The following is a 57,671-nucleotide window of genomic DNA, read 5'->3' on the forward strand; positions in this document are numbered from 1 at the left end:
GTGCGCAGCGGCGGGCTGTCGGTGTCGCTCAGTCAGGTGTTCGGCACATCGGGTAACTATCATGGTGAGGGGAGCCGCGCCGCCGTCCATCTCGGACGTTGCTCTCGGTCGCCGAACCGCCGCCGTCGGCGTCAGGCCTGCAGGTCGGACGCGGTCGCGTGCGCCGTGCGGAGCTCGGCGAGAACCGACGGCGTCCCCGGCCGGCGCGGGATGCCGAGGTGCCGCTCGCGCAGTTCGTCCATGAAGCGCTCCAGGAGTTCGGGGCCGCCCCGTTCGAGCAGCTCGGCGCGGACCGAGAGCTCGGGGGCGGCGGGCATGTGCTGCCGGCCCCAGGTGCCGAGCGCCGCCATCACGGGCACCAGATCCACGCCGACGGCGGTGAGGCTGTATCGGATCTTCTGCCGGTGGGTCTCGTCGCCCGCTCGCCAGAGCAGGCCGTTGGCGACCAGTCGTCGCAGCCGGTCGGCCAGGATGTTGGAGGCGATCCCCTCCTCCGACTCGGACAGCAGCTCGCGGAAGTAGCGCCGGTCGCCGAACATCACGTCCCGCAGCACGACAATCGACCAGCGGTCGCCCAGCACCTCGACCGCCAGGTTGATCGGGCAACCCGAGCGGTACGCCACCTCTTGTCCGTCGCTCATCGGATCTGAGAGTACGTCGCGGTCGGTCGTGGCAACGTCCTCGGGTCGCTGCCACTCCGTGGTCAGGCCGGAAAACAGTGAGGCCGACGAGCGCGCGGATCGACCGACGCCACAGCGACGAGATGCCGGGGTCCCCGGCGACCGCTGGGACGGGCGCCGGCGGCTCGATCGTGGACGGCAGGTGGTTCGCCTGCCGCTTCCTTCGCGCCAGTGGAGGCGCGGCGAACCGCTTGCAAACTACCACCGGTTGCTATGCTGATCCGATGCGACCTCTTCGTTATTCGATCCACGTCACTCTGGACGGGTGCTGCGACCACAGCGCCATGGACGGCGATCTGGAGATGCATCGCCGCGGAGCGGAAAGCCTCGCCCGCGCCGATGCTCTCATTTTCGGCCGGGTCACCTACGGGATGATGGAGTCGGCCTGGCGCCCCATGGCGGCGAATCCAGGATCGCTCCCGGAAGAGACGAGGCTCTTCGCCCAGACAATCGACAAGGCGAAGAAGTACGTCGTCTCGAATTCACTGAAGACCGTGGACTGGAACGCCGAGATCCTGCGTGGTGATCTGGGGCAGGCCGTCGAGAAACTCAAGCAGAGCCCTGGCGACGGCCTGTTCGTGGGCGGCGTGAAACTCCCGATGGCCCTCGCGGAGCTCAACCTGATCGACGAGTACGAATTGGTGGTCCACCCCCGCCTGGCGGGCCGGGGGCCTTACCTGTTCGCCGGTCTGCCGAAGCCGCTCGACGTGAGGTTCACGGGGAAGACGGACTGGGAATCCGGCGCGACGGCGATGCGATACGAGCCGGCAAAGTAGGACGAGAAATCCGCCGGCGCCGGCACGCAATTGCGTGCCGGCGCCGGCGGACCTGTCTCTGCGGGTCGCAGGTCGGGCGGATTCACCTGCTCGGTGCCGTTGAGCGCACGTCCGACGGTGCTCGGGCCCTGCTGCGTCATGTCCCGCTCTCCCGAGGTTGACCAGGAGCCGAGGATCGTCCGGGCCCGGCCGGCGTGCCACCTCCCGCATTGCGATGAGACCTGGGCGCAATTCCGGAGATGCGGCGGGACGGGCCAGCGATGAGGTTGGAAACTGTCGCCCGCGCTCGCGAACGGAGAACAGCCATGGATCCCGGTTCTGTTCAGCAACAGCCGATCTTCACCGCCGCCACCGCCTACCGGGCACCCGGCACGCGCCGGCAGGAAGCCCTGTGCCGGTTGTTCGCCGAGGCGCTCGGCGTGGACCGGGTGGGGCTGGACGACAGCTTCTTCGACCTCGGCGGCCAGTCGCTCAATGGCGTCCGGCTGATCAACCTCATCGCCAAGGAGTTGGGGCGGGAGCTGTCGATCGACGAGCTGTTCGACTATCCGACCGTCGCCGAGCTGGACGACTACCTCCGAGACTGAGCATCCGCGGGAGACGAGCATGATGACGACCGATGTGGCTCCGCTGTCCCTGAATCAGAAGTTCAACAGCCTCTTCGACGCCGGCGGCGACGACGGCCCCTTCGGTTGCCGCAACCATGTGGTCGTCGGATGGCGCGTCACCGGGAAGCGCCCGATCGACGTCGACGCGCTGCGCGAGGCGCTGCTCGACGTCGTGCGGCGACACGAGGCGCTCCGGACGCGCATCGGCGGGCCGGATGATGATCGGCACCAGGAGATTCTGCCGCCGAGTCCGGTCCGGCTGGACGTCCTCGACCTGCCGGACGTCGCGGTGGCATCGCGCGCGGATCGGGCGGAAACGCTCATCCACGAGGTCGAGGCGGGGACGATCGGCACGCAGGAGGCACCGTTCCTACGGGCCGTGCTGGCCCGTTTCGACAGCCAGGACTCCGTGCTGGTGCTGATGGCGCATCACCTCAGCGTGGACGGACAGTCGATGGCGCTGATCGTTCGTGACCTGGCCCACTACTACGCCGCCCGCACGGGGCACGAGGGTGCGGACCTGCCGGTGGCTCCGCAGTACCGCGAGTACGGCGTCTGGGAGCACGAGGCCGCCGCGTCGGCCAAGGCCCGCGAGTTCTGGCGCCGCCGGCTCGACGGCGCCCGATTCACCGCGATCCCGACCGACATGCCGCGCTCGGCCGGCCTCCCCGTGTCGACGGCCCGGCACCGCTTTCTGATCCCGGGTGATGCCATGGCCGCCCTCGACCGGGTGGCCCGGTCGAATCGCGCCACCCGTTTCATGGCCATCGCCGCGGCCTACCAGCTGCTCCTGCAGCGGTTGACCGGCGCCACGGACGTGGTGATGGCGACCTTCACCCCCGGTCGGGGCGACGGGCAGTTCGACGAGACCGTCGGCACGCTCTACAACTTCGTGCCGCTGCGGACGGACCTCACCGGGTGCACGTCGTACCTGGACGTGCTCCAGCGGGTCCGGCGATCCTGTCTCGAGGCCTTCTCGCACGACATCCCGGCCATGCAGATCTTCGCCGAGGCGCCGCAGCTGATGGAGACGGTCATGACCGACAACGCGACCGCGATGGTGTTCGAGAGTGTCCCGACGGATTCGGTGGCCGACGCGCCGGGCGATCTGAAATTCGTACGCATCACCCGGCTGCTGAGATCGCAGGAGCTCGCGTCGGCGATACCCGACGGCGCGCTCTGGGACATCAACATCGACCCGTCCGGCGACGGTATCGGCGCCATCGCCTACAAGCGGAATCTCTTCCGCGAGGACACCATCGTGTCGATGGCCGAGGAGTTCGGCCGGATTGTCCGGGACGTCCGACGGGCGTGACACCGGCACCAGGCCCGCACGATACGAGAGGAGCTGGTCTGCCGTGGTCAATAGCGTTCACGGCACGCGATTCGGTCAGGACGGCGTTCAAGGAGGAAGCACAATGGAGATCACTCAGGCGCCGCCCCGTGCGGAGCTGGTCCGTCGCGCCTCGGAACTCGTCCCGCTGCTGCGGGACAAGGCACAGTGGATGGAGGAGAACCGGCGGATCCACGACGACGTGCTGGCGGGCATCACCGACGCCGGCCTGCTGAAGATGCGGGTTCCGGTCCGCTACGGCGGCTACGAGAGCGACATGCGCACGGTGGTCGACGTGCTGGCCGAGCTCGGCCGGGGTGACGGCTCGACGGCCTGGACGGTCGCGGTGTGGCAGATCAGTACCTGGATGACCGGACTGTTCCCGGACGAGGTGCAGGACGAGGTGTTCGCCACGCCGGACGTGCGGATCAGCGGCATCCTCAGCCCGGGCGCGATGGCCGTGCCGACCGACGGCGGCTATCTCGTCAGCGGCAAGTGGTCGTTCAACTCCGGGGCGCAGCAGAGCACGTGGAACACCAACGCCGCGGTCACGCCGACCGGGGACGGCGGGTTCGCCCCGATCATGATCGCCGTGCCGATCGCCGACCTGCAGATCATCGATGACTGGCACACGTCGGGCCTGCGCGGCTCCGGCAGCATCACCACCATCGCTCAGGACGTCTTCGTGCCGCACGAGCGGGTGCTGCAGATGGGGCCGGTGCTGCAGGGGCAGCACCGTTCCAAGCTGAACGCCGACGCCCCGATCTTCCAGGCCCCGTTCATGCCGACCGCGTGCTCGACGGTCAGCGCGCCGGCGCTGGGCCTGGCCCTGGGGGCGAGGGACGTCTTCCTCGAGCGGTTGCCCGGCCGGAAGATCACCTACACCGCCTACGAGAACCAGGCCGAGGCGCCGATCACCCATCTCGAGCTGGCCGACGCCATCGTCAAGATCGACGAGGTCGGGTTCCACGCTCACCGCGCGGCCGACCTGATCGACACCAAGGGCCGGGCGGGCGAGCAGTGGACGCTCGAGGAGCGGGCCCGCATCCGGCTCGACCTGGGCGCCTGCTGCCGGCGGGCCAAGGAGGCCGTGGACGTGCTGGCCGGTGCCAGCGGCGGCTCCTCCATCTACCGCGACGTCGCGATCCAGCGCGTCCAGCGCGACGTCCAGGCGCTCAATCTGCACGCCATCCTGCACCCCAGCACCAACTTCGAGCTGTACGGCCGGATCGTCTGTGGCCTGGAGCCCAACACGAACTACATCTAGGAGCCGGCGAGGCACCATCACGCCCGGTCGCATCGACGGACATGCGACCGGGCGTGACCCGTTCCATCGGGTCCGACCGGAGAACAACGAACAGATCGGAGGTGGACCTGTGCCGCGGTTGAACCCGGTCCGGGCACTCGGCTCCACGATGCCGGAGCCCGGCCCTCGACGCGTGTACGCGTTGTCCCTGCTCATCAACACCATCGGCACCGGCCTGCTGATGGTCAGCCTGCCGTTGTACCTCATCCGGGTGGTCGAGCTGTCGGCCATCGAGGTCGGCCTCGGCCTGACCATCGCCTCGGCGATCACCCTGGTGGCCGGCATGCCGCTCGGTGACCTGGCGGACCGGCGCGGCCCGCTCGGGATGATCAAGGCGATGCTGCTGGTGCAGTGCGCGGCGACGATCGGCCTGCTCTTCATCACCAACTTCGCCACCTTCGTCGTCGTTGTCACCATCGAGATGGTGGCCGGGCGGGCGATCATCAACGCCGAAGGGGCGCTGCTGCGGCGGGTGGCCGACGACAGCGCGGCCGGTTTCCGCTCGTTGACCCACGCGATCACCAATGTGGGCTTCTCGCTCGGCTTCGCCGGCTCCGGCATCGCGATCCAGGTCGGCACGCCGACCGCCTACCACGTGGCGATCGTGGTGAATGGGCTGACCTTCATCGGTGCCTGGATCATCCTGCACCGCGGCATGCCGCGCTACGGCCCGCTGCCGGTCCCGCACGAGTCGCTGCGCTGGGGCGTGCTGCGCGACAAGCCGTTCGTGGCCTACTCGGTGGTCGGGGCCTCCTTCAGCCTGCAGTTCAGCGTGCTCCTGCTGCTGCTGCCGGTCTGGGTGGCCGAGAACACGAACGCGCCGGGGTGGGTCATCTCCGCCTCGTTGATGCTGAACACCATCCTGGTCGTCGCGTTCCAGGTACGGCTGGGCGGCAGGGTGCAGACGCTGCGGCAGGGTGGGCTCGCGTGGCGGCGGGCCGGGCTGGCCTTCCTGGGCAGCTGCGTCCTGTTGGGCTTCGCCGCGGGGCTGCCGGCCTGGGCGGCGCTGCTGATGATCATGGCCGCCGTCAGCGTGCACACGGTCGGCGAGATCTGGCACCTGGCCGGCGGGTTCGCCCTGAGCATGGGCCTGCCCCCGGCCCATGCCCAGGGGCAGTACGACGGCTTCAGCAGCATCCTGGGCGGTATTGGCGCGGCGGTGGCCCCGGTCCTGCTGCTCGGTCCGATCCTGGAGAACGGCCGGACCGGCCTGGCCCTCCTGGGTGCGTTCTTCGCCCTGACCAGCCTGCTGATGCCGGCCGTGGCGCGGTGGGGCGAGCGGACCCGGCCGACCGTTCCGGCCACCGCCGATACGGAGGTCGCCGATGTACCGGCTTGACACGACCCGGCTGGCGCCGGTCACCGGCGCAGCACAGCCGGAGATGACCGGTCGTGGCGCAGGCCCGGACGATGGTTCTCGTGGCCGGCCGAGATGGGGGAGCAGCATGCACATGCCGATGAGCACCGACGTCGTCCGGACGCCGGCCCCGTCGATCGCCGGAGTGGGCACGGCGGTGTCGCCCACGTCCTACTCGCAGCAGGACGTGCTGGACACCTTCGGCATCTCCGATCCCCGCATCCGGTCGGTCTTTCTCAACAGCGCCATCGAGCGTCGTCACCTCACACTGCCGCCGATGACCGACGACGGCACACCGTCGTCGGAGACGCAGGGGGATCTGCTCGACAAGCACAAGGGGCTGGCCATCGACATGGGTGTGCGCGCGCTGCGGGCCTGCCTGGACGACGTGGGCGCGACGCTCGCCGACATCCGCTACCTGTGCTGCGTCACGTCGACCGGGTTCCTGACGCCGGGCCTCAGTGCCCTGCTCATCCGCGAGCTGGGAATCGACCGACACTGTGCCCGCGCGGACGTCGTGGGAATGGGCTGCAACGCCGGCCTCAACGGGTTGAACGCGGTGTCGAGCTGGGCCGCGGTCAACCCGGGTGAGCTGGCGGTGCTGGTCTGCACAGAGGCCTGCTCGGCGGCGTACACCCTCGACGCGACGATGCGCACCGCCGTGGTGAACAGCCTGTTCGGCGACGGCGCGGCGGCGCTCGCGGTGGTCGGCGGCACCGGCTCCGACGCCTCGGGCGCGAACGGCCATCCCCGCGTCCTCAAGTTCGCCAGCTGCCTCATTCCCGAGGCGATCGACGCCATGCGCTACGACTGGGACGGAGCACAGAACCGCTTCAGCTTCTTCCTCGATCCGCAGGTGCCCTACGTCGTCGGCGCGCACGCGGAACTCGTGACGGATCGCCTGTTGGCCGGGACGGGGCTGTGCCGCAGCGACATCAGACACTGGCTGGTGCACTCGGGCGGCAAGAAGGTGATCGACGCCGTGATGGTGAATCTGGGTCTCAGTCGATACGACGTCCGCCACACCACCGGGGTCCTGCGTGATTTCGGCAATCTGTCGAGCGGCTCGTTCCTCTTCTCGTACGAACGTCTTCTGCGAGAGAAAGTCACTGCCTCGGGCGATTATGGAGTGCTCATGACCATGGGTCCCGGTTCCACGATCGAGACGGCGCTGATCCAGTGGTGACAGCGGATACCGTCTTCGCCGTACGCAACCCGGAGGGCGACATCGAGTTGCGCGTCGACGGCTCGAAAACCCTTACCGTCGCCCACATCTCCGCTGTGGAGTCGGCCTGCGCCGCAGTTGAGGCCGGCCGGTCCGGAGCTGTCCTTCCCGTGTACGTGTCCGGCACGCCCGGCGCCGCCTGGACGAGCGGTCTGGACGTGTCGCTGGTCTCCAAGTGGGAGCGTTCGGTGCGCCGGCTAGAACGGCTCGGCGCGACGACCGTCGCAATCGCCTCCGGTGATTGCGGAGGCATGGCCCTGGACGCTCTGCTGGCCACCGACTTTCGCATTGCGACGCCCGACGTGCGCCTGTCGCTGCCGGTCGACGGGGAGGCCACCTGGCCCGGCATGGCTGTCTTCCGGCTCGTCCAGCAGGCCGGCGGCATGCGGCTGCGGCGGGCGATCCTCTTCGGCACGCCCGTCGAGGCGTCCGAGGGCGTCGACCTGGGCCTGCTCGACGAGGTGACCGAAGACCCGGCCGAGGCCCTGGCCGCGGTGACCGCGCGGGCGGCGGCCCTGACCGGCTCGGAGTTGGCCGTCCGTCGTCGGCTGATGGCCGATGCCGCGACCACCAGCTTCGACGAGGCCCTCGGGCGTCACCTCGCCGCCTGCGACCGGGCCCTGCGGCGGTCGGCCCCGAAGGCGCCCTGAGGTGTCGGGTCCCGGGCGCGCGCTCCGCGACTCCGGGATGAGGCTTGGCCACAGCCTGATCGGTGTGCCGGAGGCCCGCGGGAACGCTCCCGGGCCTCCGGCACCGTGCTGCTCCACGCTCTCGGCGTCGGGCCGGGCTCGGCGACCCGGTGCGTGAACTCGAGTTCACCACCGAGTGCGGTGAAGGCATCGAGCAGAGAGTCCTTCCGGTGTACGGCGTTCTGCCGGCCCGGGCCTGCCGGCACGCCGCCTCGGCGACTTCGGTCGCGGCTGGTGCAGGCCGGGCAGCCCGTCGAGCGGCGTCGGCCGTTGCCGGTGTCGGGCCCTGTCCGCACCTCGACGAGCGTCACCGCGATCCGTGACCAGGGTCCGGTGCGCACGGGTTCGCGAGCGTGGCGGTGGACCCGGTGAGCGGCAAACCCCTCGTCACCGTCCGGTGCGGCAGGTTCGTCCCTGCAGCGGGTGGGTTCGGCGGCCGCCGGGGCGTCACGTCGACCCGCCCCGAGCCGGCGCTGGTCCACCGGCTCTCCGGCGACCGCAATGCGTGCCCCGGTCGTTACCGGTGAGGCGCTGGTCGTCCCGATCTGGTGGGGTCCCCGGCGGCACGCAGCTCTTCCGGACGGGCCAAGGAAAACGGGACCGTGGTCATCGACCACGGTCCGGTGACGTACCGGCCGGCCGGCTGAGCGAACAGCCGACCGGCTCGCTGGGGCCGGTCAGGCGTCGTCGAAGTGCGAGCGAATCCGCCGCCGCCACAACTCGTACGCGGGCTCGGCTGACGCGGAGGTCACGGCGGTGTCGTCGGCGAGGGCGACCGCCTTGTCGACGGACAGGCCGGTGAGGGCCTGACAGGCGGCGGCGGTGAAGTCCGGCACCAGGCCGGCGTAGGACCGCGCCTTCACCGCGAAGACCGTGCCGAGGGCCAGTTGCCCCCGATCGTCACCGGCGGCCCGCCGCAGCGTACCCAGGGCGTCGGCGTCGCTTCCGCCGGCGAAGGTCGCGGCCAGCCCCACGCCGCTCCAGAGGTCGGGCCGGCGATGTTCGGCGAACCGTCCGACCGCGGCGGCGACGTCGGGCGCGTGGCCGCCGCCGATGAACCACAGGGCCCGGCCGATGCCCTGATCGATCGCGCGGAGGAAGTAGTCGGGGGCGCCGTCCCATCCGTACGCCGCAGGGATCTTCTGCTCGTCGACCCAGCGCCTGGTCTGGAAATATGCGCGGTCGAAGCCGTAGCCGTCCACTGCCAGCCAGCTCATCGTCGGGTGATAGGGGTCGCCGCTCAGGTCGGGGACCACCTTTCGCCATAGCGGCCGGGGCAGCCGGGCCATGGCGAAGCCGATGCCGATATAGGCGAGGAAGATGTGCCGCCGGCCCGGTCCGAGCAGCAGATCGCGGGTCCGGTGACCGCCGCCCATCGCGTCGAGGACGGTGGCCGCCATGGTCGCCCCCTCGTACGCGAAGCCGCGCATCTCCGCGTCCACCAGGTCGAGCCGGCGCTCGACCTCCCACTGGTCGCGGGCGTCGATTCCCCACTCGAACCCGCAGATGACCGCCTGGGGCACGGCCTCCAGACGGCGTGCGGCCGGGGTCGGCCGGGACGGGAAGCCTCGTTTGGCGAAGGTCACGTCGATGAGCTGGGGCGAGAGCACGAGCCTGCGCACCGAACCGAGGACAGTTGGCATGGGCCCACCTTCTGGGTCGTTGTCGGGCGGTCACTTGTCATCAGCCTGCGCGTTCGGGCTGAACCGGCTCGCGGCCGGCGCTCAGACCGGGAGCACCCGCAGCGGCAGGCCGCCGCGGACCCGGAGCGACAGCATGGCCTCCGGCTGCGGCGCGGCCGACCCCGGGAGCTCGAACCGGAAGCGGCGCGCGACCATGGCCGCGACGAGGATCGCCTCCAGCAGGCCGAGATGGCTTCCGACGCAGACCCGCGGGCCCGCCCCGAACGGAATGTAGGCGAACCGGTGCGCGACCGGCGGGGCGTCGGGCGCGAACCGCTCCGGCCGGAACTGATCCGGGTCGTCCCAGAAGCCGGGGTGCCGGTGCAGCGTATAAGGGCAGATCATGACGTCTGCGCCGGCCGGGATCGGGTAACCGCCGATCTCGTCGGCGGCCACCGCCCGGCGCGGCAGTCCCCACACCGCCGGGTAGAGCCGCATCGTCTCCTGGATGACCATCGTGGTGTACGGCAGGCGGTTCAGGTCGGCGAACCCGGGCGTGCGGTCGCCGAGCACCTCGATCGCCTCGGTGCGCACCCGCTCGGCTGCTTCCGGATGGCTGCTGAGCAGGTACCAGGCCCAGGAGAGCGTGCTCGCCGTGGTCTCGTGCCCGGCCAGGAGCATCGTGACGATCTGGTCGCGCAGTCCTCGCCAGCGGAGGTCGGTATCCCGCTCGCCCCCGGCCACGCGCAGCAGGACCGACATCAGGTCGGACCCGTCCGTGCCGGAACCGGGCGCGCGGGTGCTGACGATCGTGCGCACCGCCTCCTCGATCCGGCGGCGGGCGGCCCGGAAGCGGCGGTGCCGCGGCAACGGCAACCACAGCGGAAGCACGCCCAGCGTGACCATCTCGAACATGGCCTGGTCCTGTGCGGCCTCGAAGGCCGGCCCGAGGAAGCTCAGCGGACTCAGGTCGACGTCGAGCAGGGTCCGGCCGAGCACGTCCATCGTGAGCGCCGTCATCTCCTCGGACAGGTCGACGACGTCGCCGGTCCGGGCGTGCAGCCGTGCGGTCAGATGGTCGCCCGCCGCGGCCACGACACCCGCGAAACCCGCGATGCGCTCGCGGCGGAACGCCGGCGAGATGGCCCGGCGCTGACCGCGCCACGTCTCGCCCTCACTGGTGAGCAGGCCGTCGCCGAGGATCCGGCGTCGGGCCTCGGCCAGGCCCATCCCCTTGTGATAGTTGGCGGCGTTGTCGGCGAGCACGTGCCGGGCGTGATCCGGATGGTTGAAGAAGTAGAGGGTCTTCGGCCCCATCGCGAAGCGGACCACATCGCCGTACTCGCCGGCCGCGTCGGACAGCAACCTCAGCCGGTCACCCCACAGCTTGCGCAACAGTCCGGGCGTCGCCCACGGTGGCGGCCCGGGGTAGGACGGCCGGCCGCGCACTGCCGGGCCGGCCGGGTTCACGCCCGGCCCCCGGTGCCGCTGCCCACGGGGTGGCCGACCGAGGCGACCGCGTACGCCTCCAGGGCCGAACCGAGCTGCGGCGGCACCTCGGTCGGGGTGGTGTCACCCCCGACATCCCGCAGGCACATCACCCGCTGACGGCTGCGGGCGACCACCTCCTCCCGGCCCTCGCGCATGCGCACCACGTCGAAGGCGACGCGGATCTGGGTCAGGGTCAACTCTTCCAGACGCATCCGGATCGCGACCTCGTCGAATGCGGAAACATCGGCCAGGAGTTCGGCCTCGGACTCGACGCAACGCAGCACCAGATCGCCGTTCAGCTCATCGAGCACGTCCGGTGCGTGCTCCAGAAGGAACATCTCCCGACACTGGCCTTGCCAGCGTATGTAGTTCACGTGGTAAACGGTGCCTAAGAGGTTGGTCTCGTCGAAGCCGACGACGTGTCGGTACTCGAAATACTGCTTCCTCACAGGGCCGCCTCCATCAGCGTCATTCACGCAGCTGTTCGGCACGGCGTGCAAGTTCTACGATGACGGGATCCGTGCCGCTGTTCATCTTGGGCATTGCGGAGCGGCACAGGAGGCGGTGTTTCTGTCGAGCGGCGGCCAGTGCGGCCGGCCCGGGTCGTACGCCGCAGGTGCGTGGGGGATGAGGGTGCGGCACTCCGGCAGTTCGGTGCGAAGCGGGGCCGCCGCCGACAGGCCGCCCCGACCGCCGGCCCTGCTCCCGCTCGACCGGGGCGGCAAGCGCTCCGCGGATCATGGCGACAGTGCTCGGCGAGCGGGACCCGCAGCATGCGATCCACCCTCAGGTGGATCCTGGCCCGGCCGGCGCCGAACGCGACGAGGTGTTCCCGGACCGCCGCCACCCGGCCCCCACGGCCGCGTCGCAACGGACGGCGATCGTCGCCAGAACGGGAGACATTCGCGAAATGCACATCGTTTCGCAGCGCAGTGCGGTCCTACGGGAAATCCCGAGGCAGGTGTTCGAAAGAAATCAGGCGGCTGGTAAGGCAGGTGCATCCGCGTGCTGGGCCGTCGGTGGAACCGAGTCGACTGGAGCGCTCAGTGCGAAATCATTCTTCGGCCGACTGGACTGATTTTCCGGTGTGCCGTGTGGTCGGCTGCAACCGCTCGTACCAATCTGCTCACCGTATGCGGTGCCGGGTATTCATCTGAATAACGCCCGTCCTCGGGAGGGCGCGTCGCGACGACGCGTCGAATCCTGACGACGACGCGTTCCGACGCGTTTGATCGAGGCACGGGTTGCCGGGTCGGCGCGCTCGCGACGAGCCGGCGGGCCGCCCGGAGCAGACGTCGCCTTTTCGTTTTCCGGGCCCGACGGCGAGCGCCGGGCCTCCGATCCGAGGTCTGTGCCCGGTAGGCGACGCGTCTCCGGTCGGCGCGCCGGACAGGGGATCGCGGGACGTCCCGGATGCTGGTTCCGGCGACGCGGGCCGACCGCTGTCAGGCGGGCCGCACGGCGAGCGCGTGGTGGAACACGTCCAAGGGGTCGTACTGGGCCTTGACCCGCTGCAGGCGGGGGTAGTTGTCCCGGTAGTACAGGGTGGACCAGGGGACGCCTGATCGGTTGATGGCCGGGTCGGCGAGGTCGTTGTCCGGGTAGTTGATGTAGGCGCCGTCCAGCGGGTGAGGCACGCCGCCGGTGTCGGCGTACACCTGGTGGTAGAAATCGCGGAGCCAGGCGTCGTGCGCCGCGTCCAACGCCGGATCGGTCCACGCCGCCAGGTACGTCAGTCCGATGACGGCGTTGCGGTGGGCCGTCGCCGTGGCCGTCGACGGCACGGTGTTGATCTTTCCGCCATAGGTGCTCAGGCCCACGTTGCCGACCAGCAGGCCCTCGTTACCCGGCTCGGTGAGCAGTCGGTAGATCGTCGATATCTGGGTCTCGGTGAACCGGGACCGCAGGTAGCCGGACTTCATCCGGAACCGCACCTTCTGGGAGTCGTCCGCGCTGCCCTCCACAGCGGTCATCCACGGCTTCCAATCCTTGCGGACGTCCTGCGGCGCGCCGACGCCGTCGCTGAGCGCGGCGATGAAGTCGTCCAGCAGCTGCTCGGCGTCCGGGCCGAAGACCTGGCCGATCAGCATGTGCGCGCCGGTCTGCCGACGGTTGAGGTCCAGCCCACCGTAGAGCCGGCTGCTGGCCAGTCCCGGTGCGGCATTCTCCTCGCACCACCGACTGTGGTTGCGCACCAACCGGGCGAACTTCTGCTCGTCCATCCCCTCCCACGGCCACGCGCAGGAGTAGTCGAGGGTCTTGGCCGGCGCCGGCGGCAGCAGGGTACCGGGATCGTTGCCGCGGACGCCGGGTGTGCGCAGCCAGTACCGGGTGACGATGCCGAAGTTCCCGCCACCGCCGCCGGTGTGTGCCCACCACAGGTCGTGGTGGGGATCGGCCGGATCCCGAGTGGCCACCACGGACCTGACCCGGCCGAGTCGGTCGGCCACCACCACTTCCACGGCCTCGAGGTGATCGGCGACGAGGCCGTACTCACGGGACAGCACGCCGTATCCGCCGCCGGCGATGTGCCCGCCGACACCTACCATCGCGCACCAGCCGGCCGGGACGGTGACCCCCCAGCCGAAGAACAGCCGGCGGTACAGCTCGGCCAGGGTCGCGCCGGCCTCGACGGCGAAGGCGTTACGGGCCGGGTCGAAGTAGACCTGCGTCATCCCGGCCAGGTCGATGATGACCCGAACGGCCGGGTTGTCGACGAAGTCGGACAGGCAGTGCCCACCGCCGCGGACCACCACCCGCTGTCCGGCCCGGACCGCGTCGTGTACCGCCTGGACGACCTGCGACGTCGAGCCGACCACGCGCACGTAGTCCGGACTGGCCGTATACCGTTTGTTGCGCCCCTGGACCAGCTCCTCGTAGCGGACGTCGGTCGGGCGCACGGTCACCGGCCCGATGGGGGGCGGGCAGTCGCCGGCGGCACCGCCGGGCGGGAAGCTGCCGCCCGCCGCTACCGGCGCCACGACGGTCTGCGCGGCGGCCAGACCGGCCGCCACCGCGGCGGTACGCAGAACCTGACGGCGGGTGTGTTCGGACATGGCGGGTTCTCCTCGGACGGTGAGCGTGGTGCCGAGGCGTCAACCCAGCTGCCACTGGTTCCGTCCGGCGAGGTCAGGAAAGCGATGCTGCCAGTCGACCCGCTTACACGATGGTGACGCGATCGAGACCGGCGCATCTCACGGGTTGCGCGGCGGCCGGCGATCTCCCGCGGCGGTGGCGGGACGGGCCGGCGTCGCGACAGCTCCCGGCAACACCAAAGAAGACACTCCACCGGCGCCTTGTCAGGCTCGGGTCACTTGGCCGGCGCGCATCGAGATCCTTGTCTGTCGTCTAGCGGCACAGGAGTGGCCCACCGATGAAAGCTCTTCGAGTAATTCGCCGCAGGGTGATGACACCCAGCCGATCCGCCATCCGGTTGGATGTCCGTGGCTTCCACGTCAAGAGCACTGAGGCCCGCACGCTTCTGGAGTCCATCGGTGGCTCGTTCCTCGACGGCTACGCGATCGCGGCCGAGGCGCGCACACCGGCCGAGGTCGAGGCGCCGCTGGCGGCCGTGCCGGCCCGGTTCCGCGGCTTCGCGTACGAGGGCGCGGCCATGGCCTTCGCCGTCCGCGACGCGCTGCGCCCGGGCGGGCGCAACGTCGAGCGGTTCCTGGACGGCGTCGGCGCCGACCACGTCTACATGGCTTACGTCGGCGTCGGATGGGCGATGGCGCGGGTGCCCCGCGTGCGGTGGCCCTCCCTGTACGCCCGGGATCCGCTGCTGCGTTGGCTGGTGCTCGACGGCTACGGGTTTCACCAGGCCTACTTCCACACCGGGCGCTACGTCTTCGGCCAGTACGAGACCGGCTCGCCGCCCTGGCCGGAAACGACGTCGCGGGACTACGCACCCCGCGCCGTCGACCAGGGCATCGGCCGGGCGCTGTGGTTCATCGGCGGCACCGACCCCGGCGTCGTGGCGGGCCTGGTCGAGCGGTTCCCGAGCCGCCGCCGGGCCGACCTCTGGAGCGGGGTCGGGCTGGCCGCCACGTACGCCGGCGGTGCCAGCGAGGCGGAGCTGACCGCGCTCTGGGAGCACGGCCGCGACTACCGGGCGCAGCTGGCGCAGGGCGCGGCCTTCGCCGCCGGCGCGCGAGCCCGAGCCAACCTGATCCGTCCGCACAACGAGACGGCCACCCAGATCTTCTGCGGCCAGCCGGTGGCGCTGGCCCAGCAGGTGACCGACGAGGCGATGACGGGTCTTCCGGCCGACGGCCCGATGCCGGCGTACGAAGTCTGGCGCCGGCGGGTCTCGGAGGCCTTTGTGCGATCCGGCCACCTCGACCTGACCGCCACGGAGTAGACGTGACCCGCATCGCGATAGTCGGGATGGCCTGCCGTTATCCGGACGCCGACAGCCCACGCGAGCTGTGGGAGAACGCCCTCGCCGGACGCCGCGCGTTCCGGCGGCTGCCGTCGGAACGGATGAACCTCGACGACTACTGGGCGGCCGACCCCGCCGCGCCCGACCGCTTCTACGCTCGGACGGCCGCCGTCATCGAGGGCTACCAATTCGACAGGGTGGCGTTCAAGGTGGCCGGCAGCACCTACCGGTCGACCGACCTGACCCACTGGCTGGCCCTCGACGTCGCCGCGCAGGCGCTGACCGACGCCGGCTTCCCGGACGGCGCGGGTCTGCCCCGGGAGCGGACGGCCGTGGTGGTGGGCAACAGCCTCACCGGCGAGTTCTCGCGGGCCGGGCAGATGCGCCTGCGCTGGCCGTTCGTCCGGCGTACGGTGGCCGGGGCGCTGCGGCGGGAGGGCTGGGACGACGACCGGCTCGGCGCCTTCCTGGCCGAGCTCGAACAGACGTACAAGGCCCCGTTCCCGGACGTCGACGAGGACACCCTGGCCGGTGGCCTGTCCAACACGATCGCCGGTCGTATCTGCAACTACTTCGACCTCAACGGCGGTGGCTTCACCGTCGACGGCGCCTGCTCATCGTCGCTGCTGTCCGTGGTGACTGCCTGCAACGCCCTGGTGGACGGCACTGTCGACGTGGCCGTGGCCGGCGGCGTCGACCTGTCGATCGACCCGTTCGAGATGATCGGGTTCGCGAAGACCGGGGCGCTGGCCCGGGGCGAGATGAAGGTCTACGACCGCGGCGCCAACGGGTTCTGGCCCGGCGAGGGCTGCGGCATGGTCGTGCTGATGCGCGAGGAGGACGCCCGCGACAGCCGGCGTGTGATCGCCTCGGTGGCCGGCTGGGGCATGGCGTCGGACGGCCGGGGCGGCATGACCCGGCCCGAGCTCAGCGGCTACCAGCTGGCGGTGCGGCGGGCGTACGAGCGGGCCGGGTTCGGCCTCGAGACGGTGGCCCTGTTCGAGGGACACGGCACCGGCACGCCGGTCGGCGACGCGACCGAGTTGCGGGCGTTGTCGGAAGCGCGGCGTTCGGCCGGGGCCACCGGGACGCCGGCCGTGATCGGCTCGGTCAAGGCGATGATCGGCCACACCAAGGCCGCCGCCGGTGTGGCCGGCCTGATCAGGGCCGCGATGGCCGTGCGCCACCAGGTGCTACCGCCCGCGCTGGGCTGCAACGACCCCCACGACCTGTTGACCGCGCCGGACGCGACGCTGCGGGTGCTGCGGCAGGCCGAGGCGTGGCCGGCCGACGCCCCGGTGCGCGCCGGCGTGACCGCCATGGGCTTCGGGGGCATCAACACGCACGTCGTGCTCGAGAACACGCAGCGGCGCAACGGATTCGACATCCGCAGCCGGGCGATCGCGGCGGCCATCCAGGACTGTGAACTGCTGCTGGTCGACGCCGGCTCGGCCGCCGAGCTGGCCGACCGCTTGCGGCATCTGACCGAGTTCGTGCCCGTCCTGTCGTACGCCCAGCTCGGTGACCTGGCCGCCACCCTGCAGCGGCAGCTGCGCGGCCTGCCCTACCGCGCGGCGGTGGTGACCCGGTCGCCCGAGGACGCCACGGAGCGCCTGCGCAGTCTGCTCGAGAAGGTCGAGGCGGGGGAGACCACCGCGTTCAGCACGGACGGCCGCACCCTGCTCGGCCACTTCCCCAAGCGCGGCCAGCTCGGCTTCCTGTTCCCTGGCCAAGGCTCGGGCCGGGGCACCAGCGGCGGCGCGATCCGGCGCCGGTTCGCCGAGGCGGACGCCGTGTTCGCCAAGGCCGCGCTGCCCACCGGTGGCGACATGGTGGCGACCGAGGTGGCGCAGCCGCGGATCGTCGCCGGCTCGGTCGCCGGCCTGCGGGTCCTCACCGCGCTCGGCCTGCGCGCCTCAGTGGCCGTCGGCCACAGCCTCGGCGAGCTCACGGCCCTGCACTGGGCCGGGGGCATGGACGAGGACGCGTTGCTGCGCCTGGCCGTGCTGCGTGGCCGGGCCGTCAGCGAGCACGGCATGGCCGGCACGATGGCCCGGATCAGCGCGCCCACCGCTGACGTCGAGAAGTTGATCGGCGGCACGGAGGTGGTGATCGCCGCGGCCAACGGACCCCGGCAGACCGTCGTCTCCGGGCCGGTCGAGGCGGTCGAGGCGGCCTGTGACCGGGCTCGGCAGGCCGGGTACAACGCCGGCCGGCTGCCCGTGTCGCACGCGTTCCACTCACCCCTGGTCGCCGACGCGGCGGTGGTCTTCGGCGCCGCGATCGACGACCACGTCTGGACGCCGCTGACCGGTCGGGTGATGTCGACCGCGACCGGCGAACTGCTGCCGGCCGACGCCGACCTCACCGCGCTGCTGCGCGACCAGATCACCGGTCCGGTGCTGTTCCAGCAGGCGGTCGCGCTGGCCGCCAAGGAGGTCGACCTGCTGATCGAGGTCGGCCCGGGCCGGGTGCTCTCGGGACTGGCCGCCTCGGCCGACCTGCGCTCGGTGGCGCTCGACACCGACGACGAGTCGCTGACCGGTGTGCTACGGGTGGTCGGGGCCGCGTTCGTCGTCGGCGCGACCGAGGTCGACTCGCGGCTGTTCCACGGCCGCCTGACCCGAAACCTCGAGGTCGGGGCCGAACAGTCGTTCTTCGCCAGCCCGTGCGAGGCGGTCCCGACCGTCAGCATCGGCGCGGCGGTCCCGGCGGCCGCTCCGGCCGCTCCGGCCCCTGCGGCTCCGGCCGACGCCCCGGCGGCCACGACTGCCGAGCCCACGGCCTCCAGCCTGAAGCTGCTGCGGCAGCTGGCCGCCGAACGGGCCGAGCTGCCGCTCGACCTGGTGCGCCCGGACAGCCGGCTGCTCGACGACCTGCACCTGAGCTCGATCACCGTCGGTCAGATCGTCAACCAGGTGGCCAGCCGGCTCGGGGTGCCGGCCGGGCAGGCGCCGGCGAACTTCGCCACCTCGACCGTGCAGGAGCTCGCGGACGCGTACGATGCCCTGTCGGGCACCGCCGGGACGGCCGCGCCGGCCCGGTCGGCCGTGCCGGAAGGGGCGGCGCCCTGGGTCCGGCCCTGGTCGGTCGACCTCGACGTCGCGCCGGTCCCGTCGCGCGTCGCGCCCGCCGCCGACGGCGCGTGGCAGGTCTTCTCGCCCGACGGTCACCCGTTCGCCGGCGACTTGAGCGACAGCCTGACGCGGGCCCGGCTGGGCGCGGGCGTCCTGGTCTGCCTGCCGCCGAACTGCGGCCCGGACGACCTCGACCTGGCGCTGCGCGCCGCCAAGGTGGTGCTGGCGGGCGCGCCCGACCGGCGGTTCGTGCTCGTGCAGCACGGCCGGGGCGCGGCCGGGCTGGCCAAGACGTTGCACCTGGAGTCGCCGGCGACCCGGGTCACGGTGGTGCACCTGGCCACCGGCGACGACGCGGTGGCCCGCGTGACGGCCGAGACCGCGGCGACGGAGTCGTTCGCCGAGGTGTGCTATGACGCGGACGGTGTGCGCCGCACCCCGCGGCTGCGGGTGCTGCCGTTCGAACCGGCCCGGACGGTTCCGGCCCTCACCTCGGCGGACGTGCTGCTGGCGACCGGTGGCGGCAAGGGCATCACGGCCGAGTGCGCACTGGCCATGGCCAGCGACAGCGGGGCCAGGCTGGCTCTGCTGGGCCGTTCCGACCCGGCCCGCGACTCCGAGCTGGCGGCCGGCCTGCGGCGGATGGCCGAGGCCGGCATCGTGGTCGAGTACGCACAGGCGGACATCACCGATCATGCCTCGGTCCAGCGCGCGGTGGCTGCCCTCGGTGCCAGCCTCGGCCCGATCACCGCGGTGCTGCACGGCGCCGGCCGCAACGAGCCGGCGTCGCTGGTCACGCTGGACCGTGACGCGTTCGCCCGGACGCTCGCACCCAAGGTCGACGGTCTGCGCGCGGTGCTGGCCGCGATCGATCCGCAGCAGTTGCGGTTGCTGGTGTCGTTGGGCAGCATCATCGGCCGCGCCGGGCTGCCCGGCGAGGCGCACTACGCCACGGCGAACGAGTGGCTGGACGACGCCACCGCCGAGTTCGGCCGACTGCACCCGCACTGCCGGACCCTCTGCCTCGAGTGGTCGGTATGGTCGGGCGTCGGCATGGGCGAGAAGCTCGGCGTGGTCGACGCGCTCGACCGCGACGGGGTCAGCGCCATCCCGCCCGATCAGGGCATCGCTGTGCTCCGGCGCCTGCTGGCCGACCCCGACAGCCCCGCGACGGTGGTGATCAGCGGCCGGACCCACGGCATCGGCACGATGCGCTACGACGAGCCCGAGTTGCCGCTGCTGCGGTTCGTCGACCGCCCGCTGGTGCGTTATCCGGGTGTGGAACTCGTCTGCGAGGTCGAGCTGAACGCGGGCACGGACCTCTACCTCGCCGACCACCTGCTCGACGGCAACCAGCTCTTCCCGGCCGTCTTCGGCATGGAGGCCATGGCCCAGGTGGCGGCGGCCGTCACCGGTGCCACCGGCGCGCCGGTGGTGGACGACGCCGAGTTCCTGCGGCCGATCGTCGTGCCGCCGCACGGCAGCACCCGGATCCGGGTCGGGGCCGTGGTCACCGGGCCGGACGTCGTCGAGGTCGCGGTGCGCAGCGAGGAGACCGCTTTCGAGGCCGACCATTTCCGGGCCCGGTTGCGTTTCGACGCGACGACCCCGGCGGCCGGGTCGCCGGAACCCGTCGGGCCGGGCCGTGCCGCCGTGCCGCTCGACCCGGCGATCGACCTCTACGGCCCGATCCTGTTCCAGGGCCGCCGGTTCCAGCGGCTGCGGACCTATCACCGGGCCGAGGCACGTGACGTCGACGTCGACGTCGCAGCCGACCCCGCGACCGACTGGTTCGCGTCCTACCTGCCGTCGACGCTGCTGCTCGGCGACCCAGGTGTGCGGGACGCGATGATGCACGGCAACCAGGTCTGCGTGCCCGACGCCACACTGCTGCCGCAGGGGATCGACCGGATCGTGCCGGCCGGCGCGGCCATGCACGACGCCGCGGCGTTGCGGTTCCAGGCCACCGAGCGGTCGCGGGACGGTGACACCTACGTCTACGACGTCGCGCTGCGCGACGACGGCGGCCGGGTCGTCGAGCGGTGGGAGGGCCTGCGCCTGCGCGCCGTGCGCAGGGGCGACGGCTCCGGCCCCTGGCACCCGGTTCTGCTCGGCTGCTATGTGGAACGCGCGGCCGAGGAGCTGCTGGGGTCGCCGAGTGGGGCCGGGGCGGAACCCGTGCCGGTGATCGACCGGACCGCACGGGAGTGGGCCGATCGGCTCGGCCCGCGGCTGGACCTCGCCCAGCGGGTGGCCGAGGCGGCCGGGGAGCCACTCGACGCCGCGGCGACGCGGGTCGAGGCGGCCGGGGCGGGGGATTGGCAGGTGATCACGGCTGGGCCGGCCGGCTGGGTCGTGCTCGGCCGCGGCGACGGACGGGTCGCCACCCTGGTCACGCGACTGTCCGGGCGGCCGGAACAGGTAGTCGTGGCCGTCGCGAGCGGAGGAGCGTGAACGGGTCGTGGAGAAATACGACGAATACCGCCACACCGTGGGGTTCGACGAAACCAACATGGTCGGCAACGTCCATCACGTCAACCATCTGCGGTGGCAGGGCCGGTGCCGGGAGATCTTCCTTCGCAGGCGCGGGCCCAACACCCGGACGGTTCCGGCCCGGGTGCCGGAGGCGCTGGCCAGAGCACTGCGGCGCGATGCCTAGGCGGCCGGTGGAGGGGGACATGGAAGGGCTTCAGGAGACCGTCTTCGAGAAGGCGTCCCTGCGCCGGGTCTTCGGCGCGTTCGCGACCGGGGTCACCGTGGTGACGGTGGGCGGCGAGATTCCGCACGGCATGACCGCCAACTCCTTCACCGCGGTCTCTCTGGACCCACCGCTGATCCTGGTCTGCGTGGAGCGCGACGCGCTCATGCACGACGTCCTGGAGCAGCACCCGGCGTTCGCGGTGTCGATCCTGGCCGCCGACCAGACCGGGGTCGCGCGCTACTTCGCCGACAAGCGCCGGCCGGTCGGGCGGGACCAGTTCGACGCCGTGCCCTGGTCGTTCGGGGCGTGCAGCGGCGCGCCCCTCATCCAGGGTTCGCTGGCCCACCTGGAATGCGCGCTGCACGAGAGCCACGAAGCGGGGGACCACACCATCTACATCGGGCGGATCCTCGCCACGTGGCGCCGGCCGGGCGACGACGCGCTGCTGTTTCTGAACGGCGAACTGCGGCCCGCGGCCTGATCGTGGCCAGGTTGTCGAGCATTGCGCGAGAAGAGAGCGGACCCGCGCAGCATGCACGATCTGTCCGGCAGTGTCCGCTGCACCCGTCCGACGCCGGGTGAGGCCAGATGTCGTCGGGACGAGAGGTTCCCATGCGATCAAGCCCTGTCATGGTGGTCCGAGGACGCGCTCCCGCGCTCTTCGTCCTCGTCCCGGCCACCACACTGTTCGTGGTGGCGCAGCGGCCCCGGCCGCCGGCGGTACCGACGAGCCGGCCGTGCTCGACCCGGCCGCCTGCACCCTGCTCGTCGCGACGACGCTGGTCTGTCTCGGCCGGGGCCTGACGTGGTGGATCGCGTGGCGACGGGAGCGCCGCCAGGCGCCGGCCCCGCAACCGGTGTGACGCCGGTCGTCACCGACTGTCAGGTGTGGTGGCTCGACCCGGCGCACGCTCCCCGGTGGTGCGAGGAGCTGCTGAGCGAGCCGGAACGGGCCCGCGCCGAATCGATCCACCGCGGCGCGGCGCGACGACGGTTCGTCACGGCCACCGCGCTGGTCAAGGTCGCGGTGGCGGTGACGTCCGGAGGCGATCCGGGCGGGGTCGAGATCCTCCGGGCGTGCCCGGACTGCCGGCGGCTGCACGGTCGCCCCGTGGTGGCCGGGGGCACGCCGTACGTCTCCCTCTCGCACTCGGGTGACCGGGTAGCGGTGGCGCTGTGCGCGGACGCACCCGTCGGGGTCGACGTCGAGCAGGTCGACGCCGACATCGACGTCGACGCCATGGTGCCGTTCGTGCTCGGCGCGGCCGAGCGTCCGGCGTTCCGCGCGGTGCGCGGTCGATCGGCCCGCGTCGAGGCGTTCCTCCGCTGCTGGACGCGCAAGGAGGCGGTGCTCAAGGCGACCGGGGACGGCCTGCGGATCCCCATGCCGGGGGTGACGGTCGGGGCGCCGTACGGCCCGGCCCGGCTGACCGGATTCGCTGGCCGGCCCGAACTGCCGGGGACGACCCGGATCGCCGACCTGCGGGCCGAGCCGGGCTATCTCGGCGCGGTCACGGTGCTCACCGCGCGGCCCGTCCGCGTCATCGAGCTGGACGGCCTGGACGCGTTCGCGGCCACGGCGGAACGGCACGGTGGAAGCTGAACAGCCGTGGCAGCCGTGCCACGGTCATGGCAACCGCGTCGTCCCGTCGACGCCGACGAAAGACGGTGAAATCCGTGGCGTACATCGATCTGGGAGTCGACGAGAGCACGTTACCCGGAATTCTGGGTCTCGTCGCCTACCGGCCGCAGACCGGAGGCCCCCTGCAAGATCTGGTCAACGTGCTGCTCGTCGCGCCGAACTCGTTGTCGCGGGGTGACCGCGAGCTGATCGCCGCATACGTGTCCGGCCTGAATCGGTGCGATTTCTGCCGCGACGCGCATTCGGCCTTCGCGGCGGAACAGCTCGAGGGCGGCTCCGCCCTGGTGGCCGATGTGCACGCGGACCCCGGCTCGGCCCCGATCTCGACGCTGATGAAGGCGCTGCTGCCGATCGCCGCCGCCGTGCAGCAGGGTGGGCGTGAGGTGAGCCCGTCCCTGGTGAGCCGGGCCAAGGCGGCCGGGGCGACCGACGTCGAGATCCATGACACGGTGCTGATCGCCGCGGCGTTCTGCATGTTCAACCGCTACGTCGACGGGCTGGGCACGCAGCCCGGCCAGGACAGCAGCCAGTACGCCGCGATGGCCCAGATGGTCGCCGCCATCGGCTACGACGTGTCGCCAGACATGCGGGGTGACGGATGAGCCCGATCGACACGAGTCCGCTGGACGACCGCCTGGCCTTCGCCCGGCAGGTCAAGGCGGCCACCGACGAGCAACTGCTGGAACTGATGCGATCGCCGCGTCGCGCGTCGCTCATCGCCGACATCGTGGCCGACCTGCCTGCGGTCTTCCTGCCCGAGCGTGCCGGCGATCTCGAGGCGGTCGTGCACTGGAAGGTGACCGGTCGGCCCGACGGCGGCGCCGACGTGTTGGAGCTGGTGATCTCGAGGGGAGCGCTCGCGGTGTCGGTGGAGCCGGTCCGTACGCCTCGACTGACCCTCACTCTGGGACCGGTCGACTTCCTCAAGATGGTCACCGGCAACACGAACCCGAAGATGCTGTTCCTGCGAGGACGGATGAAGGCCCGTGGGGATCTTGGCCTGACCACGCGGTTCTCGGCGTTCTTCGACACGCCCCGGCCGTGAGGGAGGAACCATGGACACGACTTTGACGATCGACCAGGTGCACACACTGGAAGCTTTCGCCGACACCATCATCCCCGGCGAGAAACGCGGCCCGGACGACCGGGCGATCGCCGGCGCCGCGACCGGCGGGGGCGCCGTCGCCTCCGGGGCGATCGAGCTGATGCTCTCCCCGGAGGGCGGCCTGGCCGACACCCTGGACAGCCTGGCTGACGGACTGAACGAGCACGCGCGTGACTATGCGGCCCGCGTCGGCCTCACTCCGGAGCCGACGGTGCCGCCGTTCGTGGCGATGGAGTTCGCCGACCGGATCGCGCTGGCCCGGGAGCTGCTGGACCCGGGGCACCCGGAGCGGGAGCTGTGGGTGGCCCTGGCCATGTTCAGCTCCATGGCCTGGGACACCGGAGCGCACATGCACACGACAGACGCGCTGGCGGCGGGCCATCCCGGTCTGACCACCATGGGCTTCATGCCGCCCGATCCAGACGGCCTCTGGCGGTTTCCCCGATTCTCGTACGGCCGCCCCCTCGCCGCGATCCATCCGCGGACGACCCCGAGAGGTGATCCCCAGTGACAGCGTTCAAGCAGACCGACGTCGTGGTCGTCGGGAGTGGTTTCGGCGGCGCGATCCCCGCCTATCATCTGGCCGCCGGTGGCGCCTCGGTCACGGTCCTGGAACGGGGACCGTGGCTGACCGCCGACGAGTTCGATCACGACTTCAAGTTCGGTTCGTCGTCGACCGCAGCGTTCGAGTTCACCATGGGTGAGGGCATGAACGTGCTGGGCGGCAACTGCGTCGGCGGCGGCAGCGTCGTCTACTTCGCGGCCATGCCCCGCGCGCCGCGTTTCGTGTTCGAGCGGCAGGGCAGCCTGGGGCGGCGGATGTGGCCCGCCGCCGTCACGCGGGAGACGCTCGAGCCCTGGTACGACCGGGTCGCCCAGGCTCTGCCGATCACCCGGAGCAACTGGGACGATGTCACCTATGCCGGCGGTGTGTTCGCCGCGGCCTGCAACCACGCCGGCCGTACGGCCAATCCGGTCGCCGCCGCGATCGACACCGAGCTGTGCACCAACTGCAACTGGATGATGTCCGGCTGCAAGTTCGACGCGAAGCGTTCGTTGCTGCTCAACTACCTGCCGGCCGCCGTCGGGCACGGTGCCCGGATCCTGCCCCTGCACGAGGTGCAGCGCATCGAGCGCACCCCCGGCGGCGATTTCCGGGTGCACTACACGGTGGTCGACCCGGTCGACTACCGGGTGCAGGTCGGCGCCGGGGCCATCGAGGCGAAGGTGGTCGTGGTCGCGGCCGGCGCAGCCGCGACGCCGGTCATCCTGCAACGCTCCGAGGAGCAGCTGGGGGCCATGCCGGCCGCGGTCGGGCGCTATTTCTCCGGCAACGGGGAACGGCTCAACACGGCAGTGCTCAACGAGGACCGGGTGCGCGAGGTGCTCGGCCTCGACCGTGGTGACGGCCTGGCCTACGCGGCCAACCAGATCGGCCGGGGTCCGTCCGCGGCGAGCTGGGACCGGCTCGACGGCTCGCTGCCCGAGTTCAGCCGCTACTCGCTCGAGCAGCTCTACTTCCCGCCGGGCTTCGGCACGATTCTCGCGCAGGCACCTGACGCGGTCGGACCGAGCTGGTTCGGGACCGACAAGAAGGAGATCCTGCGGCGCTGGCAGTCGTGGCTGACCATCTTCATCATGTCCGAGGACGACAACGAAGGCGTCTTCGGGCCGCCGCCGGTGACCGGCAACGCCGACCGCATCTCGATGCAGATGCTCAGCCGGAGCAACCTGCGGTACGAGCCGACGGCCAACACGCGGCACGGGTGGGCCCTGGCCGACGCCGACATCCGCGACATCCTGGAGCGGGACGGCCTGGCCCGGGTGATGCCGTGGACCAACGACGTCATCGGGGCCTACACGGTGCATCCGCTGGCGTCGTGCCGCATGGGCGACGACCCCGCGACCTCGGCCCTGGACGACATGAACGAGCTGCGCGACCATCCCGGCATCTTCGTGACCGACGGCTCGGCCGTGCCCGGGGCGCTGACGGTCAATCCCGCGTTCACCATCGCCGCCCTGGCCGAGCGGGCCGTGCCGGGCATCGTTCGGGCCGCCCGGGCCCGCGGCGTCGACGTGCGCTACCTCGGGGCGCTCCCGCCGGCGGCCCGCGCCAGTCGGCCCGTGACCGTCCCCTCGGTATAGGCGAATCACCTGGAGGAACCATGTCAAGTCTGACAACCGTCTACGACGACCTGACCGCCGACGGCGACGACGTCGAGGCGCTGGTGCTCGGCCTCAGCGACGCCGAGTGGTCGACGCCCACCCCCGCCCCGGGGTGGACGGTCAAACACCAGGTCGCCCACCTGGCCTTCGTGTCCCGACTGGCAGCGCTGTCGGCCGGTGAGCCGGATGCGTTCGCCGCCCAGGTGGCCGAGGCCAAGCGGGACTTCCAGGGCGCGGTGGAGGCGGCCCTCATCCCCTATCTCAAGCTCTCCCCGGACGAACTCGTGGACCGGTGGCGGCAGGAGCGCACCACGGCGGCCGAGGCGCTCGCGGCCGTTGAGCCCACGGCCACCGTGCCCTGGCTGGTCACACCGTTGCCGCCGGCGGTGCTGGCCGCGGCGGGCATGATGGAGCTGTTCGGCCACGGCCAGGACATCGCCGACGCGCTCGGGCGCACCCGTCCGCTGACCGACCGGATCGGTCATCTGGCCTGGTTCGGCGTCCGCACCCGCGATTTCGGCTACCACGCGCACGGGCTGACACCGCCGGCCGAGGAGTTCCGGGTCGAGCTGTCCGGTCCGTCCGGGGTGGTCTGGGAGTTCGGACCGGCCGACGCGACCGAGCGGGTGACCGGGCCGGCCGTCGACTTCGCGCTGCTCGTCAGTCGTCGCCGGCACCGCGACGACCTGGCCCTGATCGCCAAGGGCGCGGAGGCCGACCGCTGGCTGGACGTCGCCCAGGCCTACCGCGGGCCTGCCGGGCCGGGACGACGGCCCGGTCAGTTCGCCAGGTGACACAGACGAAGAAGTCCGCCTCCACGAGTATGTCGTGGAGGCGGACTTTTCGCCGTGGCCTCATGCGCGTTGTCTGGTCCGCACGGGACCGCCCAGGCTCCCGGTCTCCAGGTCCGGGATCGCGTAGAGGACGGGCAGGTCGGTCTCCCGCCGAGGGCGCAGCACGATGCCGACCACGCTTGTCGACATGTCGGACACCTCGACCGGATCGACGTCGCCCAGCAGCATGGAGCGCCGCGTCCACGGTTCCGGGTCGGCGCTGTCGGCGGTGGCCACGGCCCGGATGTACCACTGCCCGGGGGGCACGTCCGGGAGGCAGAAGCGGGTGTGCCGACCAGCCGCCGCCTCGACGACGGTCGACGTCGCCGGCCGGCGCTGGACGATCGGCGTCTCGAAGGTGCCGATGTAGACCTGGGCGGTGGCGAACCCGGAGGGCAGGGTCACTGTTCCGGTGATGGTGCCACCGGTGCCCGGCGCCCGCTGGTCGGACTGCGGCGTCCCGCGCATGCCCTCGACCCACATGCGACGGAATCGGCTGGGCGACGTGCCGACGCTGTCGGTGAAGTGGTTGGTGAACGAGCCCAGACTGTTGTAGCCGACGGCCAAGGAGATGTCGGTGACGCTCAGCGTCGTCGTGGCGAGCAGGCGCTTGGCCTGGTAGATGCGGACGGCGGACAGATATCGTCCGGGCGAGACCCGCGTGGCCCGGCGGAAGACCCGGGAGAAGTGGAACCGGCTGAGGATGGCGCTTCGGGCGATCTCGTCCAGCGACAACGGCTCGCTGTAGTCCGTCCAGATACGGGCTATGGCGGACTTGATGGCGCCGTTCAATGTGATACCCCCCGTGAGTGCCTGAACACTTTCAGGTAGCACCTTGCCCGGATGGGCTCGCGTGGTGGTGGGGCACGGATCGAGTCCCGGTCGAGCCTCGCTCGAGCCCGGCCACGGTCGTCGGCTCGCCGTCCCGTCATATTTCCGCAGCACAGCGGAAGGTGCCAGACCCGCCGCATTCTCCGATGCTGGCCTTGGCCCCTGGCTCGGCCGGGGCTCACGGTCGCACAGTGAGGACGAGATCGCTATGCCTGAGCAGCACGTACCCCGCGCTGTCGTGCTCGGCGGCAGCCTGGCCGGCCTGCTCGCCGCCGACGTGCTCGCCGAAGTCTACCCGGAAGTCCTGGTGGTGGACCGCGACGAGCTGGCGGGGGTGACCGGTCCCCGCCGCGGCGTTCCGCACGGCCGCCACGCGCACGGCCTGGTCGCCCGCGGCCAGCAGATCCTGGAGAAGCAGTTCCCCGGCCTCCTCAGCGACATGGAGGCGGCCGGCATCCGGCCCGGCGACTTCAGCGGCGACATCCGCTGGTACTTCAACGGCATGCTGCTCAGCCCGGCCCGCACCGGCCTGCTGTCGGTGCCGTGCACCCGGCCGGTCATCGAGCGGGTCGTGCGCAACCGCGTCGAGAAGGTGCGCACCATCCGCTTTCTCGAGCAGCACGACATCGTCGGGCTGGCCACGACACCCGGCGCGGACCGGGTCACCGGTGTCCGCGTGCAGCCCCGTGACGGTCGTTCCGACGTCGAGCTGCTGACGGCCGATCTGGTCGTCGACACCACCGGCCGGGGATCGCGGACCCCGGCCTGGCTCGAGGAGCTCGGCTACGCCCGGCCCGTCGAGGACAAGGTGAAGGTGGACCTCGCGTACACCACCCGGCACTTCCGGGTGCCGCGCGACCCGTTCGGCCGCGACATCGCCATCATCGCGGCGGCCACGCCGTCGCACCCGCGCGGCGCGTTCTACTACCGACTTCCCGGCGACGACGGACTGGTCGAGCTGTCGCTCACCGGCGTGCTCGGCGACCATCCGCCGACCGACCCCGACGGCTTCCTCGAGTTCGTACGTTCGGTGCCGGTGCCGGAGATCTACGAATCGGTCCGCGCGGCCGAGCCGGTCGACGACGCGGTGATGTTCCGCTTCCCGGCCAGCGTCCGCCGCCGCTACGAGCGCCTGACCCGTTTCCCGGACGGCCTGCTGGTGATGGGGGACGCGGTGTGCAGTTTCAACCCCGTCTACGCCCAGGGCATGGCCGTCGCCGCCATCGAGGCGCGCACCCTGGCCGACCAGCTCAAGAAGTCCGCGGTGCCGTCGCCCATCGAGTTCTTCCGCGAGATCGCCCGCGAGATCGACTCGCCGTGGGACTTCGCGGCGACAGCCGATCTCGGCTACGCCGGCGTGCCGGGCACTCGCAGCGCGAAGATCCGCTTCATCAACGCGTACGTCACCCGCGTGCAGCGGGCGGCGGTGCACGACGCCAGCCTCACGAACGCCCTGATGCGGGTCGCCGGTCTCATCGACGAGCCGACGGCCCTGCTCCGCCCCGGTCGGATCCTGCGCACGCTGCGGCTGTCCGGCCGTCCCGCCCCCGCCCCCGCGCCGCTCGTAGCGGCACACGACTGATTCCGGAGGTCACCGGATGCGCCCGTTCCGCATCGAGTTCCCGCAGTCCGATCTCGACGACCTGGCCCGTCGTCTCGACCACACCCGTTGGCCGGACGAGATTCCCGGTGTCGGCTGGGACCGCGGTGTGCCGCTGGAGTACGTGAAGGAGCTGGCCGACTACTGGCGGACCCAGTTCGACTGGCGGGCGGTCGAGGCCCGGCTGAACGCGTACCCGCACCATCTCACCGAGATCGACGGCACGACCGTGCACTTCATGCACATCCGGTCGGCCGAGGCCGGGGCAATGCCGCTCATCCTGACCCACGGCTGGCCGGGGACGGTGGCCGAGTTCCTGGACATCATCGGTCCGCTGACCGATCCGGTCGCGCACGGTGGCGACCCGGCCGACGCGTTCCACCTCGTCATCCCGTCGATCCCCGGCTTCGGCTTCTCGGGTCCGACCGGGCAGACCGGCTGGGACACCGGCCGGGTGGCCCTCGCCTGGAAAGAGCTGATGCACCGCCTCGGCTACGAGCGCTACTTCGTGCAGGGCGGGGACTGGGGCTCGCCGATCTCGCTGCGGCTCGGTCTGGCCGACCCCGAACATGTCGTGGGCGTGCACGTCAACATGTTCGTGGCGCTCCCGCCGCCCGACCCGGCGGCGATGGTCGGCCTGGACGACGCCGACCTGGCCCGGCTCGACTTCGGCCTGCGGTTCATCCAGGACGGCATGGGATGGCAGAAGATCCAGTCGACGAGGCCGCAGACCCTCGCCTACGCGCTGACCGACTCGCCGGTCGGCCAGCTGGCCTGGATCGCTGAGAAGTACAAGGAGTGGACCGACTCGGTCAAGGCGCCGGAGGACGCGGTGAGCCGCGACCACATCCTCACCGCCGTCACCATCTACTGGCTGACTGCCACGGCCGGCTCCAGCGCCCAGTTCTACTACGAATGTTCCCATGTGGATGAGGACTTCGTCCGCACCTGGGGCGGGCCGTGGCCGCTGACCATGCCGGTCGCCGTCGCGTCGTTCCCGCGAGACGCCGTGCGGCCGGTCCGCCGGTTCGCCGAGCCGATCCTGCCGACGCTCAGCCAGTGGACCGAGTTCGACCGTGGTGGGCACTTCCCGGCCCTGGAGCAGCCCGAGCTGCTGGTCGGCGACATCCGCCGGTTCGCCCGCTCGCTGAGAGGGGTGACCCGATGAACCCCACCGACATGGGTCAGCACTACGACGAGCGGTCGCCGATCGAGGCCGAGTTCCGCGACGGCCAGGTCCACATGTACTACTGGTACGACCGGGAGGACCCCGCGACCCTGCCCGAGGCGATCGAGCGGATCAGCCGCAAGGTGAGCGACACGCTCGGCCTGCGGGCCGGCGAGCACCTGCTGGACGCGGGCTGTGGTCCCGGCAAGACGGCGGTGGCCCTGGCCCGGGAGCTCGGCGTCCGGGTCACCGGCGTCACGGTCAGCGCGTTCGAGGTCGAGAAGGCGAACCAACGGGCCGCGGAGAGCGGCGTCAGCGGCCTCGCCCACTTCGAGTACGGCGACTTCATGCGGCTGAGTTACCCGGACGGCACGTTCGACGCGGTGCTGGCGATGGAGTCGCTGCAGAACGCGCTGGACCTCGACCAGGTGCTGCGCGAGCTGTTCCGGGTGCTGCGCCCGGGCGGCCGGCTCACCCTGTCCGACTTCAGCCGCGAGTCGGACCGCGACCCGCGGCGGCTGGCCGCATTCATGGCCAGCATAAAGCTGACCGCCCTGCCGTCGACGGCCGAGTGGCTCGAACGGGTCCGGGCGGCCGGCTTCGAGGTGGAGGAGTACACCCAGTGCGGTCCCCGGGTCTACGGCCGGAAGGCGAAGTTCCTGGAGGCCGCGATGGAGCGGCGGGCCGAGGTGATCGCGAAGTTCGGCGAGGACGCGGTTGCCAGCTTCTCGAGCAACACCATGGGCTTCTTCGCGGCGCGCAGTGACCAGGTCGGGTACGTCATCGTGTCCGCCCGCAAGCCGTACCGACGCTGAGGCGCGGGTGCGCCGTCCCGGCCTGGGCCGGGACGGCGCACTCGGCGTTCAGATGCTGACGACCAGCAGGTCGGGGCTGCGCCGCGGCGGTCCGGCGCAGTACGCGTTGTAGGCGTCGAGGATCTTCTGTGCCCGGGTGTTCGCCTCGCGGAACCGGGCGACCGGTTCGGCCCCGCCGACCAGGACATCATGCATCGCGGTGGTCAGCTCGCTCATGATCTCGGCGTGCCCCCCGAGCAGGGGTCCGAGCGCCGCCGGGGAACCGTCCGCCGATTCGAGCTGGTCGCCGGCCACCCGCAGGTGCGGGGGCCAGCCCTCGCGGACGAGCAGGTCGGCGGCTGCCCGGGTGACCGGGATGCGGTAGTGCTCGCGGGCCCAGACAGCGGCGTTGCGCGGGTTCTCCAGGTATTGCATGAAGGCGAGCGCGCCGTCCTGCTCGGTCGGGTCGAGGCCGGCGGCGAGCCAGAGCGACATGCCACCCAGCACGTTCCCGGCCATCGGCACCTCGTCGTTGTGCGGCAGCGGACCCACCCCGACGGTGAATCCGTTCCGCTCTCCCCGCCGCAGCATGTGCGAGGCGTCGACGGAGGAGCTGAGCATGAACGCCACCTCCTGATTCTCGAACGCGGCGAAGCAGTCCGGGAAATCCCGGATCTCCCCTGAGTAGCGGAAGTGGCCGTCCCGGTGCAGGCCCCGCCACCAGTCGACGTAGGCGAGCATCGCGGTCGAGGCCAGGTCGACCCGCTCGGCCCGGCCCGACCGGCCGTTGTCGTGATCGGCGATCAGCGCGCCCTGCTGCGCGGCCGCCTGCAGGAAGGGCCAGTAGAAGTTGGGCCAGGTGATGCCGTGCGCGGGGCCGTCGGGAATCCTCGCGAGTGCCTGGCAGGCCTCGGTGACCTCGCGCCAGGTGCGCGGTGGCTCGGCCACGCCCGCCCTGGCCAGCAGGTCCATGTTGGCGAAGAGCACCATGGTGGAGGCCGTCCGGGGCAGCGACATCTGCTCGCCGGCGTAGCCGAAGTAGTCGCGGATCGCCGGCATCATGTCGCCCAGCACCACGGGCTCGCCGAGAATCTCGGTGCGCCCGGCGATGGCCGGGCCGATGGGCGTGAACAGCGGTGATCCGTCCGGCCCGAGGGTGTCGAGCGCGACCCGGGTGACGGCATCGTGGTATTCGACGACGTGGGGGACGGTGCCCTGCTCGACCGCCCGGGCCACCTCGGCCGGCATCTGCTGGAAGTCGAACCGCGTGACGACGACGTGATACTCCGGGTGCGCCTGGTTGAACTCCTCCGCCGCCGACAGGGCGACGTCCACGGCGTCCGTCGCCCACTTGGTCGGATCGGTCAGCCAGACATCGATTCTCTTCTTCCTCGGGTCGTCCGCACCGTCACCGGAACGGGAATGGACTGCCATGCGAGACCTCCAGCGGCGAAAGGGGGCACAGGTCCCGCCACCGTCACAGCACAGCCCGTCCGGCGGCGACTCCGCGCTTGCTCAGCCGGCCGGGCGGAGTCTGCTTGAGCGGGTGGCAGCACTTCGCAAGATGTGGGCACCCGCAGGGCGTGCAAACGTCTCGGGCAGAGGTTTCCGGCCCTCGAACGAGAGGTGATTCTCATGTCCACCGCACCGCCCATCCCCAGCACCGACATGGCCGACATCCAGGCGCTTCCCGCGCGCATGATCGCTGCCTGGGCCGCCCACGACACCGATGCCTTCGCCGATCTGTTCGCACCGGACGGGACGCTGATCCTGCCCGGTGTGTATCGGAAGGGCCGCGACCAGATCCGGGAGTTCATGGCCGCGGGGTACGCGGGGCCGTACCGGGGCACGCGGGTCACCGGCACGCCGATCGACGTCAAGGTGCTCGGGGAGGGCGCCGTCGCGGTGCTCACCGAGGGTGGCGTGCTGGCGCCCGGCGAGACGGAGCTGTCGGACAAGGCGGCCATCCGGGCCTCGTGGATTCTCGTCAAGCGCGAGGGCCGGTGGCAGCTGGCGGTCTACCAGAACTGCCCACGGGACTGACCGTGAGCGCATCTGTCACGCCGGCGGCCCCGGTCGTTTCGGACCGGTTGCGGGCCGAGGTCAGAGACGCCGCCGCGCGCGTGGAAGACCTGGTGGCGGCGCTGCCCGCGCCGGCCGAGCGCGGCCCGGACGAGCGGGCCCTGGCCAGCGAGGCCCACGAGCACGCTCGAGCGGCGAGGCGCCGGCTCCTGGCGGTTCAGGCGGACCAGCTCGGTCGGGAGGTGATGGGTTCGGGCCGGCACCGGCGCTCCCTGACCGAGATGGCCGACGACCTGGCCCGCATCGTTCCCGGCCTGGCTCCCGACCGGGCGGCGATGGAGGTCGAGCGTGGCCGCCGGCAGAGCGCCAAGGAAGGCCTCGAAGTCGATCAGGGCATCGTCTGCTCCGCTCTGTTCGGATCGAGCGCGGGTGGCGACCTGCTGCGATCGCAGCGGCGTCCGACGGCCGAAGCGTGCGCGCGGCTGCCCGAGTTCCAGCGGACCGGCCTCCTCGACATGTCGGTGGTGTCGGTGCGGCGGACGGACGGGGTGGCCGAGCTGACCCTGACCAACCAGCGTTACCTCAACGCCGAGGACGCGGTGCTCGGCCAGGAGCTGGAAGTCGCGGTGGACCTGGCCCTGCTCGATCCGGGCGTGCGCGTGGGCCTGGTGCGCGGCGGCGTCATGACGCATCCGCGCTACGCCGGCCGGCGGGTCTTCTGCCCGGGCATCAACCTGACCCTGCTGCGCGCGGGGCAGATCCCGTTTCTGGGGTTCATCCTGCAGCGCGAGGTCGGCTACCTGAGCAAGATCCGACGTGGCCTGTGGGATCCCGAGCAGGCGGACGACCCGGCCGCCCGGGGCGGCAAGCCGTGGGTGGGGGTGATCGACGAGTTCGCCATCGGCGGCGGCTTCCAGCTGATGCTGACGTTCGACTACGTGATCAGCTCGGACGAGGCCTACTTCACGTTGCCGGCAGCGGCCGAGGGCATCGTGCCCGGCGCGGCCAACCTCCGGCTCGGCCGCACCCTCGGCGCTCGCGTGGCTCGGCAGATGTTGCTGGGTGGCCGGCGGATCGACGCCCGCGACCCGCTCGCGACGCTGCTCTGCGACGCCGTGGTGGCCGAGGACGCGATCGAGGACGCGATCGGCCGGGCGGTGCGCGCCATGGACAGTCCCGCTGTGGTGGCCAACCGGCACATGATCACGGCCTTCGAGGAACCCGAGGACCAGTTGCGGAGCTACCTCGCCGAATTCGCCGAGGTGCAGGCGCGGCGCCTGTACAGCCCGGACGTACTGCATCGGTTGGAGCAGCAGTGGACGAAACGGCAACGTTGACCGCCGGGGCGCGCCTGCACGTCGACGACCTGCATCGCAGCGTGTCGAGCCGGCAGGTGGCGGCCATGACCTTCCTCAACGAGATCGTGGCCGAGTTCCCGGCAGCGATCTCGTTCGCCCCGGGCGCCCCGTACGAGCCCTTCTTCGCCGACGTCGAGGTCGGCCCGCTCCTGGACACCTTCGTCGCGGCCCGGCGGGCCGCCGGGCTCAGCGCGGAAGCGGTGCGCCGGCAGCTGTTCCAGTACGGCCCGAGCCAGGGAATCATCAACGATCTGGTCGCCGCCGCGCTGCGGGCCGACGAGGCGTTGGACGTCCAGCCCGAGTCGATCGTCATGACGGTCGGATGCCAGGAGGCGTTGTTCCTGACCCTGCTCGCGCTGCACCCGCCGGGTTCGGTGCTGGCGGTTCCCGATCCGTCGTACGTCGGCGTGACCGCCGCCGCCGAGGCGCTGGCCATCCCGATCCACCCGGTGCCCGACGACGGCGCCGGCCCTGACCTGGCCGCGCTCCGCGTGGCGGCGGCGCGGGAGAGGGCGGCCGGGCGCCGCCTCCGCGCGCTGTACGTCTCGCCGGACTTCGCCAACCCGTCCGGCAGCCGGCTCACCCTGGCCGCCCGGCACCGGCTGCTGGAGACGGCCGCGGACCTCGATCTGATCGTGGTCGAGGACAACGCCTACGCCTTCACGGCCGCCGCGGATGATCGGCTTCCCAGCCTCAAGTCGCTCGACCGCGAGGGCCGCGTGGTGCACACCGGAACCTTCTCGAAGGTCGCGGTGCCGGGCGCCCGGGTGGGTTACGTGGTCGCCGACCAGTGGGTCGAGTCGCGTCTCGGGCCGCCGGTGCGCCTGGCCACCATGATCGCCGCCGGCAAGAACGCGGTCACCCTCAACACGTCCCCGCTGGCCCAGGCGGTGATCGGCGGGCTCCTGATCGAGCACGGCGGGTCCCTCGCGGCGCTCGGCCGGCGCAAGGCGGAGCAGCTGCGGAGCAACCGCGCCGTCCTGCTCGAACGGCTGGTCCACCATTTCGGCAAGCCGGACCGGCCCGATGCCCGAGTTCGCTGGCAGGCGCCCGAGGGGGGCTACTTCGTGCAGATGGAGCTCCCGGTCGAGGCCGATGACGCGCTGTTGCGCTACTCCGCGGAGACGTTCGGTGTGCTCTGGACCCCGATGCGCGGCTTCTACCTCGGCGCGGGCGGGGAGCGCCGGATCCGGCTGTCCTGTTCCGCCCTGGAGCACACCGAGATCGTCGACGGCGTGGCCCGGCTGGCCGGCTTCGTCGGTGCGCTGCCCGGGAACCGCCGATGAGCGAGCGGATCCTGGTCGACCGGCTCGCGCTCTTCCAGGCCGAGCAGACCACTTTCTGGGCCGGCGGCCTGCAGCACAGCCGGGCCGTTCTGGTCGCGGGTGAGATCGATCCGGCCACCGTGGCTGCGGCGTGTGCCGGCCTGCGCCGTCGCCACGCCGCGCTGCGGCAGCGCTTCGATGACGCCGGCGGCGAGCCGCGCCTGGTCCCGGACGACGGCGGGCCACCGGAGGTCGTCGCCGGCGCCACGCGACCGCTGGCCACCGCGCTCGCCGCGGCCGCGGCGGACGCGAGCCGTCGGTTCGATCTGCGCGCGCGACCCGGGTTCCGGGTCGGCGTGTACCCGGTGGAGGACGGCCGGACGCTTGTGGTCCTGACCCTGCACGCCGCGGTGGGCGGCCGATCCGCGGCGGCACGCCTGCTGCGGGAGCTGGGCGGTCAGCCGGCGGCGCCCCTCGCCGTGCCGGAGGACGGCCCGACCGCCATCGAGCCGCGTCAGCCGATCACGTGGCCCACCAGCCGCGGGCCCGGACGCAGCCGGGGCCGGTCGATCACGGCGGCGTGGTCGTTGGGGGAGAGCGACACCGCGCTCCTGCACCGGTTCGCCGCCGACGTGGGCGTTCCGGTCGCCTCGGTCCTGCGGTGCGCCCTGCGCGTGCTTCTCTTCCGCGAGACCGGCGAGCGCGACATCCTGATCGGCTCGCCCCGGGCCGGCCACCCCGGCGAGGCCGTCGTCACACCCGAGGACATCCAGATCCTCCCGTACGTCCTCGGCCCGCGGATCCCGTGTGCCGACGCGGTCCGGGCCGAACACGCGGCGGCGGCCCACCCGATCCGCCACCCCGACGCCCTGGACCTGTTGCTGTCCCGAGCATCGCGGCCGGATCGGCACGCCGGGGCCGAACTCCAGGTCGGCTTCCGGTTCGACCCCGACCCCGGGCCGGCGACCTGGGCCGGCCGGGAGGCGTGCGACGTCGACCTGCCGGCCGCGCACTCGCCGTACGAGCTCGAGGTCGAGGTCGCCCCGCGGGGCGGCCTGATCGTCGGGGCGTGGCGCGGTGCGGTCGGGTTGTTCGACGAGCAGACCCTGGAGCGGATGGGACGCAGCTACACCACCCTGATCCGGGACCTGGTCAGGGGCTCGGCCGCGCCGATCGGCGACCTTGACGTGATCCACCCGGACGACCGGGCGCGATTGGCGGCGTGGGAGGCGCCGACCCCGTCCGTCAGCGGCGGCCACACCGTGGTCGACCTGGTCGGCGAGTGGATCGGCCGGACGCCCGGCGAGCCGGCGGTGATCCTGGGCGACGCCGTCCGCACCTACCGGGAGCTGGACGACGCGGCGAGCCGGATCGCCGCCGGGCTGCGGGCGCTGGAGCTCCCACCCGCGTCGCCGGTCGGCATCCTCGTGGCCCGCCGGGTCGAGCTGCCGGCGATCCTGCTCGGCGTCGCCCGGGCCGGCCGGGCCGCGGTGCCGATGGATCCGAGCCACCCGGTCGAGCGTCTGGCCCATATCGTCGGCGACAGCGGATGCGGGGCGGTGATCGGCGACGGTGCGCTGCCCGACGACCAGGTGAGCGCGCTCGGTGCTCCCGTGATCCCGTTGTCCGGCCTGCTGGCGGCCGACCCGGAGCCGGACGGAGGACGGCCCCACCCGGAATCGCTCGCGTACGTGCTCTACACCTCGGGGTCGACCGGCCGTCCCAAGGGCGTCGGGGTGACCCACCGCGGCCTGGCCAACTGCCTGGTGGCCACCCGGGAACTGCTCGACTTCCGGCCCGGACGGTCGTTGCTGGCGGTGACCACGATCTCCTTCGACATCGCGATGCTGGAGTTGTATCTCGCGCTGACCAGCGGCGGGCGGACGATCCTGGCCACCACCGCCCAGGCTCGCAGCGGCTCGCAGTTGCAGGTCGTGCTGGCCCGTCATCGGCCCGACATCATGCAGGCCACGCCGATGACGTGGCACATCCTGTTCGCCACCGGCTGGCCGGGGGACCCGGGGCTGACCGTGTCGTGCGGCGGCGACGTCGTCTCACCCGAACTGGCCAGCCGTCTGACCGCCTGCACCAAGGAGTTCTGGCACACGTACGGGCCCACCGAGGCCTCGATGTACGCCGTGTGCGAGCGGCTGCCGCGGGAGCCGCAGACGTCGGTCGTGCCGGTCGGCCGCCCGCTGCCCGGCGTGTGGCTGCGGATCCGCGACGCCGCGAACCGGCCGGTGCCGCCGGGCGTCATCGGTGAGCTGCACATCGGCGGTGCCGGTGTCGCGCGGGGCTATGTCGGCGCGCCCGGGCCGACCGCCGAGCGCTTCGTGCCCGACCCCACCGGTGCGGGCGGCCGGCTCTACCGCACCGGCGACCTGGCCCGGTGGCGCGCCGACGGCCGGCTGGAACTGCGGGGGCGCAACGATCGCCAGGTCAAGATCCGTGGACATCGGATCGAGCCGGACGAGATCGAGAGCGTCCTCGGCCGCCACCCCGAGATCGCGTATGCCGCTATCGTGGTGACCGGCCACGACAGCGGCAGCAAACGCATCGTGGCGTTCCTCCAGCCCCGGCAACCGGAGCCCGGCCCGGACCTGGTGACCCGGGTCGCGGCGCACGCCCGGCAGGCGCTACCGAGATACATGATGCCGTCCTCGTACGCGCTGATGAGCGCGATGCCGCTGACCAGCACCGGGAAGGTCGACCGAACGGCCCTGGCCCGGATCCGGCCCCCACAGCCGAACGGCGCCGCGGATGACCGCGAGGTCCCGCCCCGGCGGGAACCGCTGGCTGCCGGCGTCCGGCCGCTGCGCTGGACCGGCCGCGAGGACCGGCCCGCTCTGGCGTTGCTGGGCGGCGACACGGCTTGGCCGGCCCCGGCCGTGGCCGAGTTCGAGCGCTGGTTCCGGGTCGCGATTCTCGACGTCTCCGGTTGCCGCGCGCGGGACGTGGCCGCTCGGCTGGCCACCCACGAAGCGCCGGGCGCCGCCGTGGTGCTGGCCCGGGGCGATCTGGCCGCGATGGCGGTCGAGGCGGCCGAAGACCTGCGTGAGCACATCGGCGTCGCGCCGAAAGTACTGGCGGTGGAGCCGACGGGACCGGCCACACCGGAGCACCGCCCACACACGATCATCAGCCGCCACCCCGAGCTGCTGCGCGAGTGGCGGGACACCAACCTCGTCCTGCTGGCCCTGGACCCCGGCGCGGCGATGGACTGGTCGCTCCTGGCGTCCGCGGTCGCCGGGACGGGCTGACGCCCGGCCCGGGTGGGCAAGGCCGAAGTGGGCAGGCCCAGCCCGGCCGGGCGACGGTGAGACTCGCCCCGTGACCCGGTCACTACTACACAGGGATGGATCATCAATGACCGCGAACACAGACACCGCCGAACGTCACGCCCCCGCCTCCTCCGAAACCCCTGTCACCGCGGACCAGATGATCGCGCGTGCCGAGGCGATGGTCCCCGAGCTCATCGAGCGGCAGGCCGAGACGGAGGCCCGCGGCTTCTACGCCGAGGACACCCACGAGCGCTTCGCCCGCAACGGCTTCTACCGCATCCTGGTGCCGCGCCGGTACGGCGGTCACGAGCTCGGGATCGACACCTTCTTCCGGGTCTGCGTCACCTTGGCGCGCGGCTGCGGCTCGACCGGCTGGATGTTCGGCCTCGGGACCTCGCACGGGCAGGTCGCCGCCTCCATCTTCGGCGAACGGGCACAGGAGGAGATGTTCGCCGGCGGCGACTTCATCTGCCCCGGCACGGCCATCCCCAGGGGCACGGCGGTGCCCGCGGCCGGCGGCGGCTGGACGGTCAACGGCACCTGGCCGTACTGCTCCGGATCGCCGTACGGGACGCACTTCATGGGACACGCGATGCTGCCCGCCGAGGACGGGAAGCCGCCCACCCAGCTGCTGTTCGTCGCCCCGCGCAGCCAGTGGGAGCGGCTGGACGACTGGGGACAGCAGTTGGGCATGCGGGGCAGCGGCTCGCACGGCATCACGATGGAGAACGTCCACATCCCGCCGCACCTGGGACTGCCCGGCGTGCAGCTGGTCCAGTACGACGCGACGGCGGGCACCCCGGGGCGGACCCTGCACGGCAATCCGGAGTACGGCGGCGGCCCGCTCTCGTTCATCAACTTCCTCAACTGCTCGATAATGGTGGGCATGGCGCAGGGAGCGCTCGACGCGTACGAGCATCTGCTGCGCGAGCGCACGACGCTGGTCCCGCCGGTGGTGCCCCGCTATCTGGATCCGGACTATCAGGTCTGGTACGGCGAAGCCGTGGGCATGATCGGCACCGCCGAGGCCGCGCTGATGAACGGCGTCCAGCAGTGGCATGACGCGGCCGTCCGAGGACCGTCCGCGGTTACCCCGGACCTGGACCTGCGCCTCTCGGCCATCAGCCGGCACGTCGCCACGATCGCCTGGTCGGCGGTGGACCAGATCATCCTGCCCACCGCCGGATCGAGTGCGATCAAGCACGGCGAACGCCTGGAGCGCGTGTGGCGGGACCTGTCCACGCTGCGCACCCACGCCGGCCTGTCGATCCTGCTGCCCACGATCGCCATGCGCGAGCTCGCCAAGAGCGTCGTCAGCTGATCCCCCTTTCACACCGACGCGCGGAAAGAGATGCCATGACGAACCCGTTCGAGGACACCGACGCGCAGTACCTCGTGCTCGTGAACGACGAGGGTCAGCACAGCCTGTGGCCGGCGACCATCGACGTGCCCCAGGGCTGGGCCACGGCGTACGGGGCGGACTCACGTGCCGGCTGCCTGCAGTACGTGGAGGAGCACTGGACCGACATGCGGCCCAAGAGCCTCATCGACGCCGAGCGTGGCTGAGCGGAGGAGTCGTGCCGACGCCCAGCGGTGATCGGTAGCCGCGCGGCGAGCGCCGCACGGCGCAGGCGGCCCGCACACCGGACGCGGTAGCGGCGGTGTGCGGGGCGCTGTTGCTGTCGTAGGTGGACCGGGCCCGAGGGCGACCCGCAACGTCCCGTACGCCCGGCGGCTGCCGGTGAGCTGGACCCGGCAGCCCCGGCGGCGGCGCCACGCGACGTGGTGGTCCGGCACGGGCGCTGCGTACCGGGTTCGCGGTCGCCGACGAGCCGCCGTACCAGCAGGCGTGGACGTGTCGGGGGCGGTGCCGTGCGTGACGGTCGCCGTCACCGGTCCCGCCGGTGCGCCGGTGCTGCTCGGCCGGGCCGCACGGCACGTGGCCGGACTGGCGGACGAGCTGCCGGTGCGGGCGGGGCGGCTCCGGCTCGGGCCGGCGGCTACCTGATCCGGCGCGGCCTGACGGGCCGAGCGGTTCGTGGCGTGCCCGATCCGGGCCGCGGAACTGACGGACCGCACGGGCGACCCGGGGCAGTGGACCGTTGACGGCGTTCCGTCCTCGTGGGCCGCACCGACCACCAGGTGACGGTCCGCGGCTGCCGGGTCGGGTTCGGCGAGATCGAGGCACCGCTGATCGCGCAGCCCGGCGTCGGCCAGGTCGCGGTGCCGGCCCGGACCGGCCCGGCGGCCGCCACCTGGTCGACCATCCGGCGCCGGCGCCGGGCGGCCGGGTCGATCCGGTGCCCAAAAGCCGGGGTCAGGCCGCGCCGAGGTAGGCGCCGAGACGGCGGACGCCCTCGGCCACGGTCTCGTCGTCCTTCGCGAACGCGATCCGGATCTGCGGCGCGCCGGCCCGGTCGGCGGAGCCGTAGAAGCAGTGGCCGGGCACGACGCCGACGCCGCCCTCGTGCAGCAGTCGGCTCGCGATCTCGTCCTCGCTCTCGCCGGGACGCGCGAACGCCGAGGCGTCGCACATGACGTAGTAGGCGCCGGCCGGATGCTCGAACGCGACGCCGCACTTCTCGAGCCCGGTCACCAGGATGTCCCGACGCCGCCCGTACACGGCACGCAGTTCCTCGAAATAGTCCCCCGGCAACGAGAGCGCCACCGCCCCGGCCGCCTGGAACGGCGTCGGGGCGGCGATCGTCAGGAAGTCGTGCACCCGGGCGACGTGCTCCATGAGGTGCGCCGGCCCGGTCACCCAGCCGACCCGCCAGCCGGTGACGGAGAACATCTTCGACAGCGCGTTGACCGTGATGGACTGCTGATCCATGCCCGGGACGTCGGCGATCCGGGCCGGCCGCTCGGCCGTGAAGTAGAGCTCGTCGTAGATGGCGTCGTGGATCGCGACGATGCCGAGGCGCAGGCACACGTCGGCCAGGCCCTGCATCTCCGCGGCCGAGAACACCCGGCCGGTGGGGTTGTGCGGCGAGTTCAGGACGACCGCGCGGGTGTTGCGGTCGGCGACGGCGGCCACGGCGGCCGGATCGAGCTGCCAGTCCGGGCCGCTCAGCCGCACGTAGCGGGGCTCCACGCCGATCAGCCGGAGGTTGACCGTGTACGACTCGTACGCGGGCTCGATGACGACGACGTTGGACCCGCGCTCGGCCACGGCCATCAGCGCGGCCAGCATGCCCTCGGTCGCCCCGCACGTCACACAGATCTGCGTCTCGGGGTCGTACGGCTCCGGCAGGCCCCAGCGGTGCTGCTCGAACCCGCTGATCGCCTGCAGGAACGGCCAGCTGCCGCGCGGCGAGGTGTACTGGTTGTCGTTCGATCGGATGGCGGCGACGGCTGCCTCCTCCAGGGCCAGGGGCAGCGGATAGGTCGGGATCCCCTGGGACAGGTTGACGGCGTTCGCGGCCAGGCAGGCGCGTGTCATCCCGCGGATCACCGACTCACCGGCCGGAATGTTCGCGGGTGCCCTGACCACGTGCCGCAGGTCCGGCGTGACCGACATGATCGATACCTCCTAGTCGAGCTGGTCGCAGATCTCGTCGAGGAGACGGTATTCCAGGGCTTCGTCCTCGTCCCGGCCGCCGAGCATGTAGTAGCCGAACTTCATGTGCTCCATGGGCCCGTTCAGCTCGATGATGCCGTTGCGCAGGTCGGAGATCGCGGCCTCGACGTCCTCGAGCTCGACCTCGGTGTTCTCGTGGACGTAGAGCGCGGTGAGCCGTCGCGCCGGCAGGATCTCGCCGTGCCAGGCGCGTACCTGGGGATGGGTGTTGTAGCTGTCCCAGTACATGCGCGAGCCGGGAATGATGCCGGGTGCCGCGACCGAGATGCTGGTGATCAGGTCCTTGTACTCGGCGGCCATGGACAGCCAGCTGTCCACCTCGCCGCGCAGGTTCTTCATCGTCGTGCCGGGCAGGCCCATGATGCCCGAGGCGAACAGCTTGTAGTCGAGCGACCGGGCCAGCTCCAGTGCCTCCCCGATCCGTTCCGGGCCCTTGTTGATGCCCTTGGAGTCGGCCTTGAGCAGCTTCGGGTCGAACGCCTCGAGCCCCACGTTCCACGTACGCACGAAACCCTTGCACAACTCGGCGGAGTCGAGGAACTCGTACACCAACCCGTACGCGAGCATGAAGCGCTGCTCCCGCAGGATCGGCGACGCGGCGCACGCTTCGGCCATGTCGTTGAGGTACGAGATGCTGCCGTCCCACTGCTCGCGGGAGAAGCCGAGCGTCGAGTCGCCGCACGCGTACACGTTCGCACCGATGTCCCCGACGATGGTCTCGAGCACCGGGATCGCCGCCGGGACGTCGACCGTCTTGGGCGTCAGGCCCTGGATCGAGCAGTGCATGCACCGTCGGCCCGGCCGTTTGCCCCACGTGCAGCCGCCGTCGAGCGGGACCGTGACCATGCGCTTGAGGTCGTAGTGCCTGGCGTACCAGACGTTGAACGCCGGGTCGTAGTGCTGCTCGAGCTTGTCCAGGATCAGCCGGTAGTCCGGCAGGATCCGTCGGTTCAGCGGGAACGTGCTCGCCTCCTGGTTGACGACCTCGCCGCTGTTCGTCCGGTAGGCCAGCGACGGCACCTTCGTCAGGTCGATGCCGCCCTCCAGGTGGGTCAGCAGGCCCATGAGCGTGAACGGGCCGTTGTTGCCGGTGCTGACGAAGTCGACCAGGCGGCTGCCGTACTTGCCGGTCAGCGTCTCCTTGTACAGGATGCCGGCGTGGTCGTTGCCGAACACGACGACGGCCTTCGGGTTCACCCGCTTGATCTCGGCCGCCACGATCATCGCCCACAGCGTGGTGGCGGTGTAGACAGTGAAGGCCGCCACGTCCGGCGGGTTCTCGTTGATCGCGGCCCGGACCTCCGGCCACGGCACGTGCGTCATGTCGATGTAGCGCCAGTCGGTGTCCGGGAACCACGCCTGCTGATAGGTGATCATCTCGACCAGGCTGGCGTGCGGATACACCGATCCCTCGTTGCGGTAACGCTGCTCGGCGGTCAGTTCCGCGGCCATGACGTCGCCGGCGTTGTGGGCGTCGCGGTGCGCGGACGTGAGCGGCAGTCCGAAATACCAGACCGAGCCGATCCGGCGTAGCGGGTCCGGTGTTCCCCGGCGCGAGTAGTCCCACTGGTAGCGAGGGTCGGCGCCGACGAGTTCTTGCAGGGGCTGAAGGCTCATCTTCATGCTGGGCACCCTTCGTCCGGGGCCGTTCGCGGAAGAACTCCTCGCGTACTCATCGTCTCGATCTCCTTAGGGCTGACCACGGCCATCGTCGACATGGCGGGGAGCGCGGCGCCTCTCGCAACTTGCGGCGGGCTCGCCGGGATTCGGCTCGGGGCACGATGGAAGTTGGCTCGGGTGATGCCCACGGACCGACCATGGGGCCGTGGCGTATGACGTTGTCGTTGTCGGGGCGCGCTGCGCTGGCGCGCCCACTGCCTTGCTGCTGGCCCAGGCCGGACACCGGGTGCTCCTGGTGGACCGCGCCCGGATTCCGAGCGACACCCTGTCCGGCTTGTACATCCACCAGCCCGGCGTCGAGCGGCTCGCCCGCTGGGGGCTGCTCGACCGGATCCGCGGGTCCGGCTGCCCGCCGTTGCGGTCGGTCAGCTACCACGTGGCCGACGTCTGCGTGAGCGGACCCGCGCCGACGCTGCCCGGCGTCGACGGCGCCTACGCTCCCCGCCGGTACGTACTCGACACGATTCTGGCCGAGGCGGCTGCGGCGGCCGGCGCCGAGGTGCGCGATCGTACGTCCGTCACCGGGCTGGCCCACGACGACGACGGCCGGGTCACCGGCGTGCGCCTGCGCGAGAACGGGGGCGCCGAGATCACCGAGAAGGCACGCCTGGTCATCGGCGCCGACGGCATGCGCTCCACGGTGGCCAGGCTCGTCGACGCGCCCGTCTACGCCCACCACCCCAACCTCACGTGCGTCTACTACACGTTCTGGGCCGGCGTGACCGGGGCCGACTTCCAGATCTACGAGCGTCCGGGCGGCTGGGTGGCCGGGCTGCGGACCCACGGTGACCTCATGTTGGTCGCCGCATACCTGCCGCAGGACCAGTTCGACCGGGTCCGGCACGACGCGTTCACCGCATACCGGGCCACGATCACCACCACCGCGCCAGCCCTGTGGCAGCAACTGGCCGACGCGACCCCCGCCGACCGGTTGTACGGGACCGGCGACCAGCGCAACTTCTTCCGGCAGGCGTACGGGCCGGGCTGGGCCCTGGTCGGCGACGCCGGGCACCACAAGGACTCCATCAACGCGCACGGCATCACCGACTCTTTCCTGCAGGCGGAACTGCTGGCGGGCGAGCTCGGCGGGGACCTCGGCGACCCGGTCCGGCTGCACGCCGCCCTCGCCCGTTTCGCCGCCGCCCGCGACGAGCTGTTGACGCCGAACTACCAGACCAACCTGCTGACCGCGCGTCTCGACCCGGCCCCCGAACGGATCGCCACGCTGCGCGTCGTGCAGGACTCGCCCAGCCTCACCGACCGCTATCTGGGCGTGGTCGCGGGGATCCGGTCGCCGGACGAGCTCTACACCCGTGAGCTGCTGGCCCGCATGTCCCTACCGGACGGCATGCGCTGATAAGAATTCGCCGCGCCGCCGGGCCACCATGGTCAGCATCCCCGGCGCCAGAGAAAAGGGACGATATGACCGACGTGGATCTCGACGAATCGATCCTCCGGCGACTCAGCGCCGGCGCCCGCGACCCCATCCTGGTCGCCGACTTTCAACCGCTGTCGCCGGCCCCGCGCATGAGCCAGATGCTCAGCGAGAGCATCGAGGGCAAGCCGGTGTTCCAGATCGACCCCATCGGCGTGCTCATGGGGGAGCGCCGTTACGCGTCGATTCCGGAACTGGCCGGTGAGTGTGTCGAGCAGTTCCGCACGTCCGGCGCCGAGGACGGGCACACGTTCGTCGTCGGTCACTGCAGCGCCTCGGCGCTCGCCCTGGGGGTCGCCGACCTGCTCGCGGCCGATCGCGCGGTCACCGCCGTGCTGCTGCTGCCGGCCTGGCCGGACGACGAGCTGGTCGTCGAGAAGTTCGGCGAATACGCCGCCAAGTTCGGCCGGACGACCCGCCCGTGCCCGGACCTCGACGCGGATCCCGAGCACGTGGTCGCCGAGATCGAGCAGATCTTCCGGGACGAGATGAACGCCTTGGCCGCCGGCCGGAACCTCACCGACGCGATGGGCGCGTTCGGCGACCTGCTCGTGTGGTACCGGGGCTGGCTCGCGTTCCTGCTGGCCTGTCGCAACGACGTCGGGGCCGGGCGGACCGGTGGGCGGGCGGCGGTGACGGTGCTGTCCGACTCGCCGTCGACCGTCGCGGTCAAGGGCCTCGACCGCAGCGCGTACGACGTCGTGGCGCTGCCGTCGTCGTATCCGGCCGGCCCGGTCACCGCCGAGCTGGCCGAGCACGTCGCCGCCTACATCAGGTCCCGCTGACGGGCCGGGGTATCCCGTGCCGGACCACCACCACGGTGGGCTGACCCACCTCTGCGCCGGAAGCTGATCAAAGTACGCCGTGCCCGACAGATGCGGGTGGCGGAAAGCAATCTTCCGGGGGTCGACCCCGGCGGCTTTTCGAAAGGTACGGCAGAAGTGGACGCGGCGCGCTGCGCCTCTCCCGAATGAATCTGACGAGGCGTTCCACGGCGTCGTTCACGTAAACGGGGGGCGAGCACTCCCGGAGATGCGCCGATGGGGAAACAATGTGATGTTGGGTCATCGACCAGTGTGATCGAGCGATGCCCATTTCTGGTTCTCGCGACTACGAGAACCAGCGCAGCTTGCCGCAAGTACGAAAGAGCATTGGACCGACGTGTGACTCGACAGCCAAATCAAAGCCGAGCGTGGGTGAGTGGAGCAGCCGTGACAACGCGCGTCAGTGACCAGGTAACGCCGGATTCCTCTGCTCCGGCGGAGGAGCTCTTGAGTGAGTTGTTCGCGGCGCAGGCAGCCCGGACCCCTACCGCGGTCGCGGTGGTGTCCGGGGACGCGTCGCTGTCGTACGCGGAGCTGGACGCGAGGTCGAATCGGCTGGCCCGGTACCTGGTCACGCGAGGTGCCGGGCCGGGGCGGCTGGTCGCCGTGGCGACGGAACGGTCCGCGGAGATGATCGTCGCGGTCCTGGGGGTGTTGAAGACCGGCGCGGCCTACCTGCCGATCGACCCGGCCAACCCCGCCGACCGGATCGCGTTCATGCTCGCCGACGCCACCCCCGCCGCCATCCTCACCTCACGCGCCCTGGCGACGACCGCGCTGGGCGCGGCGTCGGACGGCGCGCGCCCGGGCGGGAGCGGCGATCTGATGATCGTGTTGGACGACCCGGCGGTCCGAACCGCCATCGCCGCCCTGCCCGGCACCGAGTTGTCCGATGTGGATCGTCTCGCTCCGCTGCTGCCCGGGCATCCGGCGTACGTGATCTACACGTCGGGGTCGACGGGCCGCCCCAAGGGTGTGGCGGTCGAGCACCACTCGGCGGCATGGCTCGTGTCGTGGGCGGCGTCGACATTCGGCGCGCACCGGTTCGGCCGGGTGCTGGCGTCGACGTCGTTGAGCTTCGACGTGTCGGTGTTCGAGCTGTTCGGACCGCTGGCCTGCGGCGGATGCGTGGAGGTGGTGCAGGATGTGCTGGTCCTCGCGCAGGGCGGATGGTCGGGGAGTCTGATCAGCACGGCGCCCTCGGCGATGGCGGGGGTGCTGGCCGCCGCGGAGACGTCCACGACCGCGCAGACGGTCGTGCTGGCGGGCGAGGCGCTGACCGGGCCGGTGCTGCGGGCCGTACGGGCGGCGGTGCCCGGCGCCCGGGTGGTAAACGCCTACGGGCCGACCGAGGCCACCGTGTACGCCACCGCCGGTGAGGTGGCGGACGGGTCCGATCCGGACAACGGCCCGGTTCCGATCGGCCGGCCGCTACCGGGCGCCCAGGTGTACGTCCTGGACGCCGGGTTGCGTCCGGTCCCGGCGGGGGTGACCGGCGAGCTGTACCTCGCGGGCGCCGGGCTGGCGCGGGGGTATCTGAATCGGCCGGGGTTGACGGCGGACCGGTTCGTGGCGTGCCCGTTCGGCACGGGGGAGCGGATGTACCGCACCGGGGATCTGGCGCGGTGGGCCGGTGACGGCCAGCTGGAGTTCCTGGGACGCGTCGACGACCAGGTGAAGATCCGGGGACTGCGGATCGAGCCGGGCGAGATCGAGGCAGTGCTGACCGCGCAGCCGGGAGTGGGCCGCGCGGTGGTGGTGCTGCGGGAGGACCGTCCCGGCGACCCGCGGCTGGTCGGCTATGTGGTGCCCGGGCCCGGCGGCCAGGTGGATCCGGCGGCGCTACGGCAGGAGGCCGCCCGGACGCTGCCGGGATACATGGTGCCGGCCGCGGTGATGGTGCTGGACGCGCTGCCGCTGACGGTGAGCGGGAAGCTGGACCGGCTGGCGCTGCCGGCACCGGACTTCAGCGCCTCGGCCGGCGGCCAGGAACCTGCCACCCCGCAGGAGGCCGTGCTGTGCGAGCTGTTCGGGCAGGTCCTGGGCCTTGATCGGGTCGGGGTCGAGGACAACTTCTTCGACCTGGGCGGCCATTCGCTGATGGCGACGCGGCTGATCAGTCGGGTGCGGTCGGTGTTGGGTGTGGAGCTGGACATCCGGGTGGTGTTCGAGAATCCGACGGTCCGGTCGCTGGCTCGGTCGCTCCTGGCGGCGGGCAGCGCGCGCACACCGTTGGCGCGGGTGGTGGACCGGCCGGAGCGGCTGCCGTTGTCGTTCGCCCAGCAGCGGTTGTGGTTCATGAACGAGTACGACGGTCCGAGCCCGTTGTTCAACGTGCCGTTCGCCTGGCGGCTGCGTGGCGGGCTGGACGCGGAGACGCTGATGGCCGCGCTGCGCGACGTGGTGGGTCGGCACGAGGCGCTGCGTACCGTCTTCGCGGTCGCCGACGGTCAGCCGTACCAACGGGTGGTGGACGCCGCGGTCGCGGTGCCGCAGGTGACCATGGCGGTGGCCGACGAGGCCAGCCTGCCGGGCCTGCTGGAGCAGGCCGTACGGTACGTCTTCGACCTGGCCGGCGAGCTGCCGGTGCGCGCGTGGCTGTTCCGGACCGCGCCCACCGAGCACGTGCTGGTGCTGGTGATGCACCACACCGCCAGCGACGCCTGGTCGGCCGAGGTGCTGGTACGGGACCTGAGCGAGGCGTACCGGGCGCGGCTGGCGGGTCGGGCGCCGGAGTGGGCGCCGCTGCCGGTGCAGTACGCCGACTACACGCTGTGGCAACGCCGGCTGCTCGGCGAGGACCGCCACTCCGACGGTGTGCTGGCGCGGCAGCTGGATTTCTGGCGCTCCGCGCTGGCGGGGTTGCCCGACCAGCTCGACCTGCCGGCCGACCGGCTGCGCCCGCCGCAGCCGTCGCATCGTGGCGGCCTGGTCCGGCTGGAGCTGGACGCCGGGTTGCACCGGGGTCTCGAGGAGGTGGCGCGCGCCAACCGGGTGACGGTGTTCATGGTGTTGCAGGCCGGGCTGGCCATGCTGCTGTCACGCTCCGGGGCGGGCACCGACATCCCGATCGGCACGATGGTGGCCGGCCGCACCGACGAGGCGCTCCACGATCTGGTCGGGTTCTTCGGCAACACGCTGGTGCTGCGGGTGGACCTGTCCGGGGATCCGAACTTCGACGAGCTGCTGGGCCGGGTGCGGGAGCTGGACCTGACCGCGTTCGCCAACCAGGACGTGCCGTTCGAGCGCCTGGTGGAGGAGCTCAACCCGGTCCGGTCCGCCTCGCGGCACCCGCTGTTCCAGGTGATGCTCACCATCGACGACGACACCAGCCAGCGGTGGCAGGTGCCGGGCCTTCAGGCGCGGGCCGAGTCGCTGGCCGGTGAGACGGCCAAGTTCGACCTCAGCATGTTCTTCCGCCCGGAGTACGAAGCCGACGGCTCGCCGGCCGGGATCCGCTACTCGTTCGAGTACGCCCGGGACCTGTTCGACGAGTCGACGGTGCACGCCCTCGGTGGCCGGTTGGCGCGACTGCTGAGCCAGGCCGCCGCCGACCCGACCCGGCGGATCAGCGAACTCGACCTGCTGACGCCGGCCGAGCGGGAGCTGGTGCTGCACCGGTGGAACGACACCGCCCTCGAGGTGGAGGCGGCGACGGTGCCCGGGGTGTTCGCGGCGCAGGTGGCCCGGAACCCGGACGCGGTCGCGGTGGTCGACAGCCGGACGAGCCTGACCTTCCGGGAACTGGACGAGCGGTCCAGCCGGCTGGCGGCGATGCTGGTGGACGCGGGCGTCACCGCGGAGTCGCGGGTGCTCGTCGTGATGCGGCGGTCGTCGCAGCTGTGGGTGGCGCTGCTGGCGGTCCTGAAGGCGGGCGGCGTGTACGTGCCCGTCAACGTGAGCTGGCCGGAGTCGCGGATCGCGTTCGTGGCCGGCGACGTGGGCAGCGTGGCGGTGCTGTGCGACGAGGAGCTGACGGAGCTCGCCGAGCGGGTACGCCCGGACGGGGCGCCGATCCTGCTGGCGACCGCCGGGGACGCCGCCACCGGGGCACGGGAGGACTTCCGGGACGCGGAGATCCACCCGGACCAGTTGGCGTACGTGATCTTCACGTCCGGGTCGACCGGGGTGCCCAAGGGCGTCGCGGTGACCCACCAGGACGTGGTGGACATGGTGCGGGATCCGGGGTGGCCGGAGGGCGTGCACGAACGGATGCTGGTGCACTCGCCGCACTCGTACGACATCTCGACGTACGAGCTGTGGATCGCGCTGCTGCGCGGCGGCACGCACGTGGCGGCGCCGCCGGAGGAGATGAGCATCGCCCGCCTGGCGGAGGTGATCGCCTGGGCGGCCCCGACGGCCATGTGGCTCACGTCGGCGCTGTTCGACGCGGTGGCGGCGGAGCAGCCGTCGGCGCTCGCCGGGCTGCGGATGGTGGTGGTCGGCGGGGACGCGGTGTCCGGCACCGCGGTGCGGCGGGTGGTCGAGCGGTGTCCGGGCGTGCTGATGGTGAACGGGTACGGGCCGAGCGAGTCGACCACGTTCACGACGTTGCACGCGATGACCGACTTCTCGGACGAGCAGGCGGCGCAGCCGGTGCCGATCGGCGGCCCGATGGCCAACATGCGGCTGTACGTGCTCGACGGCAGCCTGCGGCCGGTGCCGGTGGGCGTGACGGGCGAGCTGTACATCGCCGGCGCGGGCATGGCGCGGGGGTACATGAACCGACGCGGGTTGACCGCCGAGCGGTTCGTGGCGTGCCCGTTCGAGACGGGCGAGCGGATGTACCGCACCGGCGACCTGGTCCGGTGGAACGCCGACGGTCTGCTGGTGTTCGTGGGACGCGTCGATCTGCAGGTGAAGATCCGGGGCTTCCGGGTCGAGCCGGGCGAGATCGAGGCGGTGCTGGTCGCGCAGCCGGAAGTGGGCCAGGCGGCGGTGGTGGCCCGGGAGGACCGTCCCGGCGACCGGCGGCTCGTGGCGTACGTGGTGCCGGTGCCCGGTGGTCGGGTGGATGCGGCCGCGGCGCGGCAGGAGATCGCCCGGGCGCTGCCGGAGTTCATGGTCCCGTCGGCGGTGGTGGTGATGGATGCGTTGCCGCTGACGGTGAACGGGAAGCTGGACCGGCGTGCGTTGCCGGCGCCGGACTACAGCGCCGTGGCCAGCGGCCAGGATCCGGCCACGGCCCGCGAGTCGGTGCTGTGTGACCTGTTCGCCCAGGCACTGGGGGTCGACCGGGTCGGCGTCGACGACAACTTCTTCGACCTGGGTGGCCACTCCCTGCTCGCCGCCATCCTGCTGGCCCGGCTGGAAGACCAGCTCGACATCAAGATCGGGCTGAGAGCCTTCCTCGCCAACCCCACCGTCAACGGCGTCACCAGCTATGTGTCACCGCCCGGCACAGACCGGCACAGCGCGCCTGCCAGCGCCGTGTGAGGGCTGAAGCGCACCGGGTCCGGTGGAGCTCCACCGGACCCGGTGCGCTTCACCGTGCACCGTCGGGGTGCGGGCAAAGAGGCGGCGGGCGGCTTCGACGACGGTGTCCTCGCCCTTCGCGAACGCGACCCGGATCCGCGGCGGGGCAGCCCCGAGGCGCGGGGTCGGTTCCCGAACGATTCGCTGTCGGCGGCGGCCGGCCGGGCCGCGCACGTCACCTCGTTTCCACGGCAACCCGTGCCTCACCAGCGCCGTCGCCGACCATCTCGCGATGGGCAAGCTGCCGCCGCGCAGGCCCGGCAACCAACCTGCCACGCCCTGCCTCGGCCCGACCCTGCCTCGGCCCGGCCCGGCCCAGCCACAATGCCTCCAGGCGATGTCGCCGAGAGTCGACAACGGAGGGGCGCGCCGTTCGGGTGCGCGGCGAGCGCGAGGCCGAGCAGTGCCTCGACCGGTGCGAGCACCGCGTCCTGGTCGTCGAACGGCCGCCGCACACGTCGAGCCCGGGTGATAGGGCACGGGGCGACGGCTGCGGGTTCACCCGGTGAGGGGTCTGGCCAGCGTCGACTCGTCCAGACCGTCACACGCGTCGGCGGCCGGCCGCTGCCGGAGCGCCGTGGTGGCCGGGTCGACCCGCTTCGGGAGGACCCACCTGTACCGCGTCAGCTCGATCGCCGCTCGACCGGGTGCACCTTCATCGCGCCGGTGTGGGTGACGATCGTGCGAGCTCGCATCCGTCGAGGTGGATGGCCGCCGCCGTGGCCCGCCGGCCCGGTGCGTCGGCCGGGCGGTTGGCACCAGGGCGCGGCTGACCTGCGTGACGCAGGCCGTCGCTACGCGGGCCGTGCGTCGGCCTGCGTCGCGCCGAAGCGCAGTCTCGCGTGGTGCTCCTGAGCCATCCGTCGCAACGCCGACAGCGCCACGTCGAGCAGGACTCCCCGCACCACCAGGGCGGCCCGGTCGGCGCCCACGCCGTCGGCGGGCAGCAGGTCCAGATCCTGCACCGCGAGCTTCTCGGCCGCCACCGCGTAGGGGGTGAAATACTCCATTCCGCACTCGCAGCCCAGCCGCTTCAGGGTGAGGATCACGAGCGCGAGCCGGTCCCGGCCGGGCGCGTCCATGTCGAGGGACCAGCCGAGGTCCTCGACGAAACGGTCGACGTCGGCCCGTACCTGTTTCGCGCCCTCCACGCTGTGCAGCGCCGGCTCCTGCGGAAACAACGCGCGGTCGACGAGCGCGTACAGCGCGGGTAGCGGCACCTTGTCGTTCTCGATCGCGGTCAGCAGCTCCCGCACCGAGGTGAGTTCGAGCTGACCGATGTTGGTCAGTGCCCGGATGAGCCGCAGTCGACGCAGGTGTGCTTCGCCGTACACCGCCTGGTTACGGCCGGTCGGGGTGCCCGGAGGAAGCAGGCGCTCCCGGAGGTAGAACTTTATCGTTGCGATTGGGACGCCTGTCTGCCTGCTAAGATCTGAGATGCGCATCAGGCTCCCCGCTGTCGATAGCACCGACCAGCTCAGTGTACGGGTCGGGGTACATGTTAGTCACCTTCGATGTTGCACTCTGCGCAATCCCCCCTGCGCGGGATGCAATGTTGTCCGTGGGCGGCACCGTGTGGGGGACGCCGACGTGTGCAGTGCCGCCACGATGTGCGGTGCCGCGGTGTTGGCGGCCGTCGTGTCCAGCGGGATGAGGAAGTTCGCCAGACACGGCACGGCAAGGACGGATCACGGACGGCGGTGAGCCGGTCGGCGGGGCATGGCACTCCTCGGATCGATTCCCGGCCACGGTGCCGAGGTATTGTCGCCTCTCGATTCGCCGTGCGGCGGTGAGTGCGGCCCGGGCGGTTTCGACCGTCGCCGACCGCTGCGAGACCGCGGTCCATCCGGGCGGCACCTGACCCGGTGACACATCATCCTGATCGGACACTCCGGTCCAGGCCATGTCGCGGACGTTCGCGGGTGCCGACCGCGGCCCGGCCGGCTCCCGCAGCAGGTCGACCGCACCGCCCGTCGCGGCCCCGCCGCCGGCCAGGGCCCCGGCGACAGACGCGTCGCCGGGCTACCGCCTCGAACCGGGAGTGATGGTGTCCGCGAATGCCTCCAGCGCCATCGTCCGCTCACCGTTCGGGTAGTCGGGTGCCACCGCGTCACCTCCCTGTCGGCATGGCTCAGGCAGTCGCGGCTCAATCGTCTGGGAGGACCCGGTCGGGTGCACCTCCGTCGTTGCTGCCTGCCCGTCCACGCTGCCGCACTCACCCGCGCCACTGATGTTCGCCCGCGTGCTGGATGCCGATGCGCGAGCCGCTCGTGGCGACCGGCGGGGTGAACCGGCTTGCCGAGGAGCGGTCGCCTCCGCCGTGTCGGCGGCGAACATCCACCCATCCTGCGCGGACACGTACCGCGCAGGATGGGCACCGACTGTCCACTCGGCGGGACGCCGCAGCCCTCGTGCCGGGGACCAGCTCGGCCGGCGGCCTGACGGTGCTGCGGCGCCCGGCCCTCCAGCAGGCCCTGGGGTCGAGCCGCACCTGGCCCGGGCGCTCGGCGTTCGCGACGACGGTGCGACACGGCTGGGCTGCCCGCCGAGCACTCGGAGGCGGCAATGGTAGCGCTGACCGGCCTGACCGTTGACCTCGTCAGGGGTCGGGTCAGGTCGGCCCGCTCACGCGGCGGAGCGGCCCGCCGCCGCGGCGCCGATCGACGACACTCCCACCCGCTCGTCGGCCATCCGGGCCAGCGCGAGCTTGCGCTGGTCGAGCAGTGCCAGCAGTACCGGGGGGTCCATCGCGCGGGCCGGCTGCAGGTCGACGTCGGCGTGCACGACGCCATCGCCCCGTATCTGCAGGGGCCCGGAGGTGGCGACGCAGACGGTCCGGTCGCCGTCGTCGGCGTCCACGTCGGCGTCCGGTTCCCCGGTGATCGACTGGGCGAGGACGAACCAGTTGCCCGGCGGTACGTAGTCGAGCTGGTACGGGCCCGGACGCGGCAGGACCGTGCAGCGGACCGGTTGCCCTTCCGGGATGCGGTCCGGGAACAGGGCCAGGAAGACCGGGCTGTCCGCATGCGATTCGGGCGCCCAGGCGCGACCGTGCACGCGGGCGTTGTGCGGGTGCCCCATCCGGTAGTCGGGGTCGGTCGCGATCTGCGTGGCGAAGCCGGCCAGCCGGCGGTAGGTCGTCGGTGGCATTCCCACGCTCCGGGTGAATCGGGAGCTGAAAGTGCCGACGCTGTTGTATCCCACCCGCATGCTGATGTCGGCGACTTTCAATGAGGTGGAGACGAGCAGGCGCTTGGCGCGCTGCAGGCGAAGGGCGGACAGGAAGCGGCCCGGCGTCACGCCGGTGGCTTGCTGGAAGACCCTGGTGAAGTGGAACTTGCTGAACATGGCGGCGCGGGCCATGTCGTCGACCGTGAGTTGCTCTCCGAGCTTCTCGTGCATGGCGGCGATGGCCCGCTGCACAGCCTTCTCGATTGCGTCGTCCACAGCGATTCCCCCAATGACCGGCAAATGTCGTCGTGTTAACACTGCATAGCGGACGGCTCTCGTGGCTCCGGTCTGCTAGGTGTGTCGATAGATTGACGGTTGTCTCGGCGGTAAGGATTCATGGCAGTGTCGGCTAATGGTCTCTTCTCGCCTCCCGTGATCGGCGGGTATTGCTGGCGTCGAGGTTAGCGGAGCCATCGAGCGATGGCAACACCATCAATGACGACTCCAACACGGAGCGCAATCGAGCTCGCGTAAGAAGTGCTGTCTTCGCACGTCAGCGTGGTTTTGGCGGATGGTGGCTGGGCGGATAGCAGCACACTCCGGTGCTGATAGTATGAATCTCCAGTCGCTAGAATCCGGCAGGTCCATTTCCCCCCGAAGCGCCGCACTGATGCCGCCTTGTCGGGTTGCGGATGTGAGGAATTGCCGGATCTGCCCGGTGCGTGATTCCGACCCGTTGTCGCTGCCTGTCGCGGCTTTCCGTGCTGGTCACCCCCGGTTTTATGGGGTCATCGGGTCGGCAAGGCTGAAGATGACGGTCCACCGACCGCTGCGTAGGTTTGCGGAAAGTCCATTCCGGGACAGGTCGCGATGGTGGGTCCCTCCGGAGCCGTCGTGCACATGAGGTGATCCGCCGCCTCGTCGGAATCCACGGCACGCTCCTTTGCCGGGGTCCGGAGGTCATTTCCGGGTGAGGATCGATGGTAGCCATCGCGGTATCGACAGGACCTCCGCATCCAGCTCCTGCGCTGCGTTGATCAGCGGAAAATGGTGATTTCCACTCTCCACTTTCCATTTTCGCGGTGCTCGGAGCCGATTTTTACGGTTAGCTGGTGCGCTCTTCGTGGCAATTTCGAACGACCGCAATGCAGGAGAATTTTCTGCCCGAGGATGCGTAACAATGAGGCCTCAGTGGGCAGACCGGAGAAGACGATGACTGCTTGGAGCAAGCTTCGACGCCGCATTCTGACCCCCGATGTGGGGCAGACGAGAATCGCTACGCGTGGATTTCACCTCAAGGACGAGCAGGCCCGTGACCGCCTCGAAACGGTCGGCAGTTCGTTCCTGCACGGGTTCGCGGCCGCCGCGGAGGCGGACGGTCCGCCGCAGGCGGCGCCCGCGGTCGAGGCGACGCCGGCCGGGTACCGGGGCTTCGCGTACGAGGGCGCCGCGATGGCCTTCGCGATCCGCGATGCCATGCCCGGGAGGTCCCGGCACGTCGCGCGGTTCCTCGCCGACCATGACGAGCACGTCTACATGGCGTACGTCGGGGTGGGCTGGGCGATGGCCCGCCTGCCGCGTCCGTTGTGGTCGCGCCTGCACGCCCCGGACGCCCTGCTGCGCTGGCTCGTCCTCGACGGGTACGGGTTCCACCAGGCCTACTTCAAGACCGACCGGTACGTTCATCGACAGGACGCTCCGTCGGCCTTTCCGTGGCCGACCGACGGTCCCCGGGACTACTCCCGGGACTACTCCCTACGGGCGATCGACCAGGGCATCGGACGGGCCTGCTGGTTCGTGGCCGGGACGGATGCCGGGCAGCTCGTCCGGCTCCTCGACGCGTTCCCCGCGCACCGCCGTCCGGACCTGTACGCCGGCGCCGGGCTCGCCGTCTGTTACGCCGGCGGCGCAAGTGAGCGGGAACTGACCTGGCTCGCCCAGACCGTGGGGGCGTACCGGTTGGAGCTCGCGCAGGGCGCGGCGTTCGGTGCCGCGGCACGCCAACGTGCCGGCCTGGTGCTGCCGCACAACGAACTGGCCACCGGCGTGCTCTGTGGGATGTCGGTGGGCGAGGCGACACAAGTGACCGATGAGGCGCGGGTCGGGCTGCCCGATGACGACGTCCTGCCCGCCTACGAAGTCTGGCGCCAACGCATCAGGAGCGCCTTCGTTCCGTTGGTAGCGACACGAAAGCC

The 57,671-nt window shown here is 71.4% G+C and carries 43 protein-coding genes (1 of these 43 only partly in view); 32 read left to right on the forward strand and 11 right to left on the reverse strand.

Annotation, left to right across the window (positions count from 1 at the left end; translation table 11 throughout):
* Window positions 1-131: 131 nt before the first annotated feature.
* Window positions 132-641 (reverse strand): helix-turn-helix domain-containing protein, encoded by a 510-nt coding sequence (locus C8054_RS02440; RefSeq protein ID WP_107155027.1) that lies wholly within the window; start codon window positions 639-641, stop codon window positions 132-134.
* Window positions 642-904: 263 nt separating this feature from the next.
* Between C8054_RS02440 and C8054_RS02445 the strand changes: the two genes are divergently transcribed.
* The 7 genes from C8054_RS02445 (at window position 905) to dpgB (ending at window position 7,935) form a co-directional block, all read left to right on the forward strand.
* Window positions 905-1,456, forward strand: coding sequence for a dihydrofolate reductase family protein (locus C8054_RS02445; RefSeq protein ID WP_107155229.1), 552 nt, complete (start codon window positions 905-907; stop codon window positions 1,454-1,456).
* A 305-nt stretch (window positions 1,457-1,761) separates the two neighbouring features.
* Window positions 1,762-2,043, forward strand: coding sequence for a phosphopantetheine-binding protein (locus tag C8054_RS02450; protein WP_199199498.1), 282 nt, complete (start codon window positions 1,762-1,764; stop codon window positions 2,041-2,043).
* Between the two features lie 19 nt (window positions 2,044-2,062).
* Window positions 2,063-3,379 (forward strand): condensation domain-containing protein, encoded by a 1,317-nt coding sequence (locus C8054_RS02455; RefSeq protein WP_107155029.1) that lies wholly within the window; start codon window positions 2,063-2,065, stop codon window positions 3,377-3,379.
* Between the two features lie 103 nt (window positions 3,380-3,482).
* A complete protein-coding gene (locus C8054_RS02460; RefSeq protein ID WP_107155030.1) occupies window positions 3,483-4,664 on the forward strand; it encodes an acyl-CoA dehydrogenase family protein in 1,182 nt (393 codons plus the stop codon).
* A 109-nt stretch (window positions 4,665-4,773) separates the two neighbouring features.
* Window positions 4,774-6,042: an MFS transporter gene (locus C8054_RS02465; protein ID WP_107155031.1), complete on the forward strand. Its 1,269-nt coding sequence runs from the start codon at window positions 4,774-4,776 to the stop codon at window positions 6,040-6,042.
* A 118-nt stretch (window positions 6,043-6,160) separates the two neighbouring features.
* On the forward strand, window positions 6,161-7,246 hold the full coding sequence (dpgA, locus tag C8054_RS02470; RefSeq protein WP_233219454.1) for a 3,5-dihydroxyphenylacetyl-CoA synthase DpgA: 1,086 nt from the start codon (window positions 6,161-6,163) through the stop codon (window positions 7,244-7,246).
* Complete coding sequence (gene dpgB / locus C8054_RS02475; RefSeq protein ID WP_107155230.1) at window positions 7,243-7,935, forward strand: enoyl-CoA-hydratase DpgB; 693 nt, start codon at window positions 7,243-7,245, stop codon at window positions 7,933-7,935. The genes dpgA and dpgB overlap by 4 nt, the downstream gene beginning before the upstream one ends.
* Before the next feature lie 716 nt (window positions 7,936-8,651).
* On the opposite strand, the gene C8054_RS02480 is transcribed toward dpgB, so the two are convergent.
* The 4 genes from C8054_RS02480 to C8054_RS02495 all read right to left on the reverse strand — a co-directional run bounded on the left by C8054_RS02480 (window position 8,652) and on the right by C8054_RS02495 (window position 14,143).
* On the reverse strand, window positions 8,652-9,617 hold the full coding sequence (locus C8054_RS02480; RefSeq protein ID WP_107155033.1) for a DUF1702 family protein: 966 nt from the start codon (window positions 9,615-9,617) through the stop codon (window positions 8,652-8,654).
* A gap of 81 nt (window positions 9,618-9,698) precedes the next feature.
* Entirely contained in the window at window positions 9,699-11,066 is a 1,368-nt protein-coding gene (locus C8054_RS02485; RefSeq protein ID WP_306766802.1) for a cytochrome P450, read from the reverse strand.
* Window positions 11,063-11,536, reverse strand: a complete 474-nt coding sequence (locus C8054_RS02490; protein ID WP_107155034.1) for a thioesterase family protein — start codon at window positions 11,534-11,536, stop codon at window positions 11,063-11,065. The genes C8054_RS02485 and C8054_RS02490 overlap by 4 nt, the downstream gene beginning before the upstream one ends.
* Window positions 11,537-12,532: 996 nt before the next feature.
* The gene (locus tag C8054_RS02495) at window positions 12,533-14,143 is read right to left on the reverse strand and encodes an FAD-binding oxidoreductase (RefSeq protein ID WP_107155035.1); all 1,611 of its coding nucleotides are present in this window, start codon (window positions 14,141-14,143) and stop codon (window positions 12,533-12,535) included.
* A 317-nt stretch (window positions 14,144-14,460) separates the two neighbouring features.
* Here C8054_RS02495 and C8054_RS02500 point away from each other — a divergent pair, with 317 nt between their 5' ends.
* The 11 genes from C8054_RS02500 (at window position 14,461) to C8054_RS02545 (ending at window position 26,953) form a co-directional block, all read left to right on the forward strand.
* Window positions 14,461-15,447 carry a DUF1702 family protein gene (locus C8054_RS02500; RefSeq protein WP_107155036.1) on the forward strand — a complete coding sequence of 329 codons (987 nt, stop codon included), beginning with the start codon at window positions 14,461-14,463 and terminating at the stop codon, window positions 15,445-15,447.
* A gap of 2 nt (window positions 15,448-15,449) precedes the next feature.
* Window positions 15,450-20,999 carry a type I polyketide synthase gene (locus tag C8054_RS02505; protein WP_107155037.1) on the forward strand — a complete coding sequence of 1,850 codons (5,550 nt, stop codon included), beginning with the start codon at window positions 15,450-15,452 and terminating at the stop codon, window positions 20,997-20,999.
* A gap of 7 nt (window positions 21,000-21,006) precedes the next feature.
* Window positions 21,007-21,204, forward strand: a complete 198-nt coding sequence (locus C8054_RS02510; protein WP_107155038.1) for a hypothetical protein — start codon at window positions 21,007-21,009, stop codon at window positions 21,202-21,204.
* 19 nt (window positions 21,205-21,223) lie between these two features.
* Window positions 21,224-21,727 (forward strand): flavin reductase family protein, encoded by a 504-nt coding sequence (locus C8054_RS02515; protein ID WP_107155039.1) that lies wholly within the window; start codon window positions 21,224-21,226, stop codon window positions 21,725-21,727.
* A gap of 256 nt (window positions 21,728-21,983) precedes the next feature.
* Window positions 21,984-22,109, forward strand: coding sequence for a hypothetical protein (locus C8054_RS33040; RefSeq protein ID WP_255562923.1), 126 nt, complete (start codon window positions 21,984-21,986; stop codon window positions 22,107-22,109).
* On the forward strand, window positions 22,106-22,849 hold the full coding sequence (locus C8054_RS02520) for a 4'-phosphopantetheinyl transferase superfamily protein (protein WP_158273783.1): 744 nt from the start codon (window positions 22,106-22,108) through the stop codon (window positions 22,847-22,849). The genes C8054_RS33040 and C8054_RS02520 overlap by 4 nt, the downstream gene beginning before the upstream one ends.
* 74 nt (window positions 22,850-22,923) lie before the next feature.
* The gene (locus tag C8054_RS02525) at window positions 22,924-23,490 is read left to right on the forward strand and encodes a carboxymuconolactone decarboxylase family protein (RefSeq protein ID WP_107155041.1); all 567 of its coding nucleotides are present in this window, start codon (window positions 22,924-22,926) and stop codon (window positions 23,488-23,490) included.
* Window positions 23,487-23,933, forward strand: a complete 447-nt coding sequence (locus C8054_RS02530) for an SCP2 sterol-binding domain-containing protein (protein WP_107155042.1) — start codon at window positions 23,487-23,489, stop codon at window positions 23,931-23,933. Before C8054_RS02525 ends, C8054_RS02530 begins: the two co-directional genes overlap by 4 nt.
* A 10-nt stretch (window positions 23,934-23,943) precedes the next feature.
* The gene (locus C8054_RS02535) at window positions 23,944-24,504 is read left to right on the forward strand and encodes a DUF5987 family protein (RefSeq protein ID WP_107155043.1); all 561 of its coding nucleotides are present in this window, start codon (window positions 23,944-23,946) and stop codon (window positions 24,502-24,504) included.
* Window positions 24,501-26,138, forward strand: a complete 1,638-nt coding sequence (locus tag C8054_RS02540) for a GMC family oxidoreductase N-terminal domain-containing protein (protein ID WP_107155044.1) — start codon at window positions 24,501-24,503, stop codon at window positions 26,136-26,138. The genes C8054_RS02535 and C8054_RS02540 overlap by 4 nt, the downstream gene beginning before the upstream one ends.
* Before the next feature lie 20 nt (window positions 26,139-26,158).
* Complete coding sequence (locus C8054_RS02545) at window positions 26,159-26,953, forward strand: TIGR03084 family metal-binding protein (protein ID WP_107155045.1); 795 nt, start codon at window positions 26,159-26,161, stop codon at window positions 26,951-26,953.
* A 60-nt stretch (window positions 26,954-27,013) separates the two neighbouring features.
* On the opposite strand, the gene C8054_RS02550 is transcribed toward C8054_RS02545, so the two are convergent.
* Window positions 27,014-27,937 (reverse strand): helix-turn-helix domain-containing protein, encoded by a 924-nt coding sequence (locus C8054_RS02550; RefSeq protein ID WP_306766803.1) that lies wholly within the window; start codon window positions 27,935-27,937, stop codon window positions 27,014-27,016.
* Window positions 27,938-28,031: 94 nt separating this feature from the next.
* On the opposite strand from C8054_RS02550, the gene C8054_RS02555 reads away from it, so the two are divergent.
* From C8054_RS02555 to C8054_RS02565, 3 genes are read left to right on the forward strand one after another with little or no spacing between them, the layout of a single operon-like run.
* Entirely contained in the window at window positions 28,032-29,405 is a 1,374-nt protein-coding gene (locus C8054_RS02555) for an NAD(P)/FAD-dependent oxidoreductase (RefSeq protein ID WP_107155047.1), read from the forward strand.
* A 16-nt stretch (window positions 29,406-29,421) separates the two neighbouring features.
* Window positions 29,422-30,591, forward strand: coding sequence for an epoxide hydrolase family protein (locus tag C8054_RS02560; RefSeq protein ID WP_107155048.1), 1,170 nt, complete (start codon window positions 29,422-29,424; stop codon window positions 30,589-30,591).
* A complete protein-coding gene (locus C8054_RS02565; RefSeq protein ID WP_107155049.1) occupies window positions 30,588-31,406 on the forward strand; it encodes a cyclopropane-fatty-acyl-phospholipid synthase family protein in 819 nt (272 codons plus the stop codon). Before C8054_RS02560 ends, C8054_RS02565 begins: the two co-directional genes overlap by 4 nt.
* A gap of 48 nt (window positions 31,407-31,454) precedes the next feature.
* On the opposite strand, the gene C8054_RS02570 is transcribed toward C8054_RS02565, so the two are convergent.
* Window positions 31,455-32,819 (reverse strand): extracellular solute-binding protein, encoded by a 1,365-nt coding sequence (locus C8054_RS02570; RefSeq protein ID WP_107155050.1) that lies wholly within the window; start codon window positions 32,817-32,819, stop codon window positions 31,455-31,457.
* A 201-nt stretch (window positions 32,820-33,020) separates the two neighbouring features.
* Here C8054_RS02570 and C8054_RS02575 point away from each other — a divergent pair, with 201 nt between their 5' ends.
* From C8054_RS02575 to C8054_RS33045, 7 genes are all read left to right on the forward strand, one after another.
* Entirely contained in the window at window positions 33,021-33,428 is a 408-nt protein-coding gene (locus C8054_RS02575) for an SgcJ/EcaC family oxidoreductase (RefSeq protein WP_107155051.1), read from the forward strand.
* Between the two features lie 80 nt (window positions 33,429-33,508).
* Window positions 33,509-34,744 carry an enoyl-CoA hydratase/isomerase family protein gene (locus C8054_RS02580; protein ID WP_199199499.1) on the forward strand — a complete coding sequence of 412 codons (1,236 nt, stop codon included), beginning with the start codon at window positions 33,509-33,511 and terminating at the stop codon, window positions 34,742-34,744.
* The gene (locus C8054_RS02585; RefSeq protein WP_199199500.1) at window positions 34,723-36,051 is read left to right on the forward strand and encodes a PLP-dependent aminotransferase family protein; all 1,329 of its coding nucleotides are present in this window, start codon (window positions 34,723-34,725) and stop codon (window positions 36,049-36,051) included. Before C8054_RS02580 ends, C8054_RS02585 begins: the two co-directional genes overlap by 22 nt.
* Window positions 36,048-39,290 (forward strand): amino acid adenylation domain-containing protein, encoded by a 3,243-nt coding sequence (locus C8054_RS02590; protein ID WP_107155052.1) that lies wholly within the window; start codon window positions 36,048-36,050, stop codon window positions 39,288-39,290. Before C8054_RS02585 ends, C8054_RS02590 begins: the two co-directional genes overlap by 4 nt.
* 106 nt (window positions 39,291-39,396) lie before the next feature.
* On the forward strand, window positions 39,397-40,632 hold the full coding sequence (locus C8054_RS02595; RefSeq protein ID WP_107155053.1) for an acyl-CoA dehydrogenase family protein: 1,236 nt from the start codon (window positions 39,397-39,399) through the stop codon (window positions 40,630-40,632).
* Between the two features lie 35 nt (window positions 40,633-40,667).
* A complete protein-coding gene (locus C8054_RS02600; RefSeq protein ID WP_107155054.1) occupies window positions 40,668-40,877 on the forward strand; it encodes an MbtH family protein in 210 nt (69 codons plus the stop codon).
* 310 nt (window positions 40,878-41,187) lie between these two features.
* Window positions 41,188-41,319 carry a hypothetical protein gene (locus C8054_RS33045; protein WP_255562926.1) on the forward strand — a complete coding sequence of 44 codons (132 nt, stop codon included), beginning with the start codon at window positions 41,188-41,190 and terminating at the stop codon, window positions 41,317-41,319.
* A gap of 309 nt (window positions 41,320-41,628) precedes the next feature.
* Here C8054_RS33045 and C8054_RS02605 read toward each other — a convergent pair whose 3' ends face one another.
* Both C8054_RS02605 and C8054_RS02610 read right to left on the reverse strand, forming a co-directional pair.
* Window positions 41,629-42,831, reverse strand: a complete 1,203-nt coding sequence (locus C8054_RS02605) for a pyridoxal phosphate-dependent aminotransferase (protein WP_107155055.1) — start codon at window positions 42,829-42,831, stop codon at window positions 41,629-41,631.
* A gap of 12 nt (window positions 42,832-42,843) precedes the next feature.
* Window positions 42,844-44,514, reverse strand: coding sequence for a radical SAM protein (locus C8054_RS02610; protein WP_107155056.1), 1,671 nt, complete (start codon window positions 44,512-44,514; stop codon window positions 42,844-42,846).
* A gap of 202 nt (window positions 44,515-44,716) precedes the next feature.
* On the opposite strand from C8054_RS02610, the gene C8054_RS02615 reads away from it, so the two are divergent.
* From C8054_RS02615 to C8054_RS02625, 3 genes are all read left to right on the forward strand, one after another.
* Window positions 44,717-45,928, forward strand: a complete 1,212-nt coding sequence (locus tag C8054_RS02615) for an NAD(P)/FAD-dependent oxidoreductase (protein ID WP_107155057.1) — start codon at window positions 44,717-44,719, stop codon at window positions 45,926-45,928.
* A gap of 65 nt (window positions 45,929-45,993) precedes the next feature.
* Complete coding sequence (locus tag C8054_RS02620) at window positions 45,994-46,791, forward strand: hypothetical protein (protein WP_107155058.1); 798 nt, start codon at window positions 45,994-45,996, stop codon at window positions 46,789-46,791.
* 486 nt (window positions 46,792-47,277) lie between these two features.
* The gene (locus tag C8054_RS02625; protein ID WP_158273785.1) at window positions 47,278-52,266 is read left to right on the forward strand and encodes a non-ribosomal peptide synthetase; all 4,989 of its coding nucleotides are present in this window, start codon (window positions 47,278-47,280) and stop codon (window positions 52,264-52,266) included.
* An 833-nt stretch (window positions 52,267-53,099) separates the two neighbouring features.
* On the opposite strand, the gene C8054_RS02630 is transcribed toward C8054_RS02625, so the two are convergent.
* Together C8054_RS02630 and C8054_RS02635 are read right to left on the reverse strand one after the other, a co-directional pair.
* The gene (locus tag C8054_RS02630) at window positions 53,100-53,750 is read right to left on the reverse strand and encodes a MerR family transcriptional regulator (protein WP_107155060.1); all 651 of its coding nucleotides are present in this window, start codon (window positions 53,748-53,750) and stop codon (window positions 53,100-53,102) included.
* Between the two features lie 1,180 nt (window positions 53,751-54,930).
* Window positions 54,931-55,752 (reverse strand): helix-turn-helix domain-containing protein, encoded by an 822-nt coding sequence (locus C8054_RS02635; RefSeq protein ID WP_107155061.1) that lies wholly within the window; start codon window positions 55,750-55,752, stop codon window positions 54,931-54,933.
* Between the two features lie 936 nt (window positions 55,753-56,688).
* Between C8054_RS02635 and C8054_RS02640 the strand changes: the two genes are divergently transcribed.
* Window positions 56,689-57,671, forward strand: the 5' portion of a protein-coding gene (locus C8054_RS02640) for a DUF1702 family protein (RefSeq protein WP_107155234.1). Its footprint extends 13 nt past the window's final position; 983 of the gene's 996 nt are visible here — the first part of the coding sequence; its start codon is at window positions 56,689-56,691; the stop codon falls past the right edge of the window.

This window comes from Micromonospora sp. RP3T (assembly GCF_003027925.1).
In the GTDB taxonomy this organism is placed as follows: Bacteria; Actinomycetota; Actinomycetes; order Mycobacteriales; family Micromonosporaceae; genus Micromonospora.

Coding starts and splice junctions, on each gene's coding strand:
- C8054_RS02445 (WP_107155229.1), top strand. CDS start 905: ATGCGACCTCTTCGTTATTCGATCCACGTCACTCTGGACGGGTGCTGC.
- C8054_RS02535 (WP_107155043.1), top strand. CDS start 23,944: ATGGACACGACTTTGACGATCGACCAGGTGCACACACTGGAAGCTTTC.
- C8054_RS02630 (WP_107155060.1), bottom strand. CDS start 53,750: ATGCGCATCTCAGATCTTAGCAGGCAGACAGGCGTCCCAATCGCAACG.
- C8054_RS02500 (WP_107155036.1), top strand. CDS start 14,461: ATGAAAGCTCTTCGAGTAATTCGCCGCAGGGTGATGACACCCAGCCGA.
- C8054_RS02545 (WP_107155045.1), top strand. CDS start 26,159: ATGTCAAGTCTGACAACCGTCTACGACGACCTGACCGCCGACGGCGAC.
- C8054_RS02530 (WP_107155042.1), top strand. CDS start 23,487: ATGAGCCCGATCGACACGAGTCCGCTGGACGACCGCCTGGCCTTCGCC.
- C8054_RS02495 (WP_107155035.1), bottom strand. CDS start 14,143: ATGTCCGAACACACCCGCCGTCAGGTTCTGCGTACCGCCGCGGTGGCG.
- C8054_RS02460 (WP_107155030.1), top strand. CDS start 3,483: ATGGAGATCACTCAGGCGCCGCCCCGTGCGGAGCTGGTCCGTCGCGCC.
- C8054_RS02515 (WP_107155039.1), top strand. CDS start 21,224: ATGGAAGGGCTTCAGGAGACCGTCTTCGAGAAGGCGTCCCTGCGCCGG.
- C8054_RS02570 (WP_107155050.1), bottom strand. CDS start 32,819: ATGGCAGTCCATTCCCGTTCCGGTGACGGTGCGGACGACCCGAGGAAG.
- C8054_RS02605 (WP_107155055.1), bottom strand. CDS start 42,831: ATGTCGGTCACGCCGGACCTGCGGCACGTGGTCAGGGCACCCGCGAAC.
- C8054_RS02565 (WP_107155049.1), top strand. CDS start 30,588: ATGAACCCCACCGACATGGGTCAGCACTACGACGAGCGGTCGCCGATC.
- C8054_RS02480 (WP_107155033.1), bottom strand. CDS start 9,617: ATGCCAACTGTCCTCGGTTCGGTGCGCAGGCTCGTGCTCTCGCCCCAG.
- C8054_RS02450 (WP_199199498.1), top strand. CDS start 1,762: ATGGATCCCGGTTCTGTTCAGCAACAGCCGATCTTCACCGCCGCCACC.
- C8054_RS02600 (WP_107155054.1), top strand. CDS start 40,668: ATGACGAACCCGTTCGAGGACACCGACGCGCAGTACCTCGTGCTCGTG.
- C8054_RS02575 (WP_107155051.1), top strand. CDS start 33,021: ATGTCCACCGCACCGCCCATCCCCAGCACCGACATGGCCGACATCCAG.
- C8054_RS02595 (WP_107155053.1), top strand. CDS start 39,397: ATGACCGCGAACACAGACACCGCCGAACGTCACGCCCCCGCCTCCTCC.
- C8054_RS02440 (WP_107155027.1), bottom strand. CDS start 641: ATGAGCGACGGACAAGAGGTGGCGTACCGCTCGGGTTGCCCGATCAAC.
- C8054_RS02560 (WP_107155048.1), top strand. CDS start 29,422: ATGCGCCCGTTCCGCATCGAGTTCCCGCAGTCCGATCTCGACGACCTG.
- C8054_RS02620 (WP_107155058.1), top strand. CDS start 45,994: ATGACCGACGTGGATCTCGACGAATCGATCCTCCGGCGACTCAGCGCC.
- C8054_RS02455 (WP_107155029.1), top strand. CDS start 2,063: ATGATGACGACCGATGTGGCTCCGCTGTCCCTGAATCAGAAGTTCAAC.
- C8054_RS02590 (WP_107155052.1), top strand. CDS start 36,048: ATGAGCGAGCGGATCCTGGTCGACCGGCTCGCGCTCTTCCAGGCCGAG.
- C8054_RS02610 (WP_107155056.1), bottom strand. CDS start 44,514: ATGAAGATGAGCCTTCAGCCCCTGCAAGAACTCGTCGGCGCCGACCCT.
- dpgA (WP_233219454.1), top strand. CDS start 6,161: ATGAGCACCGACGTCGTCCGGACGCCGGCCCCGTCGATCGCCGGAGTG.
- C8054_RS02555 (WP_107155047.1), top strand. CDS start 28,032: ATGCCTGAGCAGCACGTACCCCGCGCTGTCGTGCTCGGCGGCAGCCTG.